The 55,749-nt window shown below is 69.6% G+C and carries 53 protein-coding genes and 1 tRNA gene (2 of these 54 cut by a window edge); 22 read left to right on the forward strand and 32 right to left on the reverse strand.

What is annotated here, in order from left to right:
• Positions 1-961 carry the 5' portion of a bifunctional glutamate N-acetyltransferase/amino-acid acetyltransferase ArgJ gene (gene argJ, locus CK240_RS00810; protein ID WP_095638437.1) on the reverse strand. The gene continues 371 nt to the left of window position 1, outside the view, so the window shows 961 of its 1,332 coding nt (coding positions 1-961); the start codon lies at positions 959-961; the stop codon falls past the left edge of the window.
• A 2-nt stretch (positions 962-963) separates the two neighbouring features.
• On the reverse strand, positions 964-1,866 hold the full coding sequence (locus CK240_RS00815) for a peptidylprolyl isomerase (RefSeq protein WP_240517226.1): 903 nt from the start codon (positions 1,864-1,866) through the stop codon (positions 964-966).
• Between the two features lie 200 nt (positions 1,867-2,066).
• Between CK240_RS00815 and secA the strand changes: the two genes are divergently transcribed.
• Positions 2,067-4,772, forward strand: a complete 2,706-nt coding sequence (gene secA / locus CK240_RS00820) for a preprotein translocase subunit SecA (protein WP_095638438.1) — start codon at positions 2,067-2,069, stop codon at positions 4,770-4,772.
• A gap of 248 nt (positions 4,773-5,020) precedes the next feature.
• Here secA and CK240_RS00825 read toward each other — a convergent pair whose 3' ends face one another.
• The 11 genes from CK240_RS00825 to CK240_RS00875 all read right to left on the reverse strand — a co-directional run bounded on the left by CK240_RS00825 (position 5,021) and on the right by CK240_RS00875 (position 11,974).
• Positions 5,021-5,854 (reverse strand): DUF429 domain-containing protein, encoded by an 834-nt coding sequence (locus tag CK240_RS00825; protein ID WP_095638439.1) that lies wholly within the window; start codon positions 5,852-5,854, stop codon positions 5,021-5,023.
• 71 nt (positions 5,855-5,925) lie between these two features.
• Positions 5,926-6,870, reverse strand: a complete 945-nt coding sequence (locus CK240_RS00830) for a glycosyltransferase (protein WP_167649936.1) — start codon at positions 6,868-6,870, stop codon at positions 5,926-5,928.
• A 445-nt stretch (positions 6,871-7,315) separates the two neighbouring features.
• On the reverse strand, positions 7,316-7,936 hold the full coding sequence (locus CK240_RS00835; protein ID WP_240517227.1) for a hypothetical protein: 621 nt from the start codon (positions 7,934-7,936) through the stop codon (positions 7,316-7,318).
• A gap of 8 nt (positions 7,937-7,944) precedes the next feature.
• The gene (gene flgH, locus CK240_RS00840) at positions 7,945-8,676 is read right to left on the reverse strand and encodes a flagellar basal body L-ring protein FlgH (protein ID WP_095638441.1); all 732 of its coding nucleotides are present in this window, start codon (positions 8,674-8,676) and stop codon (positions 7,945-7,947) included.
• 11 nt (positions 8,677-8,687) lie between these two features.
• Positions 8,688-9,098, reverse strand: a complete 411-nt coding sequence (gene flgA / locus CK240_RS00845; protein ID WP_095638442.1) for a flagellar basal body P-ring formation chaperone FlgA — start codon at positions 9,096-9,098, stop codon at positions 8,688-8,690.
• A complete protein-coding gene (gene flgG / locus CK240_RS00850) occupies positions 9,098-9,883 on the reverse strand; it encodes a flagellar basal-body rod protein FlgG (protein WP_095638443.1) in 786 nt (261 codons plus the stop codon). Before flgG ends, flgA begins: the two co-directional genes overlap by 1 nt.
• Before the next feature lie 11 nt (positions 9,884-9,894).
• Positions 9,895-10,608 carry a flagellar hook-basal body complex protein gene (locus CK240_RS00855; RefSeq protein ID WP_095638444.1) on the reverse strand — a complete coding sequence of 238 codons (714 nt, stop codon included), beginning with the start codon at positions 10,606-10,608 and terminating at the stop codon, positions 9,895-9,897.
• Between the two features lie 4 nt (positions 10,609-10,612).
• Entirely contained in the window at positions 10,613-10,879 is a 267-nt protein-coding gene (locus CK240_RS00860) for a flagellar biosynthetic protein FliQ (RefSeq protein WP_095638445.1), read from the reverse strand.
• A complete protein-coding gene (gene fliE / locus CK240_RS00865; RefSeq protein WP_095638446.1) occupies positions 10,879-11,187 on the reverse strand; it encodes a flagellar hook-basal body complex protein FliE in 309 nt (102 codons plus the stop codon). The genes CK240_RS00860 and fliE overlap by 1 nt, the downstream gene beginning before the upstream one ends.
• An 11-nt stretch (positions 11,188-11,198) precedes the next feature.
• Positions 11,199-11,588, reverse strand: a complete 390-nt coding sequence (flgC, locus tag CK240_RS00870) for a flagellar basal body rod protein FlgC (protein ID WP_095638447.1) — start codon at positions 11,586-11,588, stop codon at positions 11,199-11,201.
• Between the two features lie 2 nt (positions 11,589-11,590).
• A complete protein-coding gene (locus tag CK240_RS00875) occupies positions 11,591-11,974 on the reverse strand; it encodes a FlgB family protein (protein WP_095638448.1) in 384 nt (127 codons plus the stop codon).
• Between the two features lie 96 nt (positions 11,975-12,070).
• Here CK240_RS00875 and CK240_RS00880 point away from each other — a divergent pair, with 96 nt between their 5' ends.
• The 4 genes from CK240_RS00880 (at position 12,071) to CK240_RS00895 (ending at position 15,875) form a co-directional block, all read left to right on the forward strand.
• Complete coding sequence (locus CK240_RS00880; RefSeq protein ID WP_167649937.1) at positions 12,071-13,396, forward strand: FliI/YscN family ATPase; 1,326 nt, start codon at positions 12,071-12,073, stop codon at positions 13,394-13,396.
• Positions 13,397-13,543: 147 nt separating this feature from the next.
• A complete protein-coding gene (locus tag CK240_RS00885; RefSeq protein WP_095638449.1) occupies positions 13,544-14,035 on the forward strand; it encodes a YsnF/AvaK domain-containing protein in 492 nt (163 codons plus the stop codon).
• Between the two features lie 44 nt (positions 14,036-14,079).
• Positions 14,080-14,976 (forward strand): YsnF/AvaK domain-containing protein, encoded by an 897-nt coding sequence (locus CK240_RS19115; RefSeq protein WP_240517228.1) that lies wholly within the window; start codon positions 14,080-14,082, stop codon positions 14,974-14,976.
• A gap of 167 nt (positions 14,977-15,143) precedes the next feature.
• Positions 15,144-15,875: a Crp/Fnr family transcriptional regulator gene (locus CK240_RS00895; RefSeq protein WP_095638450.1), complete on the forward strand. Its 732-nt coding sequence runs from the start codon at positions 15,144-15,146 to the stop codon at positions 15,873-15,875.
• A 3-nt stretch (positions 15,876-15,878) separates the two neighbouring features.
• On the opposite strand, the gene CK240_RS00900 is transcribed toward CK240_RS00895, so the two are convergent.
• The gene (locus CK240_RS00900) at positions 15,879-16,745 is read right to left on the reverse strand and encodes an extensin-like domain-containing protein (RefSeq protein ID WP_095638451.1); all 867 of its coding nucleotides are present in this window, start codon (positions 16,743-16,745) and stop codon (positions 15,879-15,881) included.
• The gene (locus tag CK240_RS00905) at positions 16,745-18,115 is read right to left on the reverse strand and encodes a L,D-transpeptidase family protein (protein ID WP_095638452.1); all 1,371 of its coding nucleotides are present in this window, start codon (positions 18,113-18,115) and stop codon (positions 16,745-16,747) included. The genes CK240_RS00900 and CK240_RS00905 overlap by 1 nt, the downstream gene beginning before the upstream one ends.
• Positions 18,116-18,297: 182 nt before the next feature.
• Between CK240_RS00905 and CK240_RS00910 the strand changes: the two genes are divergently transcribed.
• The gene (locus CK240_RS00910; protein ID WP_095638453.1) at positions 18,298-19,092 is read left to right on the forward strand and encodes an oxepin-CoA hydrolase, alternative type; all 795 of its coding nucleotides are present in this window, start codon (positions 18,298-18,300) and stop codon (positions 19,090-19,092) included.
• 2 nt (positions 19,093-19,094) lie between these two features.
• Here CK240_RS00910 and CK240_RS00915 read toward each other — a convergent pair whose 3' ends face one another.
• On the reverse strand, positions 19,095-19,757 hold the full coding sequence (locus CK240_RS00915) for a GntR family transcriptional regulator (protein WP_240517256.1): 663 nt from the start codon (positions 19,755-19,757) through the stop codon (positions 19,095-19,097).
• Positions 19,758-20,116: 359 nt separating this feature from the next.
• Here CK240_RS00915 and CK240_RS00920 point away from each other — a divergent pair, with 359 nt between their 5' ends.
• From CK240_RS00920 to CK240_RS00945, 6 genes are all read left to right on the forward strand, one after another.
• Positions 20,117-21,334 (forward strand): MFS transporter, encoded by a 1,218-nt coding sequence (locus CK240_RS00920; RefSeq protein ID WP_095638455.1) that lies wholly within the window; start codon positions 20,117-20,119, stop codon positions 21,332-21,334.
• A 92-nt stretch (positions 21,335-21,426) separates the two neighbouring features.
• On the forward strand, positions 21,427-22,830 hold the full coding sequence (gene puuE, locus CK240_RS00925; RefSeq protein ID WP_095638456.1) for an allantoinase PuuE: 1,404 nt from the start codon (positions 21,427-21,429) through the stop codon (positions 22,828-22,830).
• A 255-nt stretch (positions 22,831-23,085) separates the two neighbouring features.
• On the forward strand, positions 23,086-23,778 hold the full coding sequence (locus tag CK240_RS00930; RefSeq protein WP_205957735.1) for a siderophore-interacting protein: 693 nt from the start codon (positions 23,086-23,088) through the stop codon (positions 23,776-23,778).
• An 81-nt stretch (positions 23,779-23,859) separates the two neighbouring features.
• A complete protein-coding gene (locus CK240_RS00935) occupies positions 23,860-24,780 on the forward strand; it encodes a bifunctional allantoicase/(S)-ureidoglycine aminohydrolase (RefSeq protein ID WP_095638458.1) in 921 nt (306 codons plus the stop codon).
• Positions 24,781-24,963: 183 nt separating this feature from the next.
• Positions 24,964-25,608 (forward strand): ribonuclease HII, encoded by a 645-nt coding sequence (locus CK240_RS00940; RefSeq protein WP_167649938.1) that lies wholly within the window; start codon positions 24,964-24,966, stop codon positions 25,606-25,608.
• 86 nt (positions 25,609-25,694) lie between these two features.
• On the forward strand, positions 25,695-26,819 hold the full coding sequence (locus CK240_RS00945) for a site-specific DNA-methyltransferase (protein WP_095638459.1): 1,125 nt from the start codon (positions 25,695-25,697) through the stop codon (positions 26,817-26,819).
• Positions 26,820-26,912: 93 nt separating this feature from the next.
• Here the strand turns inward: CK240_RS00945 and CK240_RS00950 are convergent, their stop codons facing one another.
• Both CK240_RS00950 and CK240_RS00955 read right to left on the reverse strand, forming a co-directional pair.
• Positions 26,913-28,040 (reverse strand): alkane 1-monooxygenase, encoded by a 1,128-nt coding sequence (locus tag CK240_RS00950; protein ID WP_095638460.1) that lies wholly within the window; start codon positions 28,038-28,040, stop codon positions 26,913-26,915.
• Positions 28,041-28,126: 86 nt separating this feature from the next.
• Positions 28,127-28,212: transfer RNA gene (locus CK240_RS00955), tRNA-Leu, on the reverse strand.
• 299 nt (positions 28,213-28,511) lie between these two features.
• Here CK240_RS00955 and CK240_RS00960 point away from each other — a divergent pair.
• The 3 genes from CK240_RS00960 to lpxK are packed head-to-tail and all read left to right on the forward strand — an operon-like array spanning position 28,512 to position 30,961.
• Positions 28,512-28,751, forward strand: coding sequence for a DUF4170 domain-containing protein (locus tag CK240_RS00960; protein ID WP_095638461.1), 240 nt, complete (start codon positions 28,512-28,514; stop codon positions 28,749-28,751).
• A gap of 13 nt (positions 28,752-28,764) precedes the next feature.
• Positions 28,765-29,964 carry a 3-deoxy-D-manno-octulosonic acid transferase gene (locus tag CK240_RS00965; RefSeq protein WP_095638462.1) on the forward strand — a complete coding sequence of 400 codons (1,200 nt, stop codon included), beginning with the start codon at positions 28,765-28,767 and terminating at the stop codon, positions 29,962-29,964.
• Positions 29,965-29,980: 16 nt separating this feature from the next.
• Positions 29,981-30,961 (forward strand): tetraacyldisaccharide 4'-kinase, encoded by a 981-nt coding sequence (gene lpxK, locus CK240_RS00970; protein ID WP_420818597.1) that lies wholly within the window; start codon positions 29,981-29,983, stop codon positions 30,959-30,961.
• A 38-nt stretch (positions 30,962-30,999) separates the two neighbouring features.
• Here the strand turns inward: lpxK and CK240_RS00975 are convergent, their stop codons facing one another.
• Together CK240_RS00975 and CK240_RS00980 are read right to left on the reverse strand one after the other, a co-directional pair.
• Positions 31,000-31,674, reverse strand: coding sequence for a DsbA family protein (locus tag CK240_RS00975; protein ID WP_095638464.1), 675 nt, complete (start codon positions 31,672-31,674; stop codon positions 31,000-31,002).
• Between the two features lie 11 nt (positions 31,675-31,685).
• Positions 31,686-32,264, reverse strand: a complete 579-nt coding sequence (locus CK240_RS00980) for a DUF721 domain-containing protein (RefSeq protein WP_095638465.1) — start codon at positions 32,262-32,264, stop codon at positions 31,686-31,688.
• Between the two features lie 83 nt (positions 32,265-32,347).
• Between CK240_RS00980 and mutY the strand changes: the two genes are divergently transcribed.
• Complete coding sequence (mutY, locus tag CK240_RS00985; protein WP_420818598.1) at positions 32,348-33,364, forward strand: A/G-specific adenine glycosylase; 1,017 nt, start codon at positions 32,348-32,350, stop codon at positions 33,362-33,364.
• A 135-nt stretch (positions 33,365-33,499) separates the two neighbouring features.
• Here mutY and argF read toward each other — a convergent pair whose 3' ends face one another.
• The 5 genes from argF to CK240_RS01010 form a co-directional block, all read right to left on the reverse strand.
• Positions 33,500-34,426 carry an ornithine carbamoyltransferase gene (gene argF / locus CK240_RS00990; protein WP_095638467.1) on the reverse strand — a complete coding sequence of 309 codons (927 nt, stop codon included), beginning with the start codon at positions 34,424-34,426 and terminating at the stop codon, positions 33,500-33,502.
• Between the two features lie 240 nt (positions 34,427-34,666).
• The gene (gene rocF / locus CK240_RS00995) at positions 34,667-35,587 is read right to left on the reverse strand and encodes an arginase (protein ID WP_095638468.1); all 921 of its coding nucleotides are present in this window, start codon (positions 35,585-35,587) and stop codon (positions 34,667-34,669) included.
• Positions 35,588-35,640: 53 nt separating this feature from the next.
• Entirely contained in the window at positions 35,641-36,414 is a 774-nt protein-coding gene (locus tag CK240_RS01000; protein WP_095638469.1) for a sulfite exporter TauE/SafE family protein, read from the reverse strand.
• Positions 36,407-38,125, reverse strand: coding sequence for a methionine--tRNA ligase (gene metG, locus CK240_RS01005; protein ID WP_095638470.1), 1,719 nt, complete (start codon positions 38,123-38,125; stop codon positions 36,407-36,409). Before metG ends, CK240_RS01000 begins: the two co-directional genes overlap by 8 nt.
• A 789-nt stretch (positions 38,126-38,914) precedes the next feature.
• Entirely contained in the window at positions 38,915-39,523 is a 609-nt protein-coding gene (locus CK240_RS01010) for a GcrA family cell cycle regulator (protein WP_095638471.1), read from the reverse strand.
• A 105-nt stretch (positions 39,524-39,628) separates the two neighbouring features.
• Here CK240_RS01010 and CK240_RS01015 point away from each other — a divergent pair, with 105 nt between their 5' ends.
• Complete coding sequence (locus tag CK240_RS01015; protein WP_240517229.1) at positions 39,629-40,447, forward strand: ABC transporter permease; 819 nt, start codon at positions 39,629-39,631, stop codon at positions 40,445-40,447.
• Positions 40,448-40,598: 151 nt separating this feature from the next.
• Positions 40,599-41,771, forward strand: a complete 1,173-nt coding sequence (locus tag CK240_RS01020; RefSeq protein ID WP_095638472.1) for an aspartate aminotransferase family protein — start codon at positions 40,599-40,601, stop codon at positions 41,769-41,771.
• A gap of 94 nt (positions 41,772-41,865) precedes the next feature.
• Here the strand turns inward: CK240_RS01020 and CK240_RS01025 are convergent, their stop codons facing one another.
• From CK240_RS01025 to CK240_RS01045, 5 genes are all read right to left on the reverse strand, one after another.
• Complete coding sequence (locus CK240_RS01025) at positions 41,866-42,774, reverse strand: carbohydrate kinase family protein (protein ID WP_095638473.1); 909 nt, start codon at positions 42,772-42,774, stop codon at positions 41,866-41,868.
• 22 nt (positions 42,775-42,796) lie between these two features.
• Positions 42,797-44,128, reverse strand: a complete 1,332-nt coding sequence (locus CK240_RS01030; protein ID WP_240517230.1) for a TFIIB-type zinc ribbon-containing protein — start codon at positions 44,126-44,128, stop codon at positions 42,797-42,799.
• A gap of 115 nt (positions 44,129-44,243) precedes the next feature.
• Entirely contained in the window at positions 44,244-45,380 is a 1,137-nt protein-coding gene (locus tag CK240_RS01035) for an SPFH domain-containing protein (RefSeq protein WP_095638474.1), read from the reverse strand.
• Between the two features lie 24 nt (positions 45,381-45,404).
• Entirely contained in the window at positions 45,405-46,463 is a 1,059-nt protein-coding gene (locus tag CK240_RS01040; RefSeq protein WP_240517231.1) for a DUF2927 domain-containing protein, read from the reverse strand.
• Positions 46,464-46,493: 30 nt separating this feature from the next.
• On the reverse strand, positions 46,494-47,690 hold the full coding sequence (locus CK240_RS01045; RefSeq protein WP_095638781.1) for a toxic anion resistance protein: 1,197 nt from the start codon (positions 47,688-47,690) through the stop codon (positions 46,494-46,496).
• Between the two features lie 251 nt (positions 47,691-47,941).
• Here CK240_RS01045 and fabF point away from each other — a divergent pair, with 251 nt between their 5' ends.
• Both fabF and mltG read left to right on the forward strand, forming a co-directional pair.
• The gene (fabF, locus tag CK240_RS01050) at positions 47,942-49,204 is read left to right on the forward strand and encodes a beta-ketoacyl-ACP synthase II (protein ID WP_095638475.1); all 1,263 of its coding nucleotides are present in this window, start codon (positions 47,942-47,944) and stop codon (positions 49,202-49,204) included.
• On the forward strand, positions 49,204-50,382 hold the full coding sequence (mltG, locus tag CK240_RS01055; protein WP_095638476.1) for an endolytic transglycosylase MltG: 1,179 nt from the start codon (positions 49,204-49,206) through the stop codon (positions 50,380-50,382). The genes fabF and mltG overlap by 1 nt, the downstream gene beginning before the upstream one ends.
• Positions 50,383-50,403: 21 nt before the next feature.
• On the opposite strand, the gene CK240_RS01060 is transcribed toward mltG, so the two are convergent.
• Positions 50,404-50,760 carry a hypothetical protein gene (locus CK240_RS01060; protein ID WP_095638477.1) on the reverse strand — a complete coding sequence of 119 codons (357 nt, stop codon included), beginning with the start codon at positions 50,758-50,760 and terminating at the stop codon, positions 50,404-50,406.
• A 121-nt stretch (positions 50,761-50,881) separates the two neighbouring features.
• Here CK240_RS01060 and CK240_RS01065 point away from each other — a divergent pair, with 121 nt between their 5' ends.
• Positions 50,882-52,423 carry a calcium-binding protein gene (locus CK240_RS01065; protein ID WP_095638478.1) on the forward strand — a complete coding sequence of 514 codons (1,542 nt, stop codon included), beginning with the start codon at positions 50,882-50,884 and terminating at the stop codon, positions 52,421-52,423.
• Between the two features lie 21 nt (positions 52,424-52,444).
• On the forward strand, positions 52,445-54,430 hold the full coding sequence (locus tag CK240_RS19120; RefSeq protein ID WP_095638479.1) for a calcium-binding protein: 1,986 nt from the start codon (positions 52,445-52,447) through the stop codon (positions 54,428-54,430).
• A gap of 109 nt (positions 54,431-54,539) precedes the next feature.
• On the opposite strand, the gene CK240_RS01075 is transcribed toward CK240_RS19120, so the two are convergent.
• On the reverse strand, positions 54,540-55,749 hold the 3' portion of the coding sequence (locus CK240_RS01075; protein ID WP_240517232.1) for a glycosyltransferase family 2 protein. Its footprint extends 611 nt past the window's final position; 1,210 of the gene's 1,821 nt are visible here — the last part of the coding sequence; its start codon lies off the right edge, out of view; it ends in the stop codon at positions 54,540-54,542.

Consider the following 55,749-nt stretch of genomic DNA (forward strand, 5'->3'; position numbering starts at 1 on the left):
CGAACTTGGTCGCACCCTCGCCGTCGCGGACGACCTGCTGGGCCAGGTCCAGCATCACGCCTCGCAGCGCCTGGGTGAACTGGCGCGTGACCTTGCTGCGCAGGTCGGTGATCGCCGGCGCGTCCGACCGCCCCGTCGCCGCCAGGATCAGCGCGTCCGAGGTCGAGGTGTCGCTGTCCACCGTGATGGCGTTGAAGGTCTCGTCCATCTGCGAGGACAGGATCCGCTGCAGCAGGAGCGGTTCCACCCTTGCGTCGGTGAAGATGTAGACCAGCATCGTCGCCATGTCGGGCGCGATCATGCCCGAGCCCTTGGCGATCCCCGCGATGCGGATGGTGCCCCCGCCGACCTCGATGGTGGCGCCTGCGCCCTTGGGGAAGGTGTCGGTCGTCATGATCGCGCGGGCCGCCCCGGCGATGCCATGCTCGTCCAGCGAACCCGCGAGCTGATCGACCACGGCCGTGATCTTCTGGGCGGGCAGGGGCTCGCCGATCACGCCGGTCGAGGACGAGAAGACCCGCCGCGCCGGAACCCCCAGCACGCGCGCAACCGCATCCGTCACCGCGTCCACCGCCCGCTGGCCGTCCGCGCCCGTGAAGGCGTTGGCATTGCCCGAGTTCACGATGATCGCGGCGCCGCCGTCGGTGTCCTGCGTGCCCGTCAGCTTCTCCTGGCAGTCCAGCACGCTGGCCGCCCGGGTCGAGGACCGGGTGAAGGCCCCCGCGATGGCCGTGCCCGGGGGCAGGCTGATCAGGGTCACGTCGGTGCGGTCCTGGTACTTGATGCCCGCCGAGCCGGCGGCGAAGCGGACACCCTTGATGACCGGCAGGTCGGGGAAGCGCTCGGGCGCCAGGGGCGAGACGATCGCCTCCTTGGCGGCCTGGGCCTTCTTGCCGGCCTTCTTCGCCTTCTTGGCCGCCTTCTTCGCGGCCTTCTCGGCGTCGTCCTTGTCCTTGGCCATGATCACTTGTCCAGAAGGTCGGAGCGGTTCAGCAGCGCGGCGTCCAGACCCTGCGTCTTTTCGACGGTGGCGGCATCGACGCGCTTCTGGATCTCGGCCTCGACCTTGTTGCGGCGGACCTCGGTGGCAAGCTGCTCGCGGACGGCCTCGAACTCGGGCGGGGTCTGCGTGCGCTCATCGATCAGCTTGATGACATGCCAGCCGAACTGGGACTGGACAGGCGCCGAGACCTGGCCCTTTTCCAGCGCCTCGACGGCCTTGGCGAAGGGCTCGACCATCATGTCGGCGGTGAACCAGCCCAGATCGCCCTTGTTGGCCGAGCTGTTGTCGGTGGACCGCTCTTCGGCCAGCTTCCCGAAGTCGGCGCCCTTGGCCAGTTCGTCGGCGACGGCCTTGGCCTCTTCCTCGGTTTTCACGAGGATATGGGCGGCGTTGTATTCCGTCTTGGGCTCGGTCTTCTGGCCGAAGGCCGCGTCATAGACGGCGCGCAGCTCTTCCTCGGTCGGCTCGGCGGCGGCCACGCGTTCGAGGACCGAGGCATACTGATAGCCGCGACGCTCGTTTTCCAGGAAGGCCTTGTCGCGCTTGGTGGGCGACTGGGCGGCGACCTGGGCCACGGCGGTCTGGCGGATCATCTGGTCCAGCATCAGGTCCCACAGCGCGGCGTCAGGCAGGCCCTCGACCGACCCCGCATGCAGGCCTTCCTTCATCGCGATCATCTGACCCAGCGTGATCGCCTCGCCGTTCACGGTGGCGATGACGGTGTCGGCGTCGGGGGCGCCGGTCGCCTCGGCTGACGCGGGCGGAGCAGCGGGGGCAGGCGCGGGCGTCTCGGGCGCGGTCTGCGCCAGCAGGGGCTGCGCCATCAGCGCGGCGGCCACCAGGGCGGGAAGCGATTTCAGCATGGCACGGATGTCCCTTTGAAGGTCCGCCTTGCGGCCATCCCGGCCGGGGCGTCGGCGTTGACAGTGGGGCGGGCGGGGCCTACATCCGGCGCAACCGAAAATGCGCGCCCGCCGCCGATTTTCCGGCCTCGTGATAGGGCAAGGCCGTCGGTCGGGGCAAGTGGGTGTCACGCCCGCCGCGCCAAACCTGACAGGACACCATGCTCGGCATCGGAAATCTGGCCAAGTCGATCTTCGGCACCCCCAACGACCGCAAGGTGAAATCGGTCCGGCCGCTCGTCGCGCAGATCAACGCGCTGGAACCGCAGTTCCAGGCGATGTCGGACGCCGACCTGATTGGCAAGACGCGCGAACTGCAGGGCCGCGCCCAGGCGGGCGAGGATCTGGACCGCCTGCTGCCCGAGGCTTTCGCCAACTGCCGCGAGGCTGCGCGCCGCGCGCTGGGCCTGCGCGCCTTCGACACGCAGCTGATGGGCGGCATCTTCCTGCACCAGGGTAACATCGCCGAGATGAAGACGGGCGAGGGCAAGACCCTGGTCGCGACCTTCCCGGCCTATCTGAACGCGCTGACGGGACGCGGCGTCCATGTCGTCACCGTCAACGACTACCTGGCCAAGCGCGACGCCGAGTGGATGGGCAAGGTTTTCGCCGCGCTGGGGATGACCACGGGCGTGGTCTATCCGTTCCAGGGCGACCAGGAAAAGCGCGACGCCTACCGCGCTGACGTGACCTATGCCACGAACAACGAACTGGGCTTCGACTACCTTCGCGACAACATGAAGGGCTCGATCGAGGAAATGACCCAGCGCGGTCATTACTTCGCCATCGTGGACGAGGTGGACTCGATCCTGATCGACGAGGCGCGCACGCCGCTGATCATCTCGGGGCCGTCGCAGGACCGCAGCGAGCTTTACCGGACGCTGAACCAGTTCATCCCGGAACTGACCGAGCATCACTACAAGATCGACGAGAAGACCCGGAACGCCACCTTCACCGAGGACGGCAACGAATACCTGGAAAAGCGCCTGCAAGAGGCGGGCGTCCTGCCGCCGAACCAGACGCTGTATGATCCCGAATCGACCACGGTCGTCCACCACGCGAACCAGGCGCTGCGCGCCCACAAGCTGTTCCGCCGCGACCAGAACTATGTCGTCAAGGATGGCGAGGTCGTGCTGATCGACGAGTTCACCGGCCGGATGATGGCTGGCCGCCGCCTGTCGGACGGGTTGCACCAGGCGATCGAGGCGAAGGAGGGCGTGGATATCCAGCCCGAGAACGTGACGCTCGCCAGCGTGACCTTCCAGAACTACTTCCGCCTTTACGAAAAGCTGTCCGGCATGACCGGCACAGCCGCGACCGAGGCCGAGGAATTCGCGGAAATCTACAAGCTGGGCGTGGTCGAGGTGCCGACCAACCGCCCCATCCAGCGCGTCGATGAACACGACCGCGTTTATCGCACGGCGACCGAGAAATACGCGGCCGTGATCGAGGCGATCAAGGAAGCCCATGCCAAGGACCAGCCGCTGCTGGTCGGCACGACCTCGATCGAGAAGTCGGAAATGCTGTCCGAGATGCTCAAGCGCGAGGGCATCCCCCACAATGTCCTGAACGCCCGCCAGCACGAGCAGGAAGCCTATATCGTGGCCGAGGCGGGCAAGCCCGGCGCCGTGACCATCGCCACCAACATGGCCGGGCGCGGGACCGACATCCAGTTGGGCGGCAACGTCGAGATGAAGGTGCTGCAGGCGCTGGCCGCGAACCCGCAGGCCAACCCCGACGAGCTGCGCGCCCGGATCGAGGCCGAGCATGCCGCCGACAAGCAGGCCGTCCTGAACGCGGGCGGATTGTTCGTGCTGGCGACGGAACGCCACGAAAGCCGCCGCATCGACAACCAGCTGCGCGGCCGTTCGGGCCGGCAGGGCGACCCCGGCCGCTCGCTGTTCTTCCTGTCGCTGGAAGACGACCTCATGCGGATCTTCGGGTCGGAACGGCTGGACAAGGTGCTGTCCACGCTGGGCATGAAGGAAGGCGAGGCCATCGTCCACCCTTGGGTGAACAAGTCGCTGGAGCGCGCGCAGGCCAAGGTCGAGGGGCGCAACTTCGACATCCGCAAGCAGCTGCTCAAGTTCGACGACGTGATGAACGACCAGCGCAAGGCGATCTTTTCGCAGCGCCGCGAGATCATGGAATCCGGGGACGTCAGCGACATCGTGGCCGACATGCGCCATCAGGTCATCGACGACCTGATCGACGACTTCCTGCCCGAACGCGCCTACCCCGAGCAGTGGGATACCGCCGGCCTCAAGGCCGCCGTGGTCGAACGCCTGAACATGGACCTGCCCATCGCCGACTGGGCGGCCGAGGACGGCGTGGACCGTGGAACCGTGGCCGAGCGCATCCGCGAGGCGACCGACGGCTACATGGCCCAGAAGGCCGAGCAGTTCGGCCCCGAGCAGATGGGCCAGATCGAGAAGCAGGTCCTGCTGCAGCAGATCGACGGCAAGTGGCGCGAGCATCTGGTCACGCTGGAACACCTGCGCTCGGTCGTGGGCTTCCGCGGTTACGCCCAGCGCGATCCCCTTTCGGAATACAAGACCGAGGCCTTCCAGCTGTTCGAGAACCTGCTGGAAGGGCTGCGCGGCGATGTCACCCAGAACCTCGCCCGCATCCGCCCCCTGACGGATGCCGAGCGCGAGCAGATGATGCGCCAGTACCAGGCGCAACTGGAAGCTCAGGCCGCCGCGATGCGGCCCCAGCACGAGGAAGCCGAGGGCGGCGAGCCGTCCGCCCACGTTCCGGGCTTCGACGAGAACGACCCCTCGACCTGGGGCAACCCGTCGCGCAACGACCCGTGCCCCTGCGGCTCGGGCGAGCGGTTCAAGAACTGCCACGGGCGTCTGGTCTGACGCCGCGGCCCGCACGGAAAGGACCGGCGGGCCTGCGTCACAGCCTTCGGACGACGGTGCTCATGTTCTTTCCGGCCGGGAAGGTCGGGAGGCGGACAGGAGGGGGCGAGGGCCTGCCGCTGCACCCGCAGTCCCGGCTCTCGGCCGGGCAACTCGGGCCACTGTAACCGGTCTGCGAGCCACCCGCCGCGTGGGCGCGGTTCGAGGCGGCCACCTTTGGCGGCAGCCTCCGGTTCCCTCTGCCGGGCTCAATCCGCGAGGTGGAACGGAATATTCCGTCGTGCCGCCGCGGCTTCGAGCCGCAGGCGGATCGCGGGCGAGAGCGGCGTCACCATGTAGCCTTGGCGCAGGTCGCCCAGCATGGCGCCGGACCCCGCCGGACCGGCCCGCCAGATGACCCCGACCAGCGCGCAGATCGCGGCGTCGAGGCGGTCCTGGTCGGCCTTGCGCGGCTTGCGCTGCGCCATCATCCCCTCGGCCCAGTCCGCAAGCGCGGGAATCCCCAGCGATCTCGCGGTGTTTCCCACCGTCCGGGCGACGGCCTGCCAGTGTTCCAGCCTGAACTTGCGGGCATGTGCGGGATTGTATTTCGGCGCTGCGAGCCGGCCGGCATAGCTTTCGTTCAGCGCAGGCAGGGCAAGCGCGGGAAAGACCTCGATCAGGAACAGGCCCTCGAGGGCGGCGCGGGCCCGGTCAGGGTCCTGAAGCGGCTGAAGCGCGGCAAGGAATCCCCAGACCGGCGCCAGGTCGCAGAACATCCCCGTCTTGCCGCGATTCGCCGGCTGCACGCCGCCGCCGATATAGCTGACGACCGATCCTGCCAGTCGGTCCACGGGCCGCATCCCCGTTGCGTTCGGCACGACGCTGGGCTGGTCCAGCGCGATCAGGGCCAGGTTGAAGCCGTGCCGCGCGCTTGCGATGAAGGCCTGCGCCTGCGGAAATGAGGCCAGCCGGGGCGGGTGGAACTGGACTCCCCCTTCCTCGGGGAACCCGACGGCACAGATTGCGCCCGGCGCATCGGGGCGATCGGTCCAGGCGGAATCGAAGCCGAAGATGATCACGCGCTTCAGCTTCCCGGTCATGCGGGGGTCCGGGGCGCCCTGAGCAGGCGGCGCCTCGCCACGGGCGGCAGTGTCCCCGGACGAGGGCAGGCTCATCGCAGCCGCCCCGCCGCTGCCGCAAGCAGCAGCGCCGCCGTGCCCGCGCGCGTCTGCCGGTAAACACCAAGCCGCGCCAGCCGGGCCGCGGCCTGCGGGCCGGGGGAGTCGATCGCTGTGGCGAACTGGTCGAGCATCGCGGCATGTCCCGGGGTCAGCAGGTCGCGCGCGGCCTGCAGGGCGGCCACGTTCTGTCGCAGCCACGTGCCATAGTCTCCCGCGCCAAGCCGGCCCAGCCTGGCAAGGATCGCGCGCGGGGTGTCGTTGCGGCCCATGACGTTGCCGCGATGCTGCCGGTACAGCACCGTCCGCGCCGGGTCGCGGATGACCCGGCCACCCGCGCCCGAGATCATCTGGTAGGCCCACCAGTCATGCGAGATCACGTCGGCCGCAATGGCCCCGTGCCGCGCCGCGCGAAGCCGCGCGACCCCCGCGGGATCGACCAGCATCGTGTTGGCGGGCGTGCAGGCCTGGACCAGCGCATTCGCAAAGCCGGGCGGGCGGGTGTAAAGCGGCGCGGGCCGCAGCGCCCGCAGCGCCTCGTCGCAGATCGTGGTGCGGGTCACGTGCAGGGTGCCTTCGGCCACAGCGGCACCGTCCACCGCAAGGGCCGCGACGCCGCGCGACAGGCGGTCGGGCAGCCACAGGTCGTCCTGGTCGCAGAAGGCAAGCGCCTCGCCGGGCTCGACCAGTTCGATCATGGACAGGAAGTTCCGGGTGGCACCCCGGCGCGGCCCTTGGCGGATCTCGATCTGGCGGGACGGATGGGCGGCGGCGAAGCGGCGCACGATCTCCAGCGTGCCGTCGGTCGATCCGTCGTCCGACAGGATCAGACGCCAGTTCCGGTGGTCCTGCCGCGCAAGACTGTCGAGCTGCGCGCCGATGAACCGTTCCCCCTGAAAGGAGGCCAGCAGGATCGTGATGCGCATGCTGTCGGTCATGCGGGGCGCATAGCGCCTGCAGGGTTCAGGCGCCAGCGCCGGGTCCCGGGGACCCGGTGTCCGCCTGCGGGACCTGTCCGGCGGCCAACGCCGGCGCCTGCAGCGCGCACGGTCTTCCGCGGTATGCGGCATCGTGCCAAGCGGGCTTTGCAGGTCGGGCTTGGCGCCGACGGGCCACCGCCGACCGGACCCGGAAGGCTCCGGATTTCAACGTGAGTCCGCACAAGATTCGAATGCGCTGTCTTCTCGGCCCCTTGTCCTTCCGGACACAACGGGGCGGGGTCGTCCCACCTTCATCCTTGCACAAGGCGGACCGCCGTGGCCTTGCTGGCGGGCTGCCGGTCGCCGGGGGACATGGACCCACAAGGGCAGCCTCCGGATCCCCGCGCCTGACAGGCCTGCAACAAGCGGAAAGCCGGCCAGCGCTGGTGCCGTTTCCGCCACCTCAGCGTTCCTGCCGTCCGATGTCGCCGATCAGGACAGCCGTGATCCCGGGAATCACGCCTTGGGCCACTGCCGTCAGGTCGGCGCGCAGCTTGCGCAGGTGAGCCTCGCTGGTGAAGTTGCCATCGAAGCCGCCCGTGTTGGCGTGGATCAGCAGTTGCCGCAGCAGGGCGTCGCGCAGCTTGATCTCGTGGGCATGGACCGTCTCGCGGGCCGTGCCGGGCATCTCGAGGGAAAGCGACAGGATCATCGTGCTGTCCAGTCGCCCATCGTGAAGAACGGGCACCAGGAACTGCTGCGGAAACTCGAACCAGGCGATGGCGGGCACATCCCCCGAGGCTCCATGTCCGCCTGCGGTGCCGCCCTCTGCGCCCGTGCCGCCATGGCCGGCAGGCGCCGCATGATCCGCCTGCGGGCTGTCCTGCGCCGAGGCCGGGAGCTCCGCATGTTCCGCCCCGCCCTTTGCCGTGTCAGGCGATGCGGCCGTTGCATCATGCCCCTGCTCGGGCGCCCCGGCTGCGGCCTCGACAGGGGCAGCAGGCCGCCGGAGCATCTCGCCGCCCGCCGCCCCCCCCATGAAGGCGGCCAGAGACAGAAGGACGGGCAGCAGTTTGCGCAGCATGAGGGACCTCAGTAGGGCAGGACGATGTCGGCCAGCTGCTGGCCGTATCGCGGCTGCTGGACGTCGCTGATCTGGCCATGGCCGCCATAGCTGATGCGTGCGCCCGCGATCCGGTCATAGGCGACCTCGTTGTCGCGGCTGATATCGGTGGGGCGTACGAAGCCCGACACGGTCAGCTCGCGCACCTCGTAGTTCACCCGGACCTCCTGGCTGCCTTGGATGTGCAGGACGCCATTGGGCAGCGTGTCGATCACGGTGGCGGCGACCCGCAGCGTCAGCTTGTCCCGACGCGAGATGTTGCCCGCCCCCTTGAAGGTCGAGGCGCCCTTGGCGGAGGCAAGCTCGGCCATGCTCGCGCCCTCGGGCAGGTGCTCGTCGATCCGCTGCGGCAGGCCCATCATCTGCGGAATGCCGACGCTTTCGGAGGATGCGCGCGAACGGCCCGAGCTGTTCTGGATTTCGGCACGGTCGTCGATCTCGATCACCACGGTCAGGATGTCGCCCCGCGCGCCGGCACGGCGGTCGCCCACCAGCGAGGACTGCTGGCCCGCCCACAACGAGGCCGCCGTGTCCGGGCGCAGCGTGCCCTGCGCCAGCGGCATGACGGGTTCCGCCATCGCTTGGAACTCGGGCGTGGCATGGGGGGCGGTCATGTCGGGCACCTGGCCCACCTCGGCCACCCGCCCGCAGGCGGTGACGGCCAGAAGGCAAAGGGCCAGGGGAAGGTGTCTGGTCTTCATGCGCGAATCCTTCAGCGCTGGGCGACGGTCACGGTGCCGTCGGCGTTGACGCGGGCCATCAGCGTGGCGCGCGAACTGAGGTTCATGACCCGGATGATGTCGCCCTCGCCGCCTGCACCCAGGGCGCGGCCCCCGGTCTCGATCCTGAGGGCGGCGTTCTCGTAGGCCAGGGTGACAAGCTGGTTGCGGCTGACGAGGGTCGGCGCGGTCAGATGGCCCGCCGAGACCGGGCGGCCTTCGTAGACGGCGGTGCGAAGCTGCTTGCCGAGCGCCTCGGCCGGCGAAAGGCCCCCGCGCGGGCCGGGCACCCTGGCGATGTCCTCGGCGGCAAGGATCGTTCCGGCGGGAAGGTGGCGCGTGGCGATCAGGTCGTCGGCCAGCGCCGCCGCCGGCATCAGTGCCAGGAACAGCAGGACGCGCATCACCGCACCTGCACCGTGGCGCCCAGCATCTGGTCGGCGGCCGTGATGACCTTGGAGTTCAGCTCGTAGCCCCGCTGCGCCTTGATGAGCTCCGAGATCTCGCGCACCGGATCGACCGCGCTTTCTTCCAGGTATCCCTGCCGGATCGTCCCCAGACCCTGCTCGCCCGGCACGCCGACCAGCGGCGCGCCCGAGGCGGGGGTTTCCAAGAAGAGGTTCGACCCGACCGCCTCCAGTCCCTTTTCGTTGACAAAGCTTGCAAGCGTGATCTGGCCCAGGTTCTGCGGTTCGATCTGGTTCTCGAAATGGGCGAAGACCTCGCCCGCCGCGCTGATGGACAGGCTGCGCGCCTCGGCCGGGACGGTGATGCCGGGCGCGACCGGAAACCCGTCCGACGTCACGATCAGACCGTCCGCCGAGCGCTTGAGGCCCCCGTCGCGGGTATAGCCCGACATGCCCGAGGGCATCGTCACCTCAAGATAGCCCGGGCCGTCGATGGCCAGGTCCAGGTCGCCCCCGGTCTGCGCCAGCGCGCCCTGCGCCAGCGTCAGGGTGACGGCCGTGGGGCGCACGCCCAGGCCCATCTGCACGCCCGCCGGGACCATCGTGCCGTCGGCCGCCGCGATCGTGCCGGGGCGCGTGACCTGCTGATAGGCGAGGTCCGCGAACTCGGCGCGGCGGGCGTTGTAGCCGGTCGTCGACATGTTGGCGAGGTTCTGCGAGATGACCTCGACCCGCGTCTGCTGGGCCGCCATGCCGGTGGCCGCGATCTGCAATGCTCTCATCGGGATGCCTTTCAGCGGACGGAAACGGAGATGACGGCGCGAATGCGCCCGTCCTCGCCGTCGAGGAAGGACTGGCCCAGCTCGTAGGCGCGCTGGACCTCGATCATGCGGGCGATCTCAAGGACCGGGTTGACGTTCGATTCCTCGAGAAAGCCCTGCCGGACCACGGCGTCCGGTGCGGGTTCGGCGCCCTCGGCGGAAAAGAGCGTCCCGCCTTCGTGCCTCAGCAGCGTCCGGTCGGGCTGGTCGAAGACGCCCACCCGCCCGACCGGCTGGCCGTCGGCCGAGATCGTGCCATCCGCGCCGACACCGATGCTGCGCGCGCCGGGGGGCAGGGCGATCGGCGCCTGGCCTTCATCGAGGACGCGGTAGCCGTCGGCGTTCACCAGCTCGCCCTCGGGCGACATCATGAAGGCGCCGGCCCGGGTCAAGCGGTTGCCCTGCGGCGTCTGGACCATGAAGAAGCCCTCGCGTTCCAGCGCCAGGTCCAGCTTGCCGCCGGTCTGGGACAGGGCGGCGGGGGTCAGGTCCACCTCGCGCCCCTGGGCGTTCGCCATCGACAGCGTGCCGCGCTGGCGGTCGAGCGCGGTCATGTGTTCCGAAAACACGACCCCCTCGCGCCGGAAGCCCGTGGTCGAGCTGTTGGCCATGTTGTTGGCGACGGCCCGCATTTCCCGCATCAGACCGGCCTGCCGGGTCAGCGCTGCGTAGATCGCGTTGTCCATTCCTTCACCCTCCCGCGACCAGGGGAAGGATCTGGCCCGTGAAGAAGCTGCCCAAGGTCGCGGTCATGAAGCTCATGGTGGCCCAGAAGACCGCGAGCATCAGGCCCACCTTGGGTACAAAGGTCAGCGTCATCTCCTGCACCGAGGTCAGCGCCTGGAAAAGCCCGATGGCGACACCCGTGACCAGCGCCACCACCAGCAGGGGCGCCGACATCTGGACCGCGATCCAGAGGGCCTGCCGGGTCACGTCGAAGATCAGGTTCTCGTCCATCAGACCGGCATCCTCAGGATGTCCTGATAGGCCTCGACCACCTTGTCGCGGATCGCGACCGCCGTCTCGAGCGCCATCTGCGCCTCGGCGATGGACTGGACGAGCGCCTGGGTGTCGTTGCGCCCCTGCATGGCGCCCAGCGCAGTTGCGTCGGCCTGTTCCATTACGGCGGCGAAGTCGCGTGCGGCGGCGCTGAGGCCCTGCGGCGCCGCGGGGGTGGGCGAGGGGGCAGCCGCGGCGCGTGCTTCGGCGTAGGCCGAAGCGACGCGGCTGCCGGTCTGCAGGGCGGCGGTGGTCAGCGAGATCATGGCGTGCCCTTTCAGCGGCGAATCAGGTCCAGCAGCGAGGCGGACATCTGCCGCGACTGCTCGAACATCTTCAGGTTGGCCTCGTAGCTGCGGCTCGCCTCGCGCGCGTCGGCGACCTCGACGACCAGATTCACGTTCGAGCCCAGGTAATAGCCGTCCTCGCCCGCCATCGGGTGCCCGGGGTCATAAACCTGCGGCAGTTCGGCCCGGTCGTGGCGCATCCGGCCCGCGCGCACCGCGCCGGTGTCGCGGCCGAAGTCGCGCCCCGGCTCGAAGGCCACCAGCTTGCGGCGGTAGCCCGGCGTGTCGGCATTGGCGATGTTTTCCGAGATGTGGCGAAGCCGGACGCCCTGCGCGCGCAGGCCCGAGGCGGCGATGGCGGTGGCGGAAAGCTCGGTCATGCTCAGCCCCTCCGTCCGATCGCGGTGCGCATGAGGTTCAGCCCCGACTGCATCACCGCCAGCGACAGGTCGAACTCGCGCTTTGCATCGGCCGAGCGCACCATTTCATCTTCCAGCGAGACGGTGTTGCCGTTGGGCGAGGGTTCGCCCTCGGCCTCGACCGCCCGGACGGGGGGGCCCGAAAGGCCCGCGGCCAGATGCCCGGCCCGGGTCGTGCGCAGCTCCAGCGAGCTGCGGCGGAGGCTTTCCTCGAACTCGGGCAGGTCGCGGGTGCGATAGCCGGGGGTGTCGGCATTGGCGACGTTGGTCGCGATGACGCGCTGGCGCCGCGCCGCATGGGCGCCCAGGTCGCGCGCCATCCGCATCGTGTCGATCTGTGCAAACAAAGAGGATCCTCCTCAGCCGCGATAAACCCGGTCTTAACCGCAACAGGTTTATAAACCGTTTCGCGAAATGCATTTTCCGCAGGTCAGGGGAACGGAATGGACAGGATCGAATCCGTGGCGGCGCGCATCCGGGACCTGCGCGTCAGTCGTCATTTCGGCCGCGTGGCCGCGATCCGGGCGGGGCTGGTCGAGGTCGGCGGGCTGAACCACATCGCCTCGGTGGGCGACCGCGTGGCGCTGATGGAGGGTGCGCTGAGCGGCGAGGTGATCGCGCTGGACCCCAAGTGTGCGCTGGTCCTGCCCGAAGGAGCGACGGACGGGCTGTCCATCGGCGCGCAGGCCGAGCTGCTGTTCCGGCCTGCGATCTCGCCCTGCACGGCCTGGATCGGCCGCATCGTCGATCCGCTGGGCCGCCCGCTGGACGGGCGTCCCCTGCCGCGTGGCGCGCAGGAGCGGCGCTATCGCAATCCGCCGCCGCCCGCCGCCTCTCGCCGGCGCCTTGGCGGGCGGCTCGACACGGGACTTGCGGTGTTCGACACGCTGCTGCCCATTGTCCGGGGGCAGCGGATCGGGCTTTTCGCGGGCTCGGGCGTCGGAAAATCGACGCTGCTGTCGGCGCTGGCGCGAGGGGTCACGGCCGATGTCGTCGTGATCGCCATGGTGGGCGAGCGGGGACGGGAGCTGCGCGAGTTCGTGGAAACGACGCTGGGCCCCGAAGGGATGGCCCGGGCGGTGGTAGTGGCCGCGACGTCGGACCAGTCGCCGCTGATGCGGCGGCGCTGCGCCTGGGCCGCGATGGCGGTCGCCGAGCACTTCCGGGACGAGGGGCGCCACGTCCTGTTCCTGGCCGATTCGATCACGCGATTTGCCGAGGCGCACCGCGAGATCGCACTCGCCTCGGGCGAGGCGCCCAGCTATCGCGGCTTTCCGCCCTCGACCTCGCAGATGATCATGGCCTTGGCCGAGCGATCAGGACCGGGACCCGAGGGTGCGGGCGACATCACCGCGATCTTCAGCGTGCTGGTGGCGGGCTCGGACATGGAGGAGCCGGTGGCCGACATCCTGCGCGGCGTTCTGGACGGCCATGTGGTGCTGGACCGTGTCATCGCCGAACGCGGGCGTTTTCCGGCCGTGGACGTGCTCCGGTCAGTCTCGCGCTCGCTTCCCCAAGCGGCTACGGCGGCCGAGAACGCGCTGATCGGCCGGGCGCGCGCGGCGCTTGGGCTTTATGCCGAATCGGAGCTGATGATCAAAGCCGGGCTTTACGCCCCCGGAAGCGATCCCCGACTGGATGAGGCGGTGCGGATGCAGCCCGCGCTGGACGGCTTTGTGGCGCTGCAATCACCGGACGCGGGCCACAGCTTCCGCCTGCTCGAGGACGTCCTGGCGAATCGCGCGCGCTCGGCGGGTCGCCCCGTCTGAAGCCGCGCGGCTCGGCTCCTCCGAGGCGAAGGCAGAGAAAACTTTTATCAATCGCCGAAACCGCGGGCCGCGTGGTCACGTTCATGGGGGACAGCGGCAGAAGTGGATGTGCCGCAACCAGACAACGACGAAAGGCTCAAGCCCTCGATGACGGCCAGCACCGATCGCGAACCCGCAGGCTATCGCCCCGCGGATCGACAGGATCCCGAGGGAGTGGCCGGCCGACTAGCGGGCGAGGACTCTTCCCGAGAAGATGTCCTGACCATCGCCCAAGAGCAAGCGCATGTTTCGGTCGAACGGCGCGAAACGGGCGGCGTCCGGGTTCGGGTCGTGACCGACGAGGGGCCGGTGCTTTATCCGGTGGCCCTTGAGGCCGAGACGGTGGAGGTCACCCGCCACCCCGTCGAGCGGGAGGTCGAGGCCGTGCCCGGCCCGCGCGAGGAAGGCGACGTCACCATCATCCCCGTCGTCGAAGAACGCGCGGTGCTCGTCACCAGGCTTTTCGTTGTTGAAGAGATCCACATTCGCCGGACCCGCGTGACCGAGACGGTCGAGGTTCCGGTGACACTCCGCCGCCAGCGCGCCGTGGTCGAGCAGCTGGAGCCCGGAGCGGCCGAATCCGGCCCCGGCGAGGGCTAGGGCGGTCTTCCCGACCGCGATCTGTAACTTGTGAGGACGTGAAAATGGCTATGGAATCCGTGAACACCGGTTCGATGCGCAGCCTTTCGGCTTTGTTCGACAGCAAGGCCGAGGCCGACCGGGCCGTGGCTGCCCTTGAGGCGGCCGGCGTGGCCGACGTCGTGCTGACCGGCAACGACAATGCCAGCACGGGCGGCACGCAGGATTACTCGGGCGAGGCTCGCACCGACCGCGGCTTCTTCGAATCGATCGGCGACTTCTTCTTCCCCGAGGAGGACCGCTACGCCTATGCCGAGGGTCTGGACCGCGGCGGCTATCTTGTCACCGTCCGCAACATCCCCGAGCACCAGTACGAGACCGCGCTGGACATCCTGGACAGCGAAGGCGCGGTGGACCTGGATGCGCGTGAGGCCGAATGGCGCAGCGAGGGGTGGACCGGCTATTCCGCCACCGCCGGCGCTGCCGACATGGACACGACCACGGGCGCGGCGACCGGTGGCATTTCCACCACCCGCGAGGCTTCGTATGACGCCGACCTGAACGCCGACGGCAAGATCGACGTCGTCGAGGAGCGCCTGACGGTTGCCAAGCGCCAGACCGAGGGCGGGCGTGTCCGCGTGCGCTCGTATGTGGTGGAAACCCCGATCGAGCATGACGTGGAACTGCGCAGCGAGCGCGTCCATGTCGAGCGCCGCGCGGTCGATCGCCCCGCCGACTCGGCCGACTTCCAGGAGCGCAGCATCGAGGCGCGCGAATACGCCGAGGCGCCCGTGGTCCACAAGGAAGCCCGCGTCGTCGAGGAGATCGGGCTGAACAAGGACGTCGAGTCGCATGTCGAGACCGTGCGGGACACCGTCCGCAAGACCGAGGTCGAGATCGAGGACGAGCGTGGCCAGGTCATCGGCGACCGCGACGTGAACGGCGATCCGAACCGGCGCTGAACGCGGCAACGCTTGCAGACGAAAGGGGCGGCGCAGTCCGCCCCTTTTGGTATTTGTCAGGTCCTGCCAAGGCACTGCATTGTCTTTTGTTAAAGCGGTGTTTCTCGGCATTGCATCCTTGCTTGCTGCCCGACAATCAGCCGCTGGCCAGTGCGGCGGAGTGGAACATGGCGCTTACGGAATATTTTATCCGTTACCTTCAACAGCGTGACGAATTGAGTGCGCGCGACTTGGCGAGGCTGCGCACGATCCCGACCGAAACGCGCTGCTTCGACAACGGCCAGACCATCGTCCAGGCCGGAACCGAGCCGACGCAAAGCTGCCTTGTCCTGCGCGGAATGGCGGGGCGGCTGCACATCCTTCCGGGCCGGACCACCCAGCGCGTCGTCAGCGCCCTGCATGTCCCCGGCGACTTCATGGACCTGCACGGCTTCGTGCTGTCCGAGGTCCAGGAAAGCATCGTCGCCTTCGGCCCGACCGAGGTCGAGTTCGTCGATCACGCCCATATCGAGGAACTGACCAACAACCACCCGCACCTGACGCGGCTGTTGTGGATGACAACGGCAATCGACGGCGCGATCCACCGGCAGTGGCTGGTCGCCGCCAACGCGCTGCGGTCGAGCGCGCATCTGGCCCACCTGATCTGCGAAATCTACACGCGCCTGGCTGCCGTCGGCGTGGCGAAGAACCACAGGATGACGCTGCCACTGCTGCAGCGGGAACTGGCCTGCATCCTGGGCTATTCCCCCATCCACATCAACCGGGCCGTCCGTGACCTGCGCGACCGCAAGCTGGTGCGCTGGTCGGGGACCGAGATCGAGGTGCTGGACTGGCCCGGCCTCGTCCGTCTTGCGCGGTTCGATCCGGGCTATCTCGACCTGGAACGCAAGCGCCGCTGAACGTCACTGGCAGAGGCGGAGGCCCCCCTTGCGCGGCTTGGTGTCCAGGTGCAGGTGGTCGTCATGGGCGGCATTGCTGCCCGGCCCCAGGACCGTCGTGAAGAAAAGGCACGCCCCGGACTGCACCGTGTTCTGGAAGGCGGTGTCCAGTCCGCCCCGGTCGGCGGCGGGTGCGATCTCCAGCCGAGTGCCGCCCTCGAAGCCGAAGCCCGCGATGTCGAGCGCGTTGCCCAGCGCATGTTCCGACAGCCGCGCCTCGGGCCCGTCGCCCACGACGCCGCGGCAGAAATAGCTCGTGCCCGTGGCGATCGAGGTCAGCCGTGGGCTGCCCGCCATCCGCCGGGCGGCCGGGATCACCATCTCGCGCGTCCACAGTGCCAAGGCTCGGGCGGTGTCGCAGCGCATGACCGCGCCGCCTTCCAGCGTGACGCCGGGCTGGATCGCGCGGATCTCGACGGGACGGGAGATGCCACACTCGCGCTGATCCGGATCGACGACGGGCGCGACCTCGACATGATCCACGCCCAGAAGCGTCAGCCCGTAAAGGCAGGCGGCGTGGTCGAAGTCAGACTCGCGCGCCACCTTGGGCACAAGCGGCGACAGCACCTTGCGGAAGGGCTCGACGGGTTCGGCATAGGTTTCAGGCGGGATCAGCGATCCCGCCGGGGCCGGAACCGGGGCAGGGGCAGGAGCCAAGGCAGGCGCGGGCCGGCCATCGGGCCTGTTCCCACCCGCGTCGGGGCGCGGGGCGGGACGGTCCGCGTCTGCCGATGCAGCGGGGCTGGGCACGGGCGGAGCGCTTTCCTGCGCGGTGGCGGGCACCGCCAGGGCCATGGCCAGAACCAGCGCGGTGGCCGGCCCCTGCCGCATCAGTTGATGTTCCCCGGCAGGACGCCGGTCTGCGCCGGGGCGGGCAGGGCCTGCGGATCGAGTGCGCCGTCGCTCGCGCTGCTCAGCGCGGCCGCCAGCGGGTCGATTCCGGGAGCAGGAAGAGGGGCGGACGGGACCGGGACTGCATCGTCCGTCGCCGCGGTAGACACGGGGGCGTCGGCGGGCAGCATCGTGCCGCTGACCGGCGTCGTGCCCGGCAGCGTCCGGCGAGGGGCAGGCCGGCTGGCCGTGATCGTGGGGGCAGGGGCGGCGCCAGCCTGTCCCGCAGTGGCCACGTCGGTGGTTGCAGCGGCGATCCCCGAAGGGTCCGGCAGGATCGTCGGCGCGACGGCGGGGGTCACGTCGGCGATGGCCACTCCGGGGGCAAGGAAGTCCACCACCGTCTGCCCCGGCTGCACCATGCGGGCCAGTTCCTGGGCGTCCCAGTTGGTCAGCCGCACGCATCCGTTGCTCTGGTTGACGAAGAGCTTGGAGGGAGTGGGCGTGCCATGGATGCCATAGGTGGGCTTCGAGAGGTCGATCCAGACGTTTCCGACCGGCGCGTTCGGCCCCGGCGGGATGCGCAGCACCTTGTCGTTGTCGCCCTGCTTGAAGTTGATGTTCGGATTGTAGGTGTAGTCGGGGTCCAGCACCGCCGCTTCGACCAGATGGGTCCCCTGGGGCGAGGGTGTCGCATCCGAGCCGACCGTCGCCGGGTAATCCGCGACCATCCGGCCGCTTGCATCATAGGCTGCGACCCGGCCGCGTTCCGCATCCACGATGACGCGCAGGACCTTGGCCCTCATCGGTGTCGCGGGCACCGTCACGTTCAGCGTTTCGCCCGGCACGAAGCTTTTGCCGGGGTTCAGCTGCACCAGGAACTTCTCGTCCATGTGAAAGCGCTCGGCCAGCTTCTCCTGCACCGAGGTAAAGCCCATCGACGACATCTTGGCCTTTTCGGCGTAGTCGTTCGGGATGCTCTCGACCAGCCCGCCCGCATCCTCGGACGTGACCGTGTAGGTGCTGGTCAGGGGCGCGCCCGCATGGTTCTGCAGCAGCGTCCAGACCTGGGGGTCAAGCCGCCCGTCCTGAGGCAGGCCATGCATGCGCTCGAAGGCACGGATGGCGCTTTCGCTCATTCCGCCGCGGAAGCCGTCCACCACGCCCGGCGACACGCCCGAGCGGTCCAGAAGGATCTGGACCTTGGCCGTCAGCGCCGACTGGCCCGAGGGCAGCTCGCCCGTGCCAGCGTAGGTGGCCGCCTCGATGTCCGCCGGCACCATGTTGACGCGCTTGTCCTGTGCCAGGGCGGGCAGCGCGGCGGACAGCATCAGCGTTGCGGCGGTCAGAATCGGCAACGGGCGGGACATGCGGCAATGGCTCCTTCGAACGGCGAAAACCATCACTCGCAGCCTGGCGAGGTCCTGCCAAGACGCATCGGGTCAACAATGATTGACCTGTGGCAGGCGCGCCGCGTGACCTTGCGTCGGCGGGGCTTGCCGCTTCGCGGGTCCCGCGCCTAGCCTGCGCCGGGCCAAGGGGGAGAGGATACATGCAGCAGAACTGCCGGATCGAGGATCGGGGCACGCATCTCGTTGTGGTCAACGACAATCCGCAGCGTCGCAACGCGCTGACGCCGGGGTTCTATGACGGCCTGCGCGCAGCCCTGGCCCAGGCGGCGGCCGAGCCGCGCATCGCGGCCGTGGTGGTGACGGGTGCCGAGGGGTTCTTCTGCGCGGGCGGCGACCTGACCATGCTGATGACGGCGCAGGGGATGACCCATGCGCGCCGCCGCGCGGCGATCGAGGACCTGCAGTCGCTGATCCGGTCGATTCTCGACTGTCCGCGGCCCGTGATCGCGGCCGTCGAGGGCGGCGCGGCGGGGGCGGGCTTCTCGCTGGCGCTGGCCTGCGACCTGATCGTGGCGGCAAGGGACGCGCGCTTCACGGCCTCTTACATCAATGCCGGGCTGATCCCGGACGGGGGGCTGACGGGCAGCCTGACGGCCGCGCTGCCTCCGGCGCTTGTGGCCGAGATCTGCCTGCTGGGCCGCCCGGTCGAGGCGCAGCGGCTGCTTGACCTGGGGGCGATCAATGCCGTGGCCGAACCCGGCGAGGTGCTGGCTGCGGCCGAAGCCATGGCCCACCGGCTGGCCCAGGGTCCGGCCGAGGCGCAGGCGGGGATCAAGGCGCTTCTGACCGGCGCGCGGGCGGCGCTGATGGACGCGCAGCTTGATGCCGAGGTCGAGCCGATGGCGATCGCGCTCGCCTCGGCCGAGGCGGGTGAGGGGATCGCGGCCTTTCTGGGCAAGCGTGCCCCCGATTTCGCGGCCCTGCGCCGGCGCTGAACTCAGCCGATCGGGCGGTCCATCTCGAAGCCGGGCGCGAAGCAGTGCAGCGTCCGGCTGACCGGCTGCGTCTTGATCCACAGCGTCGAGTCATAGACCAGCACCGGTGTGTCGGCCGGGCAGCGCAGCATGCGGTCAGCCTCGACCTCGCCTGCGCGCCTGGCCGAGATCACCTGCTCGCAAAGCGAGATCGCGGCATGGCAGGCAAGCCATTCGTTGGCGGTGGTCGAGGTCATCACCTCCTCGGTCAGCGCGGGCAGGGCCGATGTGTCGGTCCAGCGCCGCTCGGCGCAGATCACCGTGTCGTCCGAGCAGATCAGCGTGCAGTGCTCCACGATGTCCTGCGGGTCGCTCTGGAACAGGCGCTCCTGCACTTCGGCGGGGACCGGGCGCTCCACCGGGCCGAGGAAGCGGAAGCTGAAGCGGCCGCCGCGCTCTTCCACCAGGTCGCGGAAGACTGGAAGGCTGACCTGCTGCGTGCGCGGCTCAAGGCCCAGGACGACGCGCGTGCCGACACGGCGGCGGCGTTCGACCACGCCCCGCTCGGCCAGCGAGGTCAGCGCACGGTTCACGGTCGCGCGCGCGCTTCCGAATTCGGCCGCGAATTCCTGTTCCGTGGGGATGAGCGAGCCGGGAGGGTAGATGCCATGAGTGATTCGATCCATGATCACGCCACGGATCCCTGCCCAGGTCACTGGTGTGCCGCGTCCATTCGCCGATCGCGTGAGTCTGGTCCCGTGCCTGGATAAATTAGCCATATCATTCCGATCCTTGCGGCAGGGATTATAGAAGATGCTTCACCATCCGCAGAAGTTGACAAAAAGGACTGGTATCACTGGTTCTACCAAGGCTACACCCCATTGACGTTACGTCAACATGACAATTGAGAGGATTGACAGATTGGTGTAAGCCTGAGGCCGTGTCTCGCAATAGGCCTTCCGGCGGATCTGCCTTCCCGAGGGTGACGCGCTCTTGAAAAGCGGGCAGAAAAGACGGCGACTCCCCATCCGAGAGAAGCCGCCCCATGACGACCAGCGATATCACGGCCCTTCCTGACACCTCGGCCCGGGCGAAAGCGGGGCCGGTCTGGCCGGTGCTGATCGCGATCAGCCTGTGCCACATGGTCAACGACATCCTGCAATCGCTGCTGTCGGCGATCTATCCGCTGCTCAAGGCCGAGTTCGCGCTGTCCTACGCGCAGATCGGGCTGATGACCTTCGCCTTCCAGGTCACGGCCTCGCTGCTGCAGCCGGTGGTGGGGATGGTCACCGACCGCCACCCGATGCCGCGCTCGCTGGCGGTGGGGATGCTGTGCAGCTTCGCGGGCGTGCTGACGCTGGCGCAGGCGGGCAGCTACGGGATGCTGCTGACGGGGGCGATGCTGATCGGGCTCGGGTCGTCGATCTTCCATCCCGAAAGCTCGCGGGTGGCACGCACCGCCTCGGGTGGACGGTTTGGCACGGCGCAGTCGCTGTTCCAGCTGGGCGGCAACGGCGGGCAGGCCATCGGACCGCTGCTGGCCGCCTTCCTCGTGGTGCCGCTGGGGCGCTCGGTGCTGGGCTGGCTGGCGCTCATCGCGCTGGCCGGTTCGGGCGTGCTGTGGCAGGTCGGCCGATGGGCCGAGGGGCGCCGCAAGGCCGGCGCACTGCGGGTGGCGGCGGGACCCGGTCTCGCCAGGGGGCGCATCGTCATGGCCATCGGGGTGCTGGCGGTCCTGTCGATGACCAAGGCCTTCTACATGGCCAGCCTGACCAGCTACTACACCTTCTTCCTGATCGAGAAGTTCTCGATGTCCGCGCAAGGCGCGCAGGTGATGCTGTTCCTGCTGCTCTTCGGCTCGGCCGCGGGCGTGATGCTGGGGGGCATCGCAGGCGACCGGGTGGGCGCGCGCAGGGTGATCTGGTTCTCGATCTTGGGCGTGCTGCCGTTTTCCCTGCTGCTGCCGCATGCGGGGCTGACCGTGACCGCTGTCCTGACCGTGCTGGTGGGCGCCATCATGGCCTCGGCCGCGCCCGCCATCGTGGTCTTCGCGCAGGAACTGGTGCCCGGCCGCACCGGGCTGATCGCGGGGCTGTTCTTCGGCTTTGCCTTCGGCATGGGCGGGATCGCGGCGGCCGTGCTGGGCGCGGTCGCGGACGCGCGGGGCATCGGCTTCGTCTTCAACCTGTGCTCGGTCCTGCCGGTGCTGGGCCTGCTGACCGCCTTCCTCCCGCGTGAGCGCGAACTGGTGCCCGCACGCTAGGTTGCCGCCTGCCGGAAATCCGGCAGCGGCCCGCTGGACAACTGCGGCTTTGCGCATGACCTTGCCCCCCGCACGAACGAGAAGGGTGAGACATGCGCTACAGCCGGGACATGCGAGGTTACGGGGCCGAGGCGCCCGATCCGAAATGGCCGGGCGGCGCACGCATCGCCGTGCAGATCGTCGTGAACTACGAGGAAGGTGGCGAGAACTCGGTCGAGCATGGCGACGCCGCCTCGGAAGCCTTCCTGTCGGAAATCGTCGGCGCCCAGCCCTGGCAGGGCCAGCGCCACTGGAACATGGAAACGATCTACGACTACGGCGCCCGCGCGGGCTTCTGGCGGCTTTACCGGATGCTCGAGGGCATTCCCGTCACCTGCTACGGCGTGGCGACGGCGCTGGCCCGCAGCCCCGAACAGACCCGCGCCATGATCGATGCCGGATGGGAGATGGCGACCCACGGGCTGAAGTGGATCGACTACAAGGACGTCCCGCGCGAGATCGAGGCCGAGCACATCCGGCAGGCGGTCGAACTGCACACGCAGGTCACGGGCGCGCGGCCCCTGGGCTTCTACCAGGGCCGGGCGTCCATGAACACGGTGCCGCTGGGCTGCGAGGAGGGCGGCTTCGAGTATCTGGCCGACACCTATGCCGACGAGCTGCCCTTCTGGCACGTCCACAACGGCCGTCCGCAGCTGATGGTGCCCTATACGCTGGACGCCAATGACATGCGCTTCGCCAACGGCGGCTTCACCAATGGCGAGGAGTTCTTCCTGTATCTGCGCGACGCCTTCGATTGCCTGTACCGGGAAGGCGGCGAGGGCAGGGCGCGGATGCTGTCCATCGGCCTTCACTGCCGCCTGGCCGGGCGGCCGGGCCGGGCCGAGGGACTGAAACGCTTCCTCGACCATGCCCGCGCGCATGAGGGCGTGTGGTTCGCTACGCGGCTGGACATCGCGCGCCATTGGGCGGCGACGCATCCCTTTGCGGCAGGCGAGCGGCCCTCGCAGATGGACCGGGCCGCTTTCGTCGAACGCTTCGGCTCGATCTACGAACATTCCCCGTGGGTGGCCGAGCGGACCTGGGACGCCGAGATGGGCGCGGCCCATGACAGCGCTGCAGGGCTTGCGGCCGCCATGGCGCGGGTCTTCCGCGCGGCGTCCGATGACGAGCGGTTGCAGGTGCTGCGCGCCCACCCGGACCTTGCCGGCAAGCTCGCGGCGGCGAAGCGCCTGACGGCGGATTCGACCGCCGAACAGGCCAGCGCCGGGCTTGACGCCCTGACCGACGCGGAACGCGCCGAGTTCACCCGCCTGAACGAGGCCTATGTGGCCCGCCACGGCTTCCCCTTCATCATCGCCGTGCGCGACCACGACAAGCCGGGAATCATGGCGGCGATGGCGCGCCGGGTCGAGAACGACACGGCCACCGAACGGGCCGAGGCCGAGCGCCAGGTCACGCGCATTGCCGAACTGCGGCTGAAGGCGGCGCTGGGATAGGCTCTCACCCGGCGCACGCCCGCTCCGGCGGCACGGGCGCATGGGTATTTGGGTCAGGAAGAAGATCGTGAGGCGCGGCGGAGCCCGGATTGCTCTTGTCGGCCCGCCATGGAACAGGGGGGCCAGGCAGCGATGCGCCGGCTTTTGCCCGCAGCACCCCATCGAGCGGCAGGATCGGCTGCCGCATCTCCAGCACGAAGGGACACCTCCATGAATCAGGAACCTGCCGCAACCCCAACCCCGGGCCGTCCCTCCTTGCCCCTGCTGGATCTGACCGTGGTCGAGGCCTTCGACCTCCACCCCGGCCTGCGCCGCGTCGTCTTCACCTGCGCGGACGGGCTGCCCGGCTACAAGCCGGGCAACGACCTGGTCTTCCTGCTGCCACTGCCGGACGGGACCGAGGGGCGGCGCCATTACACGATCCGCGGGGCGGATGCGGCGAAGGGGACGCTGTGGGTGGACTTCGTCATGCACGCCGACACGCCCGGCCCCCGCTTTGCCCGGACCGCCCGGGCTGGCGACCGGGTGCAGGCGCGCGGACCCAGGGGGCGCACCTTCCTGCGCGACACCGGCTTTCACCTGATGATCGGCGACGAGACGGCGCTGCCCGCCATCCTGCACATGATCGAGGCGCTGCCGCAGGGCGCTGCCGTCCGGGCGATCGTCGAGGTTCCCGATGCCGGCTGGGAGCAGCCGGTCCCTGCCGGAACGGATGCCGAGATCCGCTGGGTCCACCGAAACGGGCCTGCCCGGCCCAGTTCGCTTCTGGGGGGTGCGCTGGCCGCCAGCGGCCTGACGCTGGGGCAGGGGACGGCCTACCTGCTGGCCGAAACCGGCACCGTGCGCGCCCTGCGCCATCGCCTGCAGGACGAGGGCGCGACAAAGGACCAGCTTGTCTGCGAGGGCTACTGGCGTCCCGGACGAGAGGGCGGGCATGACCACATCTGACATCCCGCGCCGCGCTTGCGTGCCTGTCCCGCCGAGGGAACGGCCCCGCGACTGCCGCGCCACCCAGCAAGGACCGCAGCGATGATCGACGACACGACGCCCACCGGCAATCCTGCCCAGATCCCCGGAAAGGCAGAGGCGCCCGCGCCCGCGCTGCGGGGCAGCTATGCGGGACCGGTGGCCGGGCTGCCCCCGCAGACGGGACTGACCACCGACACGGCGGTCTTCACCAATGCCTATGCGGTGATCCCGCGCAGCGTGATGCGCGACATCGTCACCAGCTTCCTGCCCGGCTGGACGGGGATGCGGATGTGGATGCTCGCGCGGCCCATGTCGGGATTCGCGGAAACTTTCAGCCAGTATGTCGTCGAACTGACCGAGGGCGGCGGCTGCGACACCCCCGAAGAGGACCCCGAGGTCCAGTCCGCGATCTTCGTCACCGGAGGCGACCTGGACATCACCATCGCCGGCGCGACCCACCGCCTGACCCCCGGCGGCTTCGCCTATGTCCCGCCCGGCACGCCCTGGTCCGTCCGCAACGCCACGCCGGGCAACGCGGGCTTCCACTGGTGGCGCAAGCGGTGGCAGCCCGCCGCCGGGATCACGCCCCCCGACCCGATCGTGGCACGGGAACAGGACATCACGCCCTCGCCGATGCCCGACACGGAAGGGGCCTGGGCCACGACCCGCTTCATGGACCCCGCCGATCTGCGGCACGACATGCACATCACGGTCGTGACCTTCCAGCCCGGCGGCTCGATCCCCTTCGCGGAAACCCACGTGATGGAGCACGGTCTTTTCGTGCTGGAGGGCAAGGCGGTCTATCGCCTGAACCGCGACTGGGTCGAGGTGGGCCCCGGAGACTTCATGTGGCTGCGCGCCTTCTGCCCGCAGGCCTGCTATGCGGGCGGTCCCGGCCGCTTCCGCTACCTGCTCTACAAGGACGTGAACCGCCACGCGCCGCTGTGGTTCGGCACCCACGGCACGGGCCGGGCAGGCTAGGTTCCGTCGGCACGGTCGGACCGGGGGCTGTCCGCCCCCGGACTCCCGGAGGGTATTTGGTCAGGAAGAAGACCTCGTGTTTCTTCCTGACCCAAATACCCATGCAGCCGTGACGCAAGGGCTCCCCGTCGGTCCCTTGTGCGCAGGCTGGCCGCATCGCCCGCACGGGGGTAGAACGCGGCCATGAAGGAACCCAGGCCCCGCCCCACTTTCCGCCACGAGCGCGCCTGCATGGCGCAGGGCGCACGCTTCATCTGCGGCGTGGACGAGGTCGGGCGCGGGCCGCTGGCCGGGCCGGTCACGGCGGCGGCGGTGATCCTGCCGCGCAGGGGCATCCCGCGGGGGCTCGACGATTCCAAGAAGCTGTCGCCCGCCAGGCGCCGGCAACTGGCGGAGCAGATCAAGGACTGCGCCGACTGGTCGATCGCCCATGCCAGCGTCGCGGAGATCGGGCAGCTCAACATCCACTACGCCAGCCACCTTGCCATGCGCCGGGCCGTGGCCGGGCTGCGGCAGCGTCCCTGCATGGCGCTGGTCGATGGCAAGCGCCTGCCTTGGGGTCTCGACTGCCCGGCCGAGGCCATCGTCCGGGGGGATGCCGCGTGCCTCTCCATCGCGGCGGCCTCGATCATCGCCAAGGTCGAACGCGACCGGATCATGGCGGATCTGGCGCAACAGTTCCCCGGTTACGGGTGGGAACAGAACATGGGCTACCCCACCGAAACGCACCGCCGGGCCCTGGCCGAGAAGGGGGCAACCCCGTTCCATAGGATGGGATTTCCGGCCATCCACAAGATATTGTGTCCAGACCCCAGCCTAAATCTCTGATTCAAAATAACAATTGACGCCGAATCACCTCTGACTCATCCTGTGGACAACAAAACAGCGGTTCCGAACGCCGCCGGAGAGCAGAGATGACCACCACGAAGACCTCGGCGCGGACTCCCGCGCGCAGCCAGACATTGCCGCTCAACAGCATCCTCGCAGGCGACTGCATCGAGGTGATGAACGGGCTGCCCGAGGCCTCGGTGGACCTGATCTTCGCCGATCCGCCCTACAACCTGCAGCTTCGCGGAGAGCTGCACCGTCCCGACAACAGCCGCGTCGATGCGGTGGACGACGCCTGGGACCAGTTCGGCAGCTTCGCGGCCTATGACCGTTTCACCCGCGACTGGCTGGCCGCCGCGCGCCGGTTGCTGAAGCCCACGGGCGCGATCTGGGTGATCGGCAGTTATCACAACATCTTCCGCGTCGGCGCCGAGCTGCAGAACCAGGGCTACTGGATCCTGAACGACGTGGTCTGGCGCAAGTCGAACCCGATGCCGAACTTCCGCGGCAAGCGGCTGACCAACGCGCATGAAACGCTGATCTGGGCGTCCAAGGCCGAGGGTGCGAAATACACCTTCAACTACGAGGCGCTGAAGTCCCTGAACGAGGGCATCCAGATGCGCTCGGACTGGAACCTGCCGATCTGCACCGGGGGCGAGCGGCTGAAGGACGCCGAGGGCGGCAAGGCGCATCCGACGCAGAAGCCGGAAAGCCTGCTGCACCGGGTGCTTGTCGGCACGACGAATCCCGGCGACGTGGTGCTGGACCCCTTCTTCGGCACCGGCACCACCGGGGCCGTCGCCAAGATGCTGGGCCGCGACTGGATCGGGATCGAGCGCGAGGCCGCCTATCGCGAAGTCGCCGAGCGTCGCCTGGCCCGCGTCCGCCGCCTCGACGCGGCCGCGCTGGCCACGACCACCAGCAAGCGGGCCGAGCCGCGCATTCCCTTCGGCCAGGTGGTCGAGCGGGGGATGCTGCGCCCGGGCGAGGAACTGGTTTCCCTGAGCGGCCGCCACACCGCGCGGGTGCGCGCGGACGGCTCGGTGATCGGGCGCGACGTGAAGGGCTCGATCCACCAGGTCGGCGCTGCGCTGGAAGGCGCTCCCTCGTGCAACGGCTGGACCTATTGGCATTTCCGCCGTGACGGGAAGATGATACCCATCGACATCCTTCGTCAGCAGATTCGAGCCGAGATGGCCGAGACCGCCTGACGCAGGTTCGCCGGTGTCTCGGGCCGCAGGATCCTTCCTGGGCCGCGGGACAAACTCGCCCCGCCCGGGTCCGCCCCGGCGGGGCCTTTTTCCTTACAGCGCCCCGCGCGGCATCGGCGTCTCGCCGCGGTTGTAGGGCTTCCAGTCGGTGATGTCGGGATAGAACTGCCGCCGCCAGGCGCGCACGCGCGGGTTCATCCGCCGCCGCCACCAGGGCGGCACCATCGCCACGAAGGTCATCGCCGGATAGCCGAAGGGCAATTGCGGCGCCTCGTCCTCGGCATAGGTCTGAAGCAGCGGGAAGCGGCGGTCGGGCTTGTAATGGTGGTCCGAATGGCGCTGCAGGTTGATCAGCAGCCAGTTCGAGGCCGTGTGGCTTGCGTTCCAGCTGTGGCGGGGCAGGACATGCTCGTAGCGGCCTGCACCAAGATGCCGGCGGGTCAGTCCGTAATGCTCGACATAGTTCGTCAGCTCGAGCTGCCAAATGGCGATGAAGGCCTGGAAGACGAACAGCAGGACGCCCTGCCAGCCGCCAAGGACAGCCGCCAGCAGCAGCATCCCCCCTTGCAGCGCGGCGTATCGCCAGAAGGGGTTGCGCCGGTGCCACACCGGGCGCCTGGCGCGCGCGAGCAGCTTCTTCTCGGCATGCCAGGCGGACCGGGGGCAGGTCCACAGCACGCGCAGGAAATACCGGAAGAACCCCTCGTTGTAGCGCGCCGTCACGGCATCGGCGGGGGTCGCCACCCAGGAATGATGGACCAGCAGATGCTCGGTCCTGAAATGCGAATACAGGTTCGAGGCGAGGATCAGGTCGCCCAGCCAGCGCTCGAAGCCAGGTTTCTGGTGCAGAAGCTCATGGGCATAGACCATGCCGATCGTGCCCGACATGACGCCGAGGCCGAAGAACACGCCCAGCTTCTCCCACCCGCCAAGATGCGCGACATGGGTGACGTACCAGATCGCCCAGAAGGTGACGGCCGCCTGGATCGGGAACCAGATCACCGTGATGGCGCGATGCCAGAACAGCCGCGCGACCGGCGTCTCGGCATCGGGGTTGTCGCCGTTCAGCCCCAGCAGCCCGTCGAGGGCCGTAACCAGATACCAGGCGTAGGACGGCATCAGCATGAACCACCAGCCGCCCCGGACGGCCGCCAGCACGGCCAGCGGCACCAGCCCCAGCGACATCCAGAAGGGCAGCGCGGATCGAAAAGAGAATGTCATGCGCGCCTTCTACCCCAGGGCGATCGCGAGTCGCCACCGGCTCATGCCTGACACGGACTTCCTTTCTCCGGGGTCAGGGCAAGCGGTGGTGCGGGCGGCGGGACTCGAACCCGCACGGGCTTCAGCCCCAGGGAGTTTAAGTCCCATGCGTCTACCATTCCGCCACGCCCGCAGCGGATGCCCTCCGCTAGGCCCTTCGAAGACGGGATTCAAGCGCGACCCTTGACCGGCGCCGATCTAGAAAAAATGCAGGGTTCCGACTCGAGGTCGGAACCCTGCATCCCCCGCGTGCCCCTCAACCACCGCACGCGAAACCTTGTCCTGTGGGCCTGCCCGGCCGTGACAAAGGTATGCCACGATGCGCGATTCGCGGCAAATGCGGATCGCGCAACATTCTATGCATTCAAGCTTGGTCTCGGGCGTGGCAGGGTCTATCTCCCCGGGCGAAAGCCAATGCCCGAAGGTGATCCGATGACCCAGCGCCTGCATCTCGTTTACGGCGGCGAACTCGTTTCGACCGACTCGCACGAGTTTCGCGATCCGTCCGCCATCCATGTCGTGGGGATCTTCCCCGACTTCGCCTCGGCCCATGCCGCCTGGAAGGCACAGGCCCAGCGGACCGTCGACCAGGCGCAGACGCGCTATTTCATCGCGCATCTGCATCGCCTGCACGACCCGGCCGAAGCCGCCGCCCAGGCGGGAACGGCCTGAGGACGGGCGGGCCGTGGCGGGAATCGGCGATCTCGCCTACTGGTGGCAACTGCGGGGGCCGCGTCCCGAGGGCGATCCTTCCGACCTGGTGCTGCCCCCCGGCGACGGCCCCCTGGTCCTGATGTGCGGTGGCGCGTCGGACCTGCGCGGGCTTGCGCAGGAACTGCGCCGCCGCCGCCCTGGCCTGCGGCTGGGGGCGCTGGGCCCCGTCGCCGTGGAACGCGGCGACCGTGCCGTGCCCGCCGTTCTGCCCGAGCCGCCGTCCGATCCGATCTCGGCCCGGCTGCTGGTCGAGCAGGCCGCGCCGGCGGCGCTGGTGCTGACCGACGGCGTGCTTCCGGCCGCCCTGATCGCCGCCTGCGACGAGGGCGACGTGCCGATCACCCTGGTCGCCAACCCCACCCAACTGGCCGCTGCGGCCGCCCGGCGCGTCTGGCGGGGCGCGCGCCGGGGGCCCGTCACGCGGCTCAGCCGGGTGCTGGTGCCCGACGAGGTCGCGCACGAGGCCGCGCTGCGCGAAGGCATCGCCCCCCAGCGGATCGAGGTCATCGGCACGGCCGCCCCCATCCTGCCGCCTCTGCGCTGCAACATGCGCGAGCTTGCGGCCCTGCGCCCGATGCTGCGCGACCGCCGCGTCTGGCTGGCCGCGTCGCTGCCCCTGCGCGAGGTCGTCCCCGTGCTGGCCGCGCAGGAGAACCTGCTGTCCGCCCACCACCGCGCGCTGCTGATCATCGCGCCCGCCCGCGCCGAGGAGGCCGCCGCCATCGCCGACGCGGCCGAGGCGCGCGGCCTTGCCGTGGCGCTGCGGGAGGCGGTGGACCCCGGACCCGACATCCAGGTCCTCGTGGCCGAGGACAGCGCCGAACTGGGGCTCTGGTATCGCCTCGCCTCGGTCACCTACATGGGCGGAACGCTGACAAACGGCGCCGGGGTCGCGCGCCATCCCTTCGAGCCTGCGGCCCTGGGCTCGGCCATCGTCCATGGGCCGCACCTGTCGGCCCAGGCGGCCGAATGGCAGGGGCTGGACCGGGCAGGGGGCGCGCGGCGCATCCACGCGGCGAGCGCGCTGCCCGCGGCGATCGAGGATCTGAGCGCCCCCGACGCGGCTGCGCGGCTTGCACGATCGGCGTGGGAGGTTTCCACCGCCGGGGCGGAGATCACCCGCCGTATCGCCGACGCGATCCTGTCGGACCTGCCCGAGGGCGCGCCATGAGGGCCACGCCTCCATGCTGACCGCGCCAGCCTTCTGGAACCGCCCGCCCGGTGCGGCCGCCCGCGCGCTGGCCCCCTTGGGGGCGCTTTACGCCCGCGCCACGGCCCGGCGGCTGGAAGGCGGCCCGCGCCTGCGCATGGGCGTGCCGGTGATCTGCGTCGGCAACCTCAATGCCGGCGGCACTGGTAAGACCCCGACGGTCATCGCCCTGATCGAGCGATTGTCCGCGCGCGGGATTGCTGCCCATGTGGTCAGCCGGGGCCACGGCGGGTCCGAGGCAGGCCCCCTGCGCGTGGACGAGCGCCGCCATTCCGCCGCGCAGGTGGGCGACGAGCCGCTGCTGCTGTCGGCCTTCGCCCCGGTCTTTGTGGCAAAGGACCGCACGGCAGGGGCGAAGGCGGCGGTCGAGGCGGGCGCGCAGGCGATCCTGCTGGATGACGGCTTCCAGGACCCGAGCCTCGCGCAGGACCTGGCGCTGGTCGTGGTGGACGCAGCCCGCGGCTGGGGCAACGGACTCTGCCTGCCCGCCGGTCCCCTGCGAGAGCCGGTGGCGGCGGGCCTGTCCCGCGCCGACCTCGTGCTGACGATCGGAGAAGCGGCCGCGCAGGACAGCTTCACCGCCCGCTGGCCCGCGTTGCCCGTGCCGCGCGTCACGGGGCGGCTGAAGCCGCTGATGACGGGCATGGATTGGGAAGGGCTGCGCGCCCTGGCCTTTGCGGGCATCGGACACCCGGACAAGTTCTTCGCGACGCTTCGCAGTCTTGGGGCCGAGATCGTCCGTGCCGAGGCGCTGGCCGATCACCAGCCCTTTTCACGCCAGATGCTGACGCGGCTGGAAACCGAGGCGCGGATGCTGGGCGCCCAACTGGTCACGACGGAAAAGGACGCCGCGCGCCTGCCGCGCAGCTTCCGACCCAAGGTCCTGACGCTGCCCGTGCGGCTGGCCTTCGACGATCCGGCGCCGCTGGACGCCGCGCTGGACCGCATCTTCGGGTGAGGGGGGCGGCAGGACGCCCCCCCCCCCCTTTATTTGTGTCAGTTCGCGGCGGTGGGGGCAGCGGCCAGCTTCTCGTCGATCTTGGCCTTCAACTCCTCCCACGGGGCATTGCGCACGGTTTCGCCGCCGATGATGAAGGTCGGTGTCCCTTCGATCTTGTCGGCCACGGCGTTCTGCTGGAAGGTCGCCAGCAGGCTTTCCACCTTGGCCTGGTCCTTCCAGCAGGCGTCCATCTGCTCGCCCGAGAAGCCCGCGGCGGCGCCGATCTTGCGCAGGTTCGCGGCCAGTTCGTCGCCGGTCTTGGCGCCCAGCCATTCGCGCTGCTTTTCGAACAGCATTCCCGCAATCGGGTAGAACTTCTCCTCGCCGCCGCAGCGGGCAAGGATGCCGGCCCACAGGCCCGGTTCGTCGAAGTAGACGTCGCGCTGGGTGAAGCGGACCTTGCCGGTGTCGATGTATTCCGCCTTGAGCTGCGGATAAACGTCGTTGTGGAAGGCCGCGCAGTGGCCGCAGGTGAAACTGGCGTATTCGATCATCTCGACCGGCGCATCCTCGGCGCCCTGCCAGTAGTCGGGCTGGGTGGCAGGTGCCTGCGCCGGCGTGGAGGCGGGCGCGGCCTCGGCGGGCGCCGGCGTCGCGGTCTGGGCCGCGGCGGGCAGCGCCAGCATGGCAAGCACTGCGGCCGAGACGAGGCTGCGAAGGGTCGGGGTCATGGGGTGGCCTTTCAGTCCTGGGAAAAGAGCGGCCGCTTCCGCGTGTCGCGGGCAGCCCGCGCAAGCGCCAGCCGCCGCATGGAATCGGCAAGTTTCGGATCGTCGAAGCGCGCGGCAACCGCCTCGGCGCTGGCCACGACCTCGGGCAACGGCGCCGGAGGCTGCTGCGGAAGGGCAGGGCGGAACTGCGCCTGCCCTTCGGCGAAACCCTGCGCGGCGGTCTGCGTGACGACGATCCGCGAGATGGCGTTGAAGCCGTAGACCGCGTTCACCCGCTCGCGCAGGCGCGGCAGTTGCATCTGCACCAGGGGCGCATGGGCCCCGTCGGTCAGCACCGTCAGCGTGGCGCCCATGCCCTTGCCATGGGTCACCTTGACGGGGCGGGTATGGGCGGCGGTTTCAGGGCCCACGATCTCGGGCCAGTCGGTCAGCAGGCGGGCCACCGCGAAGCCGCGCTTTTCGGCGGCGCGGCGCAGGTCGGGGGCAACCAGCGCAGCGGCAGGCTCGAACCCCCGCATCCGGCGCCGGGGGGGCGCGTCGGGACCTTTGGCGCTCTTGCGGGCGCGAGGGGGCTGCGGACTGGACGTCATGGCCTCGGGCGTCTGTTGGTGGGATCAATCTGGACGCTTCCCGCGCCGGATGCCAGACGGGTGCGATGAGCACCGGGGCAAACTTGCGTGAAACCGCCGTCAGCCAGCAGGCCGCGCCGCGCCTGCTGGAATGGTACGACCGCCATGCCCGGGTGCTGCCCTGGCGCGCGCCGCCCGGCGCACCGGCGATGGACCCCTATCGCGTCTGGCTGTCCGAGATCATGCTGCAGCAGACCACCGTCGCGGCTGTGAAATCCTATTTCCAGCGCTTCACGGCGCTGTGGCCGACGGTTCAGGCGCTGGCAGCCGCCGACGAGGCGCAGGTCATGGCCGAATGGGCGGGCCTCGGCTATTACGCCCGCGCCCGCAACCTGGTCGCCTGCGCCCGCCAAGTCGCCGCGGCCCGCGGCTTTCCCGACACGCGCGAGGCCCTCGCGCAGCTGCCCGGCATCGGTCCCTATACTTCGGCCGCCATCGCCGCGATCGCCTTCGACCAGCCGGAAACCGTGGTGGACGGCAACGTCGAGCGCGTCGTTTCGCGCCTTTTTGCCGTCCTGACGCCGCTTCCCGCGGCCCGGCGCGAGTTGACGGAACTGGCCTCGACCCTGACCCCGCAGGCGCGACCGGGAGATTTCGCCCAGGCGATGATGGATCTGGGGGCCACCATCTGCACGCCGCGCAACCCGGCCTGCGGCATCTGTCCCCTGATGGACCTTTGCGCCGCCCGCGCCCAGGGCATCGCCCCCGAGCTTCCCCGCAAGGCGCCCAAGGCCGCCAAGCCCCTGCGCACCGGCACCGCCTGGGTCGCGCTGGACGACCGCGCCGTCCTGCTGGAACGCCGCCCCGCGCGGGGCCTGCTGGGTGGAACGCTGGCCTTTCCGACAAGCGGCTGGGACGGCACCGACCTGCCGCCGCCGCAGGACGGTCCCTGGGACGCGGCAGGAGAGGTCCGCCACGTCTTCACCCATTTCGAACTGCGCCTGAGCGTGCTGTGCGCGCCCCTGGCCAACCCGACCAGGGGCGAGGTGACCCCGCGCGACGGCTTCGACCCGAACACCCTGCCGGGCCTGATGCGCAAGGTCTGGGCGCTGGCAAGCTGAAGCCGACGCCCGGACTTGATTCTGCCGGCTCGCCTGCACGGCAGGCAACCGCAGGCGTTTCCCCTCGCCGGAATAGCCTCGGGGATCGTCCTGAACGATGGGAAACCCCCGGTCGGGCCGCGACGGCAGGCCGTCTCAGACCCCCAGGCACCAGCGCATGATGGCCTTTTGGGCATGCAGGCGGTTCTCGGCCTCGTCCCAGACGACGCTGTTGGGCCCGTCCATGACGGCCGAGGTCACCTCGTCCTCGCGATGCGCGGGCAGGCAGTGCATGAACAGCGCATCCGGCTTGGCGTGGGACATCAGTTCCTCGTTCACCTGGTAGCCGCGCAGCATGTTGTGGCGCCGCTCCTTGGCCGACTGAGGGTCGTGCATGGACACCCAGGTATCGGCAAAGACGAGGTCGGCGCCCTGCACCGCCTTGACCGGGTCGCGCTCGATCTCGGCCCGCACTCCCTGAGCGCGGGCGAATTCGAACCACTCGAACTCGGGGTCCAGAGGTTGGGGCCCGGTGAAGGTGAAATCGAAGCCGAACTGGCCCGCCGCGTGCATCACGCTGGCGCAGACGTTGTTGCCGTCGCCGACCCAGACCACCTTGCGTCCCGCGATGGGGCCGCGGTGTTCCTCGAAGGTCATCACGTCGGCCATGATCTGGCAGGGATGGGTGCGGTTCGTCAGCCCGTTGATGACGGGCACGGTCGCGTATTCCGCCATCTCCAGCAGCGTCGCCTCTTCGAAGGTGCGGATCATGATGAGATCGACGTAACGGCTGAGGACGCGGGCGGTGTCGGCAATGGTCTCGCCATGACCCAGCTGCATCTCCTGCCCGGACAGGACCAGGGTCTGCCCCCCCATCTGCCGCACGCCGAGGTCGAAGCTGACGCGGGTCCGGGTCGAGGGCTTTTCGAAGATCAGCGCGACCATGCGGTCCGCCAGCGGCTGCCTGGGGTCCGGCGCGCCCTTGGGCTGGCCGTCGCGCGCGTCCTTCATGGCCCGGGCGCTGTCGATGATCGCCCGCAGGTCGTTCTTGGGCGTGGTGTGGATGTCGAGAAAGCTGTTCATCTTTGGTGTCCTGTTCCGTTCCGTGGGGCGAGATCGCGGGCGCTATCGTCGGCGCCCGAATCCCCGGGGGCTCGGAACGGAACGGAGGGCGAGGGCGGGCAGCTTGATCGGCGTGAACATGATCGCGGCACTTCACCGGGACGCCATGCCGGGGTCAAGCCCCGTCGCCGCAGGATCCGGGCCCGAGGGGGCTTCTTTCTGATCCAAATACCCCGGGGGCGCGGGGGCGGAGCCCCCGTTTCACCCGGACCGGGTCGGCCGGTCGAAGACCTTGCGCCCCATCAGGCTGCCGACGAGGTCCACCATCATCCTGGACGTCTTGCCGCGCTCGTCCAGGAAAGGGTTCAGTTCGACCAGGTCCAGCGAGGTCATCAGCCCGCTTTCATGGATCAGCTCGCAGACCAGATGCGCCTCGCGGAAGGTCGCCCCGCCCGGAACCGTGGTGCCGACCGCCGGCGCGACGGACGGATCAAGGAAATCCACGTCGAGGCTCACGTGCAGCATCCCGTTCGCCGCGCGCACCTTTTCAAGGAAGGCCCGCATCGGCACGGCGAATCCGAACTCGTCCAGCACGCGCATGTCGTTGACGGTGATCTCCGACTGCTCCAGCGCCGCGTGCTCGGCCGGATCGACGCTGCGGATGCCGAAAAGGCAGATGTTCTCCTCGGGAACCCGAGCGGGAAAGGGGGGAAAGGCCTCGAAGCCCGGCCGCCCGGCGATATAGGCGATGGGGGTGCCGTGCAGGTTGCCCGACTCGGTCGTGGCCACGCTGTGGATGTCGGTGTGCGCGTCCAGCCACAGAACGAACAGCGGTCGCCCCTGCGCCTTCGCATGGGCCGCCACGCCCGCGACCGATCCCAGCGACAATGAATGATCCCCGCCGAGGAAGATCGGCATTCCCTCGGCCATCGCGCGCTCGCCCGCCTCGGCCAGGACGCGGGTCCAGGCGACCGTCTCGGGCAGGTGGCGCACGGCGGCATTGGGCGCCACCTCGCTGCCCAGTGCGCCGGGCGCGAGATCGCCCCGATCCTCGACGCCGTGGCCGAGGCTCTGCAGCGTCCGCGCGATCCCGGCGACGCGGTAGGCGGCGGGCCCCATCAGGCAGCCTGGCCTCTGCTGGCCGCTGTCCACGGGGGCGCCGATCAGGATGCAATGGGTCATGGAAGCCTCGGAAACTGGATGCGCGGCGAGGTTGCGGGCCCGAGCGCCCGAGGTCAACCGCGCGCCAGCGCCACGCTTGCCGTGCCGATCAGCCCCACGCCCGACAGGAACAGCAGCACCAGCGCCGCCCGCCGGATCGCCAGCGGGGAAACGCGGGGCGGAAAGCGGCGCGCCGCCCATGTCCCGACAGCCACCGCCAGCAGCGCGCCCGCAAGCGCGATGGCGGTCAGCCGGTCGAAGCTGCGGTCCGCCGCCGTCAGCACCAGCCTGAAGGCCTGGGTGATCACGAAATAGACCACCAGCGTCACCCGGATCGTGTCCAGCGTCAGCGGCTGGCGATACAGAAGCCAGATCAGCGGCGGCCCCGAGGTGGCGAACAGTCCACCCATGATGCCGCCCGTGGCCCCGGCGACACCGAAGGCCGGGGTGGGCGAGCGCGCCTCCCAGGGCTGCGGGCGGTGGACCAGTTGCAGCGCGGCCACCGCGATGAAGACGCCCAGGATCAGCCGCAGCCATTCAAGCGCCGATCCGACCATCCAGTGCAGCAGCCAGTAGCCCAGCGCGATCATCGGGGTCGCGCCGATCACCGCGGCGATCACCGCCTTGCGGTCGGCGTGGTGGTGGTCGCGCCACAGCACCATCGCCCCGTTCAGCAGCACCAGGATCGAGATGATCTGCGCCGTCACCGGCACCGGCAGCAGGCCGAAGAGCGTCGTCCCGCTCATCACGATCAGGCCCAGCGCAAAGCCCGTCAGCGTCTGCGACCAGGCCCCCAGCGCGCTGAGGCCCCAGAAGGCCAGCAGCGCGGACCAGCCGACCTCAGGCACGGACGCCCTTAAACCGCTCCTGCCACTCGTCGCGCTGCTCGTCGGTGATCTTGGCGAAAAGCACCTCGGGGACGTCGAAGGCGTGGCCGGGGGGCAGGGTGGCCAGCGCGGCCGTCACGTCGTCGGGCCAGGCGCGGTCCTCCGTCCGCATCGCGGCCAGCATCGCGTCGGCCGCGAAGGGGATGAAGGGGGACGACAGCACCGCGTAAAGGCGGATCAGGTTCAGGCCGAGGCGCACCTGCATCGCGGCCTTTTCCGGGTCCGTCTTGAAGGTGGACCAGGGCGCGGCCGATTGCAGGTATTCGTTGCCCAGCACCCAGATCGCGCGCAGTTCGTTCGCGGCCTTGCGGACCTCCATCGCCTCCATGAAGCCCTCGTAGGCCCGGATGCGGGTGGTCAGCGCCTCGACCAGCGCCTGCTCCTCGGCGCCGTAGCTGCCGCCCTCGGGGATGGTTTCACCGAACTTGGACCGGCAGAACTTGGTGATGCGGCTGACGAAGTTGCCCAGCACGTCCGCCAGGTCCTTGTTCACCGACTGCTGGAAGTTTTCCCAGGTGAACTCGGAATCCGATCCCTCGGGCGCATGGGACAGAAGCCACCAGCGCCAGTAGTCCGCGGGCAGGATCGACAGCGCCTGGTCCTGGAAGACGCCGCGGCCCTGGCTGGTCGAGAACTGGCCGCCGTCATAGGTCAGGTAGTTGAAGGACTTGATGTAATCGACCAGCCTCCAGGGCTCGCCCGAGCCGATGATCGTCGCTGGGAACGACAGCGTGTGGAACGGCACGTTGTCCTTGCCCATGAACTGGGTGTAGCGCACATCCCCGGCGCCCTCGTCCAGCCGCCACCAGCGGCGCCAGGCGGCGTCGGGCTCGCCCCGCGCATCGGCCCATTCCTTGGTCGCGGCGATGTATTCGATGGGGGCGTCGAACCAGACGTAGAAGACCTTGCCCTCCATCCCCGGCCAGGGCTCGTCGCCCTTGCGGACGGGCACGCCCCAGTCGAGGTCGCGGGTGATGCCCCGGTCCTGCAGGCCCTCGCCGTCGTTCAGCCATTTCTTCGCGATCGAGGTCGTCAGGATTGGCCAGTCGGTCTTGCTGTCGATCCAGTCCGAAAGCTCCTGCCGCAAGGCCGACTGGCGCAGGTAGAGGTGCTTGGTTTCCCGCACCTCGAGATCGGTCGAGCCGCTGATCGCACTGCGCGGATTGATCAGGTCGGTAGGGTCGAGCTGCTTGGTGCAGTTCTCGCACTGGTCGCCGCGCGCCTTGTCATAGCCGCAGTTGGGGCAGGTGCCCTCGATATAGCGGTCGGGCAGGAAGCGGCCGTCGGCATTGGAATAGATCTGCCGCTCGGACACCTCGGCGATCAGCCCGTTCTCGGCCAGCTTGCCCGCGAAATGCTGCGTCAGGCGCTGGTTCTGCAGGCTCGACGAGCGGCCGAAGTGGTCAAAGGACAGGCCGAAGCGGCGGGCGATGTCGGCCTGCACCTCGTGCATCTCGGCGCAGAAGACGTCCACCGGCTTGCCGGCCTTGGCGGCGGCAAGCTCGGCCGGAGTGCCGTGCTCGTCGGTGGCGCAGACGAACATCACCTCATTGCCCCGCGCCCGCTGGAAGCGGGCAAACAGATCGGCGGGCAACTGGCTGCCGACCAGGTTCCCCAGGTGCTTGATGCCGTTGATGTAGGGGATGGCAGAGGTGATGAGATGGCGGGCCATGCGGGCTCCTGAAGGCAGGTCGGGGGCTGTTTACCCAAGCGGCGCGGTCATTGCCAGAGCGGCAGGGCCTTGTTTCGCCTGCGGGGCAGTTCAGGGCGACCGCTGGGGGTCACGAGGGTCCGCAAGGTTCCTTCACCGGGATTTTCATGGCCCGTCTCTCGTCCCGGCCGCCCTTGCCTCTGGCTGCGGCAATGGTCAGGCGCGCGCAGGTCGATCTGCAGGTCCCGGACATCCGGATCGATACCCGCCTTGCGGAAGGACAGGGTTCCACGGGAGCCCCTGCCCCCGGGTGGGACAGCGACCCGCCGCCGGTGACTGCATCGGTGAAGAAGGGGGCTCTGCCCCCGCCGTGCGCCGCACGGCTCCCCCGGGATATTTGTGTCCGGCCCGAGGAGGCCATGGCGTGAGGGCCCCAATGCACCGTGCAAGGGAGGAGTGCCGTCGTTCGCATTGCCAAAGGGCAGCGAAGCGGCACGGGGACCGGAACGTGGTGGAGGTGGTCGGTACCGGTGGCAGGCGTCGGAGGGGGTGGCTCACGTCTGCGGAAGGGCCGCCTTCCCGCTGCCGCTGAAAAAAGAACGCCCCCGTTCCGGCGGTGAAGCAGGGAACGGGGGCGCCTCGGTCCGGAGCGGTCATCGGCGTCCCCGCCTGTCCCGCCCTGTCATATTGGCAGCGGAGTCTTGAGACTTCGTAAAGGGCGCCCCGGGCCGGACAGAAACATTCCCGGGGAGCGATGGGGCAGAAAGCCCCCGGCTGCCGAGAGTTCGACCGGGCGCCGGAAAGGCTGCCTCAGCGCCGCCGGTCCCGACGTGCGCTCATCGGCTGGAAGGCCACGCCGACATGGGCCTCGCAGTAAGGCTTGCCGGCGGTGCTGGGCAGGCCGCAGAACCAGAACTTTTCCGTCGCGGGATCGCCGATCGGCCATTTGCAGGTCCGCTCGGTCAGTTCCATCAGCGACAGCTTCAGGGCGCGCTTCTCGACTTCGCGGACCGAGGCGAGCGTTTCGGGCGAGATCTCGTTGGCCGAGGGCTGCGGGGGCAGGGGCTGGCCCGCAGGCACGATGGGCCGGCGGGGCGCAAAGACCGGCTGCGGCGCGGGCTGCGGCTCGGGGGCCTCGGCGGTTTCCGCCTCGGGCTCGGGCTCGGGTTCGGGCTCGACGCGCGGGGCTTCGGCCGGGGCGGCCGCGGCAACGGGCTCGGCGACGGGCTGGGGCTCGGGCGCGGCGGGGGCGGCAGGCTGGTCCTCGCCCTCGACGCGGTTCGACAGGCCCAGGCGATGCACCTTGCCGATCACGGCGTTGCGGGTCACCCCGCCCAGCTCCTTGGCGATCTGGCTGGCCGACTGACCCTCGGCCCACATGCGTTTCAGTGTCTCGACGCGTTCGTCGGTCCAGGACATGGGTTGCTCCTTGACGGCTGGCGGGCTTGCACAAGCCGCGCGGCGCGGTTCTAACCGGGAATGCCCGGAAATAGCGCCCCGCGCCCGCAGTTTCAAGGATCGCCCATGACCTCCCCGACATCCGCCGACTATGGCGCCATGCCCGTCCGCCGCTTCGGGCGGGTCAACTGGCTGGGGACGGCGACGCTGGCCGCGCGCGAGATCCGGCGCTTCATGACCGTCTGGCAGCAGACCGTGCTGGCGCCGCTGATGACGGCAGGGCTGTTCGTCGTGGTCTTCGTCGTGGCGCTGGGCCGCGGCCGGGGCGAGGTCATGGGCCTGCCCTTTGTCGAGTTCCTGGGCCCAGGCATCCTGATGATGACGGTGATCCAGACCGCCTTCGCCAACAGCTCGTCCTCGCTGATCTCGTCCAAGATGCAGGGCAACATCGTGGACACGCTGATGCCGCCCCTGTCGGCGGCCGAGATCCTGGCGGGTTACCTCGCGGGCAGCCTCGCGCGGTCGCTGCTGGTCGCGGGGGTGATCGGGATCGGGCTGGCGCTGCTGGTGGGGCATGTCGCCGTCCATCCGCTGCTGGCGTCGGCCTTCATCGTCCTGGGGGCGCTGATGCTGGGCGGGTTGGGACTGCTGGGCGGGATCATCGCGCAGAAGTTCGACCAGATGGCGGCGCTGACGAACTTCGTCGTGACGCCCCTCTCCTTCCTGTCGGGCACCTTCTATTCGGTCCAGGCGCTGCCCGAGCCCTTCCGCACCCTGTCCCACTGGAACCCGATCTTCTATCTGATCGACGGCGCCCGCTATGGGTTCGCCGGGGTCAGCGACGCGCCGGTCGGGCGGGGTCTGGCCGTCTGCCTGCTGACGGTTGTCGCGGTCAACGCGCTTGCCTGGTGGTGGCTGCGCAGCGGTTTCCGCATGAAGGCGTGACGCGGCGTTGAAGGCGGCGGCCGCGCTTGGTAACGCTGCATCCCATGACGACGACTCGCTCCGCGCTGCGACGCTGATGCGTCCCATCCTCGCCCTTCGTGGCGGGGCCTTTCCTGTTCGTCACATCCCCAACACAGCCAAGGACCGACCCATGATCGACGCCGTCCTGCCGACCTACAATCGCGCGCCCCTTGCCTTTGAACGCGGTGAGGGCGCCTGGGCCATCGCTGCGGACGGCACCCGATACCTGGACCTGGGCGCGGGGATCGCGGTCAACGTGCTGGGCCATGCGAATCCCGAACTGGTCGCGGCCCTGACCGAGCAGGCCGGGAAGATCTGGCACGTGTCGAACCTGTACCAGATCCCGCAGCAGCAGCGGCTGGCCGAGCTGCTGGTGGGCAGCACCTTCGCCGACACGGTGTTCGTGACGAACTCGGGCACCGAGGCGGCAGAGCTGGCGATCAAGATGGTCCGCAAGTACTGGTCCGAGAAGGGCCAGCCCGACCGCATCGAGATCCTGACCTTCGAGGGCGCCTTCCACGGGCGGTCCACCGGGGCCATCGCGGCGGCGGGGTCCGAGAAGATGACCAAGGGCTACGGTCCCCTGATGCCCGGCTTCCGCACCCTGCCCTGGGGCGATCTGGCGGCGCTGGAGGCCGCGATCTCGGACCGGACTGCCGCCGTGATGCTGGAGCCGGTGCAGGGCGAAGGCGGCATCCGCCCGATGGCCGACGAGGACCTGCGGAAGATCCGCGCGCTGTGCGACCGCACCGGGGCGCTGCTGGTGCTGGACGAGGTGCAGTGCGGCATGGGCCGGACCGGACGGCTGTTCGCGCATGAATGGGCGGGCGTGACGCCCGACATCATGATGGTCGCCAAGGGCATCGGCGGCGGCTTCCCGCTGGGCGCGGTGCTGGCGACGGCCGAGGCGGCCTCGGGGATGGGCGTGGGCAGCCATGGGTCCACCTATGGCGGCAATCCCCTGGCCTGCGCGGTCGGGACCCGCGTGATGGAGATCGTCGCGGATGACGCCTTCCTGGCCGAGGTCAACCGCAAGGGCGCGCTGTTCCGGCAGAAGCTGGAAGGGCTGGTCGCGGCCCATCCCGATGTCTTCGAGGACGTGCGCGGTGTCGGGCTGATGCTGGGCCTGCGCTGCAAGGTGGCGCCGACAGAGGTGGTGGCTGCGGCCTATGACGAGCATCTGCTGACGGTGCCCGCCGCCGACAACGTCGTGCGCCTGCTGCCGCCGCTGAACATCTCCGACGAGGAGATCACCGAGGCGGTGGCCCGGCTGGACCGTGCGGCGACGACGCTGGAGGGGTGAGGCAAAGGGGGCTTGCGCCCCCGTGCCATGCGTTCGGGGGCGCAAGCCCCCGCCGCCGTGCGGCTGCCCCGGGAGGTTTGGACGAAGAAGACGCTCAGGCGAGTTCGTGGCGCCAGGGCGGGTCGGCGCCGGGGCGTGAAACCGTCACGGCGGCGGCGCGCGCCGCGTGGCGCAGAGCGGCGGCAAGGGTCGGCTCGTCGAGGTCGTCCAGTCTGTTCAGGGCGCCTGCGCGGGAAAGCGCGTCGAGGATGCCCGCGTTGAAGGTGTCGCCTGCGCCGATGGTGTCGGCGACGGTCACTTCGGCGGCGGACGCCTCGGCACGGTGACGGGGGGTGAAGGCCAGCGCGCCTTCCGCGCCGCTGGTCACCAGGACAAGGCGAGCGCCTCGGGACAGGAGGTCGCGGGCGATCCGCTCCCGGTCCGCCCCCGGCCAGAGCCAGGCGCAATCGTCGGCCGACAGCTTGACGATCGCGGACAGGCCGAGCAGCCGGTCGAGCCGGGCCCGGTAGGCGGCTTCGTCTGCGATGAAGAAGGGGCGCACGTTGGGGTCGAGCATGACCGGGACGCCCTGCTCCGCCGCCCGGGCCGCAAGCGTTTCCACGGTGGTCCCGCAGGGCTCGGCGACAAGGCTGATGCCGCCGATGAACAGCGCCTGCAGATCGGAGGGCAGGGGCGCCAGGTCCGTTTCGGCGAACATCCGGCCTGCCGAGCCCTCGTCGTAAAAGGAATAGCGCGCCTCTCCCCCGGCAAGGCTGACAACGGCGAGGGTGGTCGGCCGGTCCGTGCGGGGGCAGGCGGACGTGTCCACCCCGGCCCGTGCCAGCGGCCCGAGCAGCAGGTCGGAGAAGCCGTCGCGCGAGATCGGCCACAGGAAAGCGGCGCGCGCCCCCAGCCGGCCCAGCGCCACGGCGGTGTTGTAGACCGCACCGCCGGCGAGCGGCCGCAGCAGGCCGCCCGGCTGCGGGATCAGATCGATCAGTGCTTCGCCTGTGCAAAGGATCATCGGCCGGTCCCCGGTGCTGTCTTCAGGCGTGATAGGCTGGTGGAGCCGGCAGGGAAAGCAGCCGCGGGTCCCGGCTTCGGGGGACCGCAGCGGCCGGACCATGGGCGGAGGCGTGCAGGACGGACGGCGCAAAGGCCGGAGTTGCGGCCGAGCCGATGCGGATGTTGCCGCTGTCCGTCGCCAGCAGCAGGACCGCTGCCGCGATAAGCGCCAGGATGACGGCCGCGGCGATCTTCCAGACCGACCAGGGACGGTCGCCCTGGACCCGGCCCGACTGGCCGTTGACGACGAATCGGTAGCTTTTTCCGTTGTACTTGTAGGCGGCCAGCCAGACCGGCAGCAGGATGTGCTTGAAGGTTTCGTTGCTGTGATCGGTGTCCATCGCCTGGATCTGCTGGACGTCGCCGCCGATGTCGCGGCGCACGTCCCTGGCGATCACGCCCGCCATCTCCTGCCGGGCAATGGCGTGGCTGTCGGCCAGCGGGACCGTGTAGCCCTCGGCCTGGAAGCCGGACAGGTAGCGCGGGTCGTAGGCCACCAGATGCGACAGGTCCCAGGGCGCCAAGGCGTCCGTGTACTGGCGCGGCAGCGAGGTCGAGGCGAGCACCAGCACGTCGTTGAAGGCGCGGGCGATGCGGCCTGCGGCGGGGCTCCAGCGGGTGCGGACGACCTGCTGGGGGACGCGCTGCATCCGGCCGTTGACCTCCTGCATGACATAGACGGTTTCATAGTAATGGTCGCCCCGCATCCCGCGATAGGCGGTGCGGGTGTCGGCGTCGAAGGTCCAGAAGGGCGAATAGACCCCCTGCATCTGCCGCGACTTGCGGGCGTACTGCTGAAGGCCATTGGGGGCAAACCACAGACCCTTGAGCCATGCGTCCAGCGCGGCCCGCGCCTGGTCCTGCGTCAGCACGAAGGGCAGGACGCCCTGCGGCTTGATCAGCCGCGTGGTGCCGGTGTCGGTGACGACAGGGGTTGCGCAGAAGGGGCAGGTGCCGGCGTGGGTGTCGGTGCCGCGCTCGATCTTGGCGCCGCAGTTGGGGCAGGAAAGGGTGCGGACCGTTTCCGTCAGGTCGCTGCGGTCGTCGAGCCGCAGGCCCTGTTCCAGCGGAATTTCTTCAAGCTGCGGCGCCTTGTGGCCCGCATCCCACTGGATCGCGCGGCCGGTGGCGGGATCGCGCAGCAGCAGGTCCCGGTCCTCGGGCTGGCGGGCAGGGGCGCTGGCCGCCCCGGGCGAGATGCGTTGCAGGTGGCCGCAATAGGGGCAGACGAGCGCGTCCTGGCCCGGCGCGAACTGCAGGCTGCCGCCGCAGCTTTCGCAAGGGTAGCGGTGTTCGATCTGCGGTGTGGGCATCGGGCGTCCCGCCTGGTTGAGCCGTCGGTCCGGGGGCCAGCCCCCGGGCCCCCGGGATATTTGGGCGAAGAAGAACGGGCAGGTGCAGGCGGGGGGCGGGCGCCTGCGCGCCGGGTCACCGCTGCGGCAGCGGCGGGGGCAGCATGGTGAAGAGCTGGGCGAGAGCGGGGACCTCGTCGGCTTCCTTCCAGCCGTCCTGGCCCGGGGTCCAGACCAGCGTGTCCCGGGTGAAGCGGCCCTCGTTCATCAGGCGGCCGAGGTGCGCCTTGCCATAGGGACCGCTGGGCTGCCCCTCGATCGCCACGTGCCAGACGGTTTCCGACGGGATGGGCGGGGGCGCGATCATGTTGGGCTGCGCCTGCGGAAGCTGCGGCGGTTGAGGCGACGCGGGCCCCCAGGGACCGCGCAGCATCCCGCCCGCCATGCCCATGCCGAGGGCCGCGCCCATCCCAGCGCCGATGCCCGCGCCCATCCCCCCGTCGCGGGTCGAGGCGTTCAGCATGGATTCCGCCTGGGCATAATGGCCGAAGCGGTTGAGATCGCCCACGACCCCCATCGAGGTGCGCTTGTCGAGCATCCGCTCGACCTCGTCGGGCAGGCTGATGTTCTCGATGTAGAACTCGGGGATCGCGAGGCCGTATTGGGCGACGGTGGGTTCGATGGCGGTGGCGACGATCTTGCCGAGGTCCTGGGTGTTCGCGGCCATGTCGAGGACCGGGATGCCCGACCCTGCGATCACGCGCGAGAATTCCTGCACGATCACGTTGCGCAACTGGTAGCTGATCTCGTCCGCGGTGAATTCGCCGTCCGTGCCCACAATTTCCGACATGAAGCGGGCGGGGTCGGTCACGCGCATCGAATAGGTGCCGAAGGCGCGAAGGCGGACGGGACCGAATTCGGGGTCCCGCGCGATGATGGGGTTGCGGGTGCCCCATTTCAGGTTGTTGAAGCGCGTCGTGTTGACGAAGTAGATTTCCGACTTGAACGGGCTGCGGAAGCCGTGATGCCAGTGCTGAAGCCGCGTCAGCACCGGCATGTTGTTCGTTTCCAGCATGTACAGGCCAGGACCGAAGACATCGGCCAGCTGGCCCTCGTGGACGAAGACGGCCGCCTGGCCTTCGCGCACGGTCAGCTTGGCGCCGTACTTGATCGCGCGGCCGCGGGTCTCATAGCGCCAGACCATCGTGTCGCGGGTGTCGTCCACCCATTCGATGACGTCGATGAACTCGCCGGTCAGGAAGTCGAGGACCATGGTTTCCTCCTTGAACTTGCCCCCTCAAGCGCCAGGGGCGGGTGCGGGTTCCGGTCCGGATGCAAGCTCGGCCGCGATGCGGGCGACGATGGGGCGGGCCTCGGCCTCGGTCATGCCGGGGCGCAGGCGGGGGTCGTAGAGCATCTTCAGCAGGCGCTCGTCATGGGCCGTGAGATAGGCGAATTCCTCGTCGTCGTTGAAGATCGAGGGGCGCGCGGTCGGGCTGTCGTTGGCAAGGCCCATGCCCTGGGCCAGTTCCTCGTGGATGCAGCTGAGGCGCAGGCGATCGGGCAGTTCCGCCCGGATCACGGCGACGGCATTGGAATAGGCCGCGCCCGCACCAGGGGAATAGGCAAAGACGGTGCAGTAGTTCTGGGGGGCCAGCCGCTCGATCGCGCCGAGGTCGGCAGGGGGAATGCCGGGGATGGCGGCGGCGAGGCGGGGGCCGATGCTGCGGCGCTCGTCCTCGTTCACGATCATGACGACGAAATTGCCGTTGTCGCCTGTCAGGCCGACGGGGTGGCCGGTCGCGCGCTGCAGGCGGTCGGCGAAATCCGCCACCAGCCCGCGGTCGCGGGTGCGGGTCGCGGGCGGGACCGAGTCGCCGAAGATGACCGAGATGCGGACCGGGCGTTCCCATCGGCGCAGGGGCGCGGCATGGGCCTGGGGAACGAGGCGGCCGCCCTGCATGACATATTCGTCGCGCAGCGCGATCTGGATGAAATCCTCGGCCAGGCGGTCGGCGCCGGGCATTTCGCCGGAATCGGTCCGCAGCAGGCCCCGCGCCAGCAGGCTGTCCTGAACCCCGGAAAGATACTGCGCCATCATGGCGCTGGCCGGACCGGGCGCCGCGGCGGCGGTCGCCTGCGCGGCTTCGGCGCGTTCGCGGCGCAGGCGTTCCTGCAGGGTCTCGGGCCGGGGCGAGGGGGCGGGCACCACGGCGGGACGCGCGGCGGGCGCGGGCGGCGGTGCCGTGGGAGCTTGGGGCTCGGCCGAACAGGCGGCAAGCACCAGCAGGGCCGGAATGGACAGACGCCGCCCCAGGGACGGGGCGGCGCGAAAGGCGCGGAGGCGGTCGGTCACGGGAAAGGTCCGGTCTGGCGAAAGGGGCCCTCAGGCCCGGGGAGAGAGGGTGGCGGCGCCCATGCTGGTCGGGGCCTGGGCACGGGCGCGCGAGGCGGAAAGCGTCTGGCGCAGCTCGGCCTCCATCTTCTGCAGGTCCATCTCGGCCGCCGCGCGGCGGGCCTTGCCCTCGTCGGCGATGCGCAAGCTGTCCTCGATGGTGGCGATCAGTTCGGCGTTGGCGGTGCGGACCGATTCGATGTCGAAGACGCCGCGTTCCATCTCCGTGCGGATGCGGGCGTTGGCCTCGCGCAGGTTCTTGGCGTTCGAGGTCAGCAGGTCGTTGGTGAGGTCCGTGGCCTGCTTGACGGCCGCCGCCGCCTGCGACGACCGCTGGATCGTCACCGCCTGCGCAAGCTGCGTTTCCCACAGCGGCACGGTGTTCACCAGGGTCGAGCTGATCTTGGTCACCAGCGACTTGTCGTTTTCCTGCACCAGCCGGATCGAGGGCAGCGACTGCATCGTGACCTGTCGAGTCAGCTTGAGGTCATGGACCCGCCGTTCCAGGTCGTCGCGCATCGCGCGGAGGTCGCGCAGCTCCTGCGCCTCGATGATGTCGCCGTCGGTGGCCGAGCCCTGGACCTCGGCCTCCTTGGCGGGGATGACCTTGGTGTCCAGCTCGCGCAGCTTTTCCTCGCCCGCGGCGATGTACAGCGCGAGTTCGTCGTAGAAATCCAGCGTGCGTTCGTACAGCACGTCCAGCGACTTGATGTCCTTCAGCAGCGTGTGCTGATGGCTTTCAAGATCGGCCGTGATCTTGTCGATCTGGCCCTGCACCTGTTCGTAGTTGGCCACGAACTTGGCGAAGGGCGCGGCGCGGCCCATCAGCTTTTCCCACCAGCTGCGCTCGCGCCGAACGTCCAGTTCCGACACGGAAAAGCCGCGGATGGTGGACACGATCTCGCGCAGGGAATCCCCGGCGGGGCCAATGTCCTTGTTCTTGACGTCGGCCAGCATCGCCTGGCTGATCTCCTGCAGCCCCGCCTGCGCGCGCGACCCGAAATGCACGATGGACGTGGTGTCCTTCAGGTCGATCTCGTCCATGCGCTGGCGGATCGCCTCGGCCACCGGGGTGTCGGCGCGCTCCAGCGGGACGACCTCTCCGGCCGGTTCGGGCAGCACCACCGAGGTGACGGCCTGAAGTTCCGGCAGGGCGGCCTCGGCGCGGGCCTGGGTTTCGGTGCTCATCGTGCGCTTCCCCTTGGTCGGGCCCGGAGGATGGGCCTTTCGGTCGTCGTTGATCGTCGGCTCGGCCACGCGGCGTCAGCGCAGCATAGGCCCGATTGATGGGCGTTCAACAAGGCACGGGGGGCAAAGTTCCGGAAAGTGCAAGCCAAACGATGTATTGGCGGAAGCGTGCCCGGCCCCCGCGGCTTGCGTTGCGCGGCACAAGGGGCGCGTGTATTGAGCGACCGTTCAACCGTTGGGAAGGAACATCGATGCGCAGGGTCGTCGTCACCGGTCTGGGGATGGTCACGCCGCTGGCGTGCGGGGTCGAGGAAACCTGGGCCCGCCTTCTGGCCGGCCAATCGGGGGCGGGGCCGATCACGCGCTTCGACGCCTCGAACGTGGTCACGAAATACGCCTGCGAGATTCCCTTCGGCGACGGCTCGGACGGCAGCTTCAACCCTGACGACTGGATGGACGCCAAGGACCGCCGCAAGGTGGACGACTTCATCCTCTACGGGATGGCCGCGGCCGAGCAGGCGGTGAAGGATTCGGGCTGGGAGCCCGAAACCGAGGAACAGCGCGAGCGCACGGGCGTCATGATCGGCTCGGGCATCGGCGGGCTGACCACCATCGCCGAGACGGCCGTCCTGATCAAGGAACGCGGCCCCAAGCGGGTGTCGCCCTTCTTCATCCCCGGTTCGCTGATCAACCTCGTCTCGGGCCAGGTCTCGATCCGCTTCGGCTTCAAGGGGCCGAACCATGCCGTCGTGACGGCCTGCTCGACCGGCGCGCATGCCATCGGCGACGCGGCGCGGCTGATCGCGGCGGGCGACGCCGACGTGATGATCGCGGGCGGGGCCGAGGCGCCGATCTCGGAAATCGGCATCGCGGGCTTCAACGCCTGCAAGGCGCTGTCCACCAAGCGCGACAACGACCCCAAGTCGGCCAGCCGCCCCTGGGACGTCGACCGCGACGGCTTCGTCATGGGCGAGGGCGCGGGCATCCTGGTGCTTGAGGAATACGAGCACGCCAAGGCGCGCGGCGCGAAGATCTACGCCGAGGTGCTGGGCTATGGCCTGTCGGGCGACGCTTATCACATCACCGCCCCGTCCGAGGACGGCGACGGCGGCTTCCGGTCCATGACCGCGGCGTTGAAGCGGGCGGGGCTGGAAGCGTCGTCCATCGACTACATCAATGCGCATGGCACCTCGACCATGGCCGACGTGATCGAACTGGGCGCGGTGGAGCGCCTGCTGGGCGATCACGCGGGCAATGTCACCATGTCCTCGACCAAGTCCTCGATCGGCCATCTTCTGGGGGCTGCGGGCGCGGTCGAGGCGATCTTCTGCATCCTCGCCATCCGCGACCAGGTCGCGCCGCCGACCATCAACCTGGACGAGCCCGCGCGCGAGACGGCCATCGACCTGGCCGCCAACGCCGCCGTGCGCCGCAAGATCGACGTGGCGCTGTCCAACAGCTTCGGCTTCGGCGGCACCAACGCCAGCCTGGTCGTGGGCAAGGTCCGGGGCTGATGTGGCGATCCATCGCCTCGAACTTCCTGACGCTGCTGATCGTCCTTCTGGTCGCGGCGGCGGTGGCCGTCGCCTGGGGGCGCAACCAGTATAACGCGCCCGGCCCCAGCGCCGTCGCGCAATGCGTGGAAATCCCGCAGGGCGCGCGGCTGAACGAGGTCAGCAAGCAGCTCGAGGCGCAGGGCGTCATCGCCTCGCCCTACATCATGCGGACGGGGGCCGACTACGCCGGCAAGGCGGGGCAGCTCAAGTTCGGCAGCTACCTGGTCCCGCCCCGTGCCAGCATGGCCGAGGTGGTGGACACGATCACCGCAGGCGGTCCCTCGACCTGCGGGACCGAGGTCATCTTCCGCGTGGGCGTGCGCGACAACGCGCTGGTCCTGCGCGACATGAACCCGGAAAACGGCCGCTACGAGGACCGCATCCGCCATGACCCTGCGGCCGGCGAGACGCCCGAGGCTATCGTGCAGGCCGTGGCCAAGCCGGGTGCGCGGCTGCGCGTGGCCGTGGCCGAGGGCACGACCGTCTGGCAGGTGGTCGAGGCCGTCAGGCAGGCGCCCTTCCTGGAAGGCGCGGTCGGACCCGTGCCTCCGGAAGGCACGCTTGCCCCCGATACCTACGAGGTCAACCGCGGCGCCAGCCGGCGCGAGCTGATCGACCGGATGCGCGTGGCGCAGGACGCGATCCTGGCGGCCGCCTGGGAGAGCCGGCCCTTCGGGCTGCCCTACCGGACCCCGGAAGAGGCGCTGACCATGGCCTCGATCGTGGAAAAGGAAACCGGTGTCGCCGAGGAGCGACCGCGCGTCGCCGCCGTCTTCGTCAACCGCCTGCGCGAAGGAATGCGGCTGCAGACGGACCCGACGGTGATCTATGGCGTCACGAACGGGCGCGAGGTGCTGGACCGCGGCCTGCGCCGGTCGGAGCTGGAACGGCGCACGCCCTTCAACACCTATCAGGTGGACGGCCTGCCCCCGACCCCCATCGCCAACCCGGGCCGGGCGGCGATCCAGGCGGCGCTGAACCCCGAGAACAGCGACTACCTGTATTTCGTGGCCGATGGCACCGGCGGGCACGCCTTCGCCCGCACGCTGGAAGAGCACAACGCCAACGTCGCCCGCTGGCGCGCCATCGAGCAGGCGCAGGGCGTCGAGGCCGAATCTGCCGTCCAGACCGACTGAGGCGGCCCGCGCCCGGGGCGCTTATTCGACCACGCCCTGCGCCGACCAGGCGCAATGGACGGCGGGCGTGCCCTCCGGGGCGGGGGTGCAGGCCGCGCCCTCGGCGAGCGGCTCGATCACCGCGCCGGTTTCGGGCAGCGTCACGCGCCAGGGATGGGGGTGCCCGGCGCTGTCGCCGCCGTGGCCATAGGGCGTGAACTCCAGGTCCGTCTCGGCGCAGCGGGCGGCCAGAACCGTATGGCCCGCGCCTTCCAGCACCTTCTGCACCGCCTGCGCCTTTGCCACGCAGTCCTGGGCCGTGTCGGCCGAGGTCAGGCCCAGATGTGTGGCGTCTCCGCCTTGGGCGAGGGTCAGGACGACCAGGACGGGCTTCAGCATCGGGCAGTCTCCTTCAAGGGCCGGGCGGCGCGATGCTAGCGGCGGGGCAAAGGGTTGCCCAGACCGGCCGCGCGGACCTGCGACCCTTCCCTTTCCCGTGCATTTGCCGCATGGATTTCGCATGACGCGCGAGCCCGACCACAACCAGACGCTGATCGCCGCCGAGAACGGCCCGGTGATCGAGGCCGACGACACCGGCCTTGTCCTGCGCCTGTCCGACCGCGTGATCCGCGATATCGCCCGGCGGATCGGCCTGCCCGCCGCACCTGAAGCCGCGCCCGAGGCTGCGCCCGTGCAGCCCGCATCCGCCACGGTCCAGTGGCTGGACGCGGCCCTTCTGGGCGACATCGATGCCTGGGACCTGCAACGCGAAGGCGAGTGGCTGCGCTTCCTCGCCCACCGCCCCGGTCCTCAGGGCGCGCGCCGCTATCGACGCCACGCTTCCGGTGGCGGCATTATCGCCGAAACGCCGGGGCCGGTCCTGGGCCTGCTCTCGCTCGGCGCCGGCCGCCGGATGACGACCTTTGGCGGCACGCCCGATTTTCCCCATCATGTGATGGCCTGCCATGTCCCCGACGAGGGCGAGCCGGACCATCCGGTCCACGGCTGGCGCAACCGGAGCGCGGACACCATGCTGGCCGAGACGACGAACCTCGCCGACAGCGCCCCGATGGACCGCTTGCGGGACGAACTGGTGCGCAATGCGGCCGAACTGGGGCTGGACCTGTCGGGGGCCGAGAACCCGGCCGACGGGATCAACGCGATGATGGCGGTGGACGGCTCGGTCGTGCTGGCGGGCGGGGCGCGTGAGACAGACTACTGGGCCTATGGGGCGGACACCGCAAAGGTGAAGGCAAGCGCCGCGGGCGGCTACGACACGCTCTGGTACATGGCAGGACCCGACGATTACGTCCTGCACATGCCCGCTCATATCCAGCAGGTCAGGATCGCGACAGTAGTGGCCCGCAGCGAGAGCGGCACTGACACCAAGACCCTGCGCGTCGTGGCTCATCCCGAGAGCCCCTTCCGCTTCGAAACCTCCGAACGGGTCGAGGTGCATGTCATAGGCTCGAACGGCGACGATGTCATGGTCGGTCCCAAATATGGCGGTGCTACCTTCCACGGCGGGGCAGGCGACGACCTGCTGAGGTCAGTGGCCAGGCCCGGGACAAAGCGCAACACCTTCCATGGCGGTTCGGGAAATGACACGCTGATCGGGGGCTTGGGGCAGCGCGACATCCTGATCGGCGGGTCCGGTGATGACGTGCTGCAGCTTGTCGGCGGCGGGGGCAAGATCTTCGCCGGCCCCGGCAACGACGTGATCCGCGCCTCGGACGGCAAGGCCGAGATCGATGCGGGTCCCGGCCGCAACACGATCGAACTGGGGGCGGGAACCCACCGCGTCACCCTGGGCCCGGGTCCGAACCGCATTGTCGCGGGCCCCGGCGCCAAGCGCTTCATCCTGGAACGCGGCGCCACCGTGGCGCTGACCGGCTGGGACAAGGCGCAGCGCTACGTGCTGAAGGACTGGCCCGGGCCGGTTCAACAACGCGTGCTCGACGGGGGCGAGGTGATGATCTTCGCCGCGACCTCCTGTCTTGTTGTCACCGACTGTCCGCCCGGCCTTGATCTTGTGTCCCAGGTCGAGGGCGAGGGCGCCTGACCGCGCCAGGAAAGGATCACGATGGATTGCGACGCGCTTGAATTCCATTCGCGGATGGCGGGCTGGAACGCCGTCTCGATGGCGACCGAATACAAGACCGTGGTCAGCGACCCTGCCGCGCTGAAGACGCGCGAGGGGACTGGCGTGGACGAGGCGCTGCGCGGCTTCATGCTGTCCCGGCTGAACGCCCGGTCGGCCGCGCGCCTGTCCGACGAGGACGCGGACCTGGCCGCCGAGCTGAAGGACGGCGGCCGCATCGCCCTGCTGCTGGACCCCGTCACGCGCGAGCCCGCGCGCCTGCCCGACGGCCGGCTGCTGACCATCGACGCCCCGCAGAAGCGCAGCAAGACCGCGGGGCTGGAATCGATGGTCAGCTGGCGCTCGGACGTGGGCGTCTACCTTCAGGTCGGCGGCGGGGCCGAGCGCTTCGTCTCGGTGCTGCGGGAAAGCTTTCCCGAGGTGAACGTGGTGCGCCTCGATTTCAACGCCGAAAGCGTCGACAACGCCTCTGTCACCGAGGAGTGGCGCGACTTCGCGCTGACCGCCGCGAATGCGGGGCTTGGGCTGGTCATCCAGAACTCGGACGGCGACCTGGCCGGCGGGCTCAAGCGCGCGCAGCCGGTTGAACTCGGGCCCCCGGACGCGCTGGCGCAGGTGTCGGGGGAATGGAAGATCAACCGGGTCCAGGCGGACTGGCAGAAGATGCTGGACTGGTTCCGCCGCCCCGAGAACGCCCGGATCCTGGATGCCGTGGTCGGCTGGGAGCTGATCAACGAGCCCATGGCCTATGGCAACAAGCCCGAGGCCGGCGCGCTTTACAGCCGTCACATGGCCGACCTGATCGGGGCGCTCGACTGGGGCGACAAGCGGCTGTTCGTCGGCGGGCTGCGCGCCTCGGCGCAGTTCGAGCATCTGGACCACGACCTGATCCGCCAGGCCGCGGGCGACCGGCTGGTCTGGTCGGCGCACATGTATCCCGGCTGGGTGGTGGCCAAGACCCCCGACCCGGACGGCGGCAAGTTCCACGACCAGATCTGCCGCCGCATCGGCACCCTGACGCAGCCGGGCGACGACATCATGGTGACGGAGTCCCAGCTTTACACCGAAGCGGGTTCGCTGGACCCCGCCACGGGGGGCGGCAAGGCCGCGCAAAGCTACAACATGGCCCGCAAGCTGCCGTGGTTTGCCGACAACGGCATCGGCTGGACCTGGTGGCCGCCTGTCGGGCGCGCCTCGCAGATGCTGCGCTGGAACGGCGGAAAGGTCGGCTACGAGGTCGAGATCGAATCCGCGGCCTTCGCGCATTGGGGCTGGGTGCGCGACGAGACGCAGGCCCCCAAGGGCGCGGCCGAGCACTGGGGCGGGGTCGGGGGCGAGACGCTGGCCGTCGATCCCTCACGCGGCGAGAAGGTGGACCACGTCGTCGGGGGCGTCTCGAACCCGCACGGTCTGGTCTATGCGCTGGCAGGCGACGACCGCGTGACCGGCGGCGAGCTGACCGACCTGCTGTATGGCGGGGCGGGCGGGGACAGGCTCGAGGGCGGCACGGGCGGCGACTGGCTGTTCGGCGGTCCGGGCGACGACCTTCTGGAGGGCGGCGCCGGCGACGACGTGCTGATCGACCCCGAGGGGGCGAACAGCCTGACCGGCGGGGCGGGCAACGACCATCTCGAAGGCTCGGGCATCCTGGACGGGGGCGAGGGCGAGGATGTCCTGACCGCCACCGGCGAAGGCACGACCCTGACCGGCGGACCCGGACCGGACCGCTTCCTGCCGCCCCTGCGCGGCCGGATCACCTTTGCCGATTTCACGCCCGGCGAGGACAGGCTGGACCTGTCGCTGCTGCAAACCCCCGACCGCGCGCCGACGCTGGAACTGCGCGGCGCGGACGGTGAAACGACGCTGGTCTGGGGCGACCTCGCGGTGACGATGCCGGGCGTGACCGGGCTGACCGAGGCCGACATCATCAACGCGGGCCCGAGGCGCGTGGTGCTGACGGGCGGTTAAGTCAGGAACGGGCGCGCCGGGAAGCATCTGGCAGGCGCTGCCCTTCCATTCCGCCAGAGACCCCTTCGCCCTCGGGGGTGACGGCCAGGGCACCTGACGCCCTGGCGGCTCAACAAGCGGTCAGCGGTTCGGTCCTGTCCTGCTTCAGGAACAGCAATGCGCCGTTTTCGGCAGAGGTCGATCTTTCGGCCAGACCATGCGCCGCAAGCACGCGGCCGTCGTCGTGGCGAGTCCCCTCGGCCTCACCCTCGGTCACGACGATCACCCGCCTGACCGAATCCAGCGGCATCGCGGCCAGCAGGTCGGGCGTGACCAGCTCGGGCCGGGACAGGCGCAGCGTGTCGGGGCGGAAGTCGCGCAGGCAGGCGGCCAGGCCCGCGGCCTCGGCGGCGCCGTCCGAGGGCAGGCGGAGGGGGCCGTCCACCACCTTCAGCCGCGTGCTGTCCTCGAAGCCGTTCCGGCGGTGGATCATGCGGGCGGCGGCGGCAAGGCCGGGGCGGTCCTCGTGCAGCATGACCACCAGCCGGGGGTGAAGGCGCAGCGCGACCATGGCCGGGAAGCCCAGGCCGCCGCCCACGTCAAGAAGCCGCGCCGTCCCGGCAAGCTGGCCGGGCAGGTTGCGGGCATTGCGGCGGTCGAACTTGCCCGCCAGCACCGCCTTGACCGCCTCGGTCGAAAAGATGCGGAAGTCGCCCGGCAGCAGCACGCCGTGGTTCTCGGCCCATTCGATCTCGCCCTCGGGCTCGGACGAAAGATCGACCGGGATGACATAGGGCCCTGGGGCCCGGGCCGGGGCGGGCAGGGGCGCGCCCCGCTCCTCGGCGGCGGCGTCCTTGGGGCGCCTGACACGGCCCATCAGCTCGGCGATGCGGGCCGGGTCGCGGGCCTTGGGCGGCTTGGCCTCGACGCTGGAGATCGGGACGCGGCCCGCCTCGATCAGGCCGTCGCGCAGGGCGCGGTAGGCGTCGGACTGGCGGTATTCAGCCAGCCGCGCCTCGACCCGGGCCAGCGCCGTTTCGTGCAGTTCGCGCAGCACGGGATCGGTCAGAAGCTCGGCCATGATCGCCGCGCGGGCGGGGGCATGGCGCAGGATGCGGGTGTCGGGCACCTCGTTGCGGTCCTGCAGCGACCAGTAGCCGGCGTTGTACTTGTCGGCCTTGTTGTTCACGTTGGCGCGGAACTTGCGCAGCGCGTAGCTGTCCACCGACTTGACCGCGTAATGGTTCATCTGCGCCCAGTCATAGCCGATCGTGCGCGTGATCGAGCGCCAGCCGTGGAAACGGAAATAGTCCTCCATCGGCTTGCCCGAGCCGTTCAGC

Source organism: Paracoccus salipaludis (assembly GCF_002287065.1).
GTDB lineage: Bacteria > Pseudomonadota > Alphaproteobacteria > Rhodobacterales > Rhodobacteraceae > Paracoccus > Paracoccus salipaludis.

What these genes read in the sequence shown, in the direction of transcription:
- puuE (WP_095638456.1), top strand. Translation starts at nt 21,427, where the DNA reads ATGCGCTACAGCCGGGACATGCGAGGTTACGGGGCCGAGGCGCCCGAT.
- argF (WP_095638467.1), bottom strand. Translation starts at nt 34,426, where the DNA reads ATGAACAGCTTTCTCGACATCCACACCACGCCCAAGAACGACCTGCGG.
- CK240_RS00910 (WP_095638453.1), top strand. Translation starts at nt 18,298, where the DNA reads ATGCAGCAGAACTGCCGGATCGAGGATCGGGGCACGCATCTCGTTGTG.
- CK240_RS00945 (WP_095638459.1), top strand. Translation starts at nt 25,695, where the DNA reads ATGACCACCACGAAGACCTCGGCGCGGACTCCCGCGCGCAGCCAGACA.
- flgG (WP_095638443.1), bottom strand. Translation starts at nt 9,883, where the DNA reads ATGAGAGCATTGCAGATCGCGGCCACCGGCATGGCGGCCCAGCAGACG.
- CK240_RS00895 (WP_095638450.1), top strand. Translation starts at nt 15,144, where the DNA reads ATGGCGCTTACGGAATATTTTATCCGTTACCTTCAACAGCGTGACGAA.
- CK240_RS00905 (WP_095638452.1), bottom strand. Translation starts at nt 18,115, where the DNA reads ATGTCCCGCCCGTTGCCGATTCTGACCGCCGCAACGCTGATGCTGTCC.
- CK240_RS00940 (WP_167649938.1), top strand. Translation starts at nt 24,964, where the DNA reads ATGAAGGAACCCAGGCCCCGCCCCACTTTCCGCCACGAGCGCGCCTGC.
- metG (WP_095638470.1), bottom strand. Translation starts at nt 38,125, where the DNA reads ATGGCCCGCCATCTCATCACCTCTGCCATCCCCTACATCAACGGCATC.
- CK240_RS01030 (WP_240517230.1), bottom strand. Translation starts at nt 44,128, where the DNA reads ATGCCCACACCGCAGATCGAACACCGCTACCCTTGCGAAAGCTGCGGC.
- CK240_RS01045 (WP_095638781.1), bottom strand. Translation starts at nt 47,690, where the DNA reads ATGAGCACCGAAACCCAGGCCCGCGCCGAGGCCGCCCTGCCGGAACTT.
- CK240_RS00835 (WP_240517227.1), bottom strand. Translation starts at nt 7,936, where the DNA reads ATGCTGCGCAAACTGCTGCCCGTCCTTCTGTCTCTGGCCGCCTTCATG.
- CK240_RS00975 (WP_095638464.1), bottom strand. Translation starts at nt 31,674, where the DNA reads ATGACCCCGACCCTTCGCAGCCTCGTCTCGGCCGCAGTGCTTGCCATG.
- CK240_RS00825 (WP_095638439.1), bottom strand. Translation starts at nt 5,854, where the DNA reads ATGACCGGGAAGCTGAAGCGCGTGATCATCTTCGGCTTCGATTCCGCC.
- CK240_RS00900 (WP_095638451.1), bottom strand. Translation starts at nt 16,745, where the DNA reads ATGCGGCAGGGGCCGGCCACCGCGCTGGTTCTGGCCATGGCCCTGGCG.
- CK240_RS00920 (WP_095638455.1), top strand. Translation starts at nt 20,117, where the DNA reads ATGACGACCAGCGATATCACGGCCCTTCCTGACACCTCGGCCCGGGCG.
- flgH (WP_095638441.1), bottom strand. Translation starts at nt 8,676, where the DNA reads ATGAAGACCAGACACCTTCCCCTGGCCCTTTGCCTTCTGGCCGTCACC.
- CK240_RS01060 (WP_095638477.1), bottom strand. Translation starts at nt 50,760, where the DNA reads ATGCTGAAGCCCGTCCTGGTCGTCCTGACCCTCGCCCAAGGCGGAGAC.
- fliE (WP_095638446.1), bottom strand. Translation starts at nt 11,187, where the DNA reads ATGATCTCGCTGACCACCGCCGCCCTGCAGACCGGCAGCCGCGTCGCT.
- CK240_RS01020 (WP_095638472.1), top strand. Translation starts at nt 40,599, where the DNA reads ATGATCGACGCCGTCCTGCCGACCTACAATCGCGCGCCCCTTGCCTTT.
- CK240_RS00860 (WP_095638445.1), bottom strand. Translation starts at nt 10,879, where the DNA reads ATGGACGAGAACCTGATCTTCGACGTGACCCGGCAGGCCCTCTGGATC.
- CK240_RS00915 (WP_240517256.1), bottom strand. Translation starts at nt 19,757, where the DNA reads ATGGATCGAATCACTCATGGCATCTACCCTCCCGGCTCGCTCATCCCC.
- CK240_RS00960 (WP_095638461.1), top strand. Translation starts at nt 28,512, where the DNA reads ATGACCCAGCGCCTGCATCTCGTTTACGGCGGCGAACTCGTTTCGACC.
- CK240_RS00980 (WP_095638465.1), bottom strand. Translation starts at nt 32,264, where the DNA reads ATGACGTCCAGTCCGCAGCCCCCTCGCGCCCGCAAGAGCGCCAAAGGT.
- mltG (WP_095638476.1), top strand. Translation starts at nt 49,204, where the DNA reads ATGTGGCGATCCATCGCCTCGAACTTCCTGACGCTGCTGATCGTCCTT.
- CK240_RS19120 (WP_095638479.1), top strand. Translation starts at nt 52,445, where the DNA reads ATGGATTGCGACGCGCTTGAATTCCATTCGCGGATGGCGGGCTGGAAC.
- CK240_RS01035 (WP_095638474.1), bottom strand. Translation starts at nt 45,380, where the DNA reads ATGGTCCTCGACTTCCTGACCGGCGAGTTCATCGACGTCATCGAATGG.
- CK240_RS00815 (WP_240517226.1), bottom strand. Translation starts at nt 1,866, where the DNA reads ATGCTGAAATCGCTTCCCGCCCTGGTGGCCGCCGCGCTGATGGCGCAG.
- CK240_RS00880 (WP_167649937.1), top strand. Translation starts at nt 12,071, where the DNA reads ATGGACAGGATCGAATCCGTGGCGGCGCGCATCCGGGACCTGCGCGTC.
- CK240_RS01065 (WP_095638478.1), top strand. Translation starts at nt 50,882, where the DNA reads ATGACGCGCGAGCCCGACCACAACCAGACGCTGATCGCCGCCGAGAAC.
- CK240_RS00830 (WP_167649936.1), bottom strand. Translation starts at nt 6,870, where the DNA reads ATGACCGACAGCATGCGCATCACGATCCTGCTGGCCTCCTTTCAGGGG.
- CK240_RS01015 (WP_240517229.1), top strand. Translation starts at nt 39,629, where the DNA reads ATGACCTCCCCGACATCCGCCGACTATGGCGCCATGCCCGTCCGCCGC.
- flgA (WP_095638442.1), bottom strand. Translation starts at nt 9,098, where the DNA reads ATGCGCGTCCTGCTGTTCCTGGCACTGATGCCGGCGGCGGCGCTGGCC.
- flgC (WP_095638447.1), bottom strand. Translation starts at nt 11,588, where the DNA reads ATGACCGAGCTTTCCGCCACCGCCATCGCCGCCTCGGGCCTGCGCGCG.
- CK240_RS19115 (WP_240517228.1), top strand. Translation starts at nt 14,080, where the DNA reads ATGGCTATGGAATCCGTGAACACCGGTTCGATGCGCAGCCTTTCGGCT.
- CK240_RS01025 (WP_095638473.1), bottom strand. Translation starts at nt 42,774, where the DNA reads ATGATCCTTTGCACAGGCGAAGCACTGATCGATCTGATCCCGCAGCCG.
- CK240_RS00935 (WP_095638458.1), top strand. Translation starts at nt 23,860, where the DNA reads ATGATCGACGACACGACGCCCACCGGCAATCCTGCCCAGATCCCCGGA.
- CK240_RS00950 (WP_095638460.1), bottom strand. Translation starts at nt 28,040, where the DNA reads ATGACATTCTCTTTTCGATCCGCGCTGCCCTTCTGGATGTCGCTGGGG.
- rocF (WP_095638468.1), bottom strand. Translation starts at nt 35,587, where the DNA reads ATGACCCATTGCATCCTGATCGGCGCCCCCGTGGACAGCGGCCAGCAG.
- CK240_RS00855 (WP_095638444.1), bottom strand. Translation starts at nt 10,608, where the DNA reads ATGGACAACGCGATCTACGCAGCGCTGACCCGGCAGGCCGGTCTGATG.
- secA (WP_095638438.1), top strand. Translation starts at nt 2,067, where the DNA reads ATGCTCGGCATCGGAAATCTGGCCAAGTCGATCTTCGGCACCCCCAAC.
- CK240_RS01010 (WP_095638471.1), bottom strand. Translation starts at nt 39,523, where the DNA reads ATGTCCTGGACCGACGAACGCGTCGAGACACTGAAACGCATGTGGGCC.
- fabF (WP_095638475.1), top strand. Translation starts at nt 47,942, where the DNA reads ATGCGCAGGGTCGTCGTCACCGGTCTGGGGATGGTCACGCCGCTGGCG.
- CK240_RS00885 (WP_095638449.1), top strand. Translation starts at nt 13,544, where the DNA reads ATGACGGCCAGCACCGATCGCGAACCCGCAGGCTATCGCCCCGCGGAT.